The following is a 57,671-nucleotide window of genomic DNA, read 5'->3' on the forward strand; positions in this document are numbered from 1 at the left end:
TGTAAAAATATATTTATGCTCTTGTGGTAGGGCTTCAAATATGGCTTTTGCTAAGTTTCTAATCTCCCAAAGCGCGGTTTTTGGACTTCTTAACGAAAGGAAATTTTGCAAACTTCGCGCGTTAATACTCCAAGAAAGCTCAGTCTTATAGGATTCTGGCATACAAAATTTTACCAAATCATTGCTTATTCCATCAGCGGTCAAGATTCTCAAATTTTCTAAGGCTTTTATGCTTGCCTCATTTACGCGCTCGTTTTTGCATAGCACTATAAACTTACGCGCACGCTCTATATTGTGGGAATCTAGCGGTAAAAAACTCGCCTCATCTTTAAGTTCTTTAATCGTGTAGCGCGATGATTTCACGCTGTATGAAGCGATACGATGACGCGCGAGCTCTTGGAGGCAGGCCCGAGAAATGCCTTTGATGTAAAAGTTGTAATACAAATGCTCTAAAGTCGAGCTGTGCTTATTTTTGTTTCCCACTCTATCAATGAGAGCGAGGTCTTTTTCCCCGCAATTATCACTTTTATCAAAGCTCTGCCAGCAGGTTCTTATGGCATTCACACAGACTTCAAGTGGCGTGTAGTGGAGCAGTGTAACTTCTATATCATTTGTGTTATTCATTGTGTGTCCTTTATGATTTATTCTACCGTTACGGATTTTGCGAGGTTTCTTGGCATATCAACATCATTGCCAATTTTTATAGCAATCTCTAGGGCTAAAAGTTGTAACACTATCATCATAGAGTAAAATTCCTCCATATAATGCGAAGTCTCTGGGAGATAAATCATATCATCAGCCCCCTCGACATTCTCACTGCAAATCGCACAAATCGTGCTATCACGCGCCCCTAATTCTTCGACATTGCTTTTAATTTTATCAAAAAGCAAGTGTTTGGGCATCAATGCCACACAAAAAAGCAAAGAATCTGCAAGCGCAATTGGTCCGTGCTTCATCTCTCCGCTTGGATAGCCCTCTGCGTGCAAGTAACTAATCTCTTTAAGTTTGAGTGCGCCCTCTAATGCAAGGGGGTAAAAAATATCTCGCCCGATGAAGAAAAAGCCGTGCCCGTGTAAATATCGCTTGGATAATCGCTTGATTCTATCGTGCAGAGTGGAATCTACTTTGGTAAGTTTGCTTGCATTTAGCATAATTTTGGCGTATTGTTTGATTTGGGTTTGCGTAACTTCACCATTAAGATTCCCAATTTGCACGCTTAAAATCCACAGCACCATAACTTGTGTGGCAAAGGCTTTGGTGCTTGCAACTCCCTTTTCTATCCCTGCTCGCGTGAGAATCACCCTATCACTTTCACGCACAATCGAGCTGTTATCGACATTACAAATCGCTAGTGTTTTTAAGCCATTTTTTTTAGCAAGTTTGAGAGCTTCGAGTGTGTCAGCCGTTTCACCACTTTGAGAAATGCAAATAAAAAGCTCATTTTTTCGTAGCACAGGATTAGCGTAGCGAAATTCACTAGCAAAAACCACATTTGTGCGCACTTTTGCTACCCGTTCAAGTAAATATTTCGCGCTAAGTCCTGCGTGATAACTCGTCCCACACGCACAAATAATAATCTCATCAACACCATTAAAGAAGCCCTTATCTACTTCCTCAAAGCCGATAAATTCATCACTTACTCTACCCATCATCGTCTCAAGTAGGACTTTGTGTTGTTCATAAATTTCTTTTTCCATAAAGAATCTAAATCCGTCTTTTTGAGCATAGGATTTTGTCGTGCTTAAGGGTTGTGTGCTTGGTAGATTCTCAAAAGATTGCAAATCCATTCGCCCAAAGTCGCCATCCTCAAGGTAATGCACTTTGTTTGCAAGTCCAATGAGCGGTGCATCAGAGCTCGCAAAATACACGCCATTATCGCCTTTAGCAATGATAAGTGGCGAGCCCTTTTTAGCATAATAAATAGCGTTTTTATCAGCTTTTGTGATAAGCAAAATCGCATACGCTCCATTTAGTGATTGAATCGTTTTACTAAAGGCTTCTATGGGTGTGAGATTTTTGAGATTCTCCTCAAAAAGACGGACAACGACTTCGGTGTCCGTTTGGCTGATGAATTGATGTCCTTTAGATTCTAATTCTTTTTTAATGGTGGCATAATTTTCGATAATGCCATTATGCACGATTGAGCTAAACTCGGCAAAATGTGGGTGAGCATTGACTTCAGTTGGCTTGCCGTGTGTCGCCCAGCGCGTGTGCCCAATAGCAAGCCCAAACCCACTTGAGCTAAAATCTTTGCACTTTTGCTCTAAGTTTATGAGTTTGCCAACGGCTTTGAAGTTTTTGAGTTCATCATTTGCTAGCACAGCGATTCCCGCGCTATCATAGCCTCGATATTCCAATTCTTTTAGCCCACTTAAGAGAAACTCCCTTTTTTCATTATTGCCAATGTAGCCAACGATTCCACACATACGCTTACTCCGTTTTGCAAATTTTGCGTGATTTTATTTTGGCAATTATAGCAGGCTTTAAAGAATTGAGTAAGTTTGGCAAGTGAAATTGTAAAAAAGTATCACATTGTTATTGCATACGCAAACTCACATATCAAATCCCCTCTAATCTTGCCATTATGGGAAATCATTAAGGATAGAAAAAGCGAGATTTTTATCAAAAAATCTCTTTTGCTACGCAAAAAATATGTAATTTTTAGGATTTTCGCACAATACAAAAAAAAAAAAACGATTTTTGTGCTATAATTCAATCTTAATAAAAAATAAAACTAAGGAGACACAACAATGTTTAAAACCGTTGCTTCAAAGATTCTCACGCTGGCTATTGGCATATTTGTCATTATGATTGGGATTGTGAGTGTGGTAAATTATCAGCGAACTTCCCAAGAGATAACTGATGTGTATGGAGGCTTACAGCAGCTTGCGCTCAACTCCTCTTATACAACTATAAACATCACAATGGGCGTGGAATCCAAACAACATCTAAGCGAGCTTGCCAGCTTGCTTGCGAGTATAGATAGAAACGACCTTATCGCACAACGAAAGATTCTTGCAAGTCTTGCTAAATTTGTGCAATATGACGCGGCGTTTATCGTGTATGAAAATGGCGATGGCAGAATGATTTCAGGTATGCCCACAAGCGATATAAATCGCCTATCAAGCTCCCCTGATGATGGCACATTTGATTTCCGCACGCGGGGGTGGTATCAAGCAGCTAAAAACACACAGGAATTTTTCGTAACTGCGCCCTATGAGTCAAAAGTCGCAGGAATGGAAGCGACCATTTCTGCCACTGCGGCTATGCCATTTTTCCGTAATGGTAAATTTGAGGGTGTGATTGCGGTGGATATTGCGGTAGATGGATTCCAAGATAGGTTTAAAAACTTCCGCCGTGAGGAGTTGCCAAGTTTGCAAGTTTTGCTTATAGATTCTAATGGTGAGGTGTTTTCCCACGAGGATTTAGAGAAACTTGGCAAGGATAAGTTAAGGCCACTTGGCGATGCTATCGTATCTAAAGTTAAGCAAAGCCCTGATGGCAAGTTTTATACAAACTTTATGGGAGAGAATAAAATCATATTTTATAGGCAAATGCCTTTTGGTTGGGTAATCGCTGCAGAAGCAAACGAATCTGACCTCACAAAGGCAATCAATGAAAATTTCATTGCTTCTAGCATTTTATCACTCCTTTTGTTAGGATTTGGCGGGGCGGGGTTGTTTTTTGCCATTAAATATTTCTTTAAGCCACTTGGCGCGATACAGCATAGTTTGCATAAATTCTTTGCATTTTTAAACTATGAGATAAACCAAGCACCAAAGCCACTCAAACTCACAAGCAAAGATGAATTTGGCATAATGGGCGGGGAGATTGATAAAAATATCATACGCACACAAGAAATCATTAAGCAAGATTCCGCGCTTGTGAGTGAAGTAACCCAAGTGGTAAATGAAGCAAAACAAGGGCGATTTGGCAAGACTATCGCGCTAAGCAGTCCAAATCCACAAACAAACTCCCTTAAAGAGAGGCTAAATGAAATGAGTCAAACACTTTGTAATCTCGTGGGAGAAAGACTTTCAATCGCCACACAAGCATTTGCCTCCTATCGCAAAAATGACTTTAGCATACGCATAGACAATCCTCAAGGAATCCAAAATGATATAAATGAGCTTGGAGATTCTATCACAGATATGCTCAAGCACTCTGCGAGCTTTGCTAAAGAGTTAGAAACACAAAGCAATGAGTTAGAATCTTCTATGCAAACTCTTACCGAGCATTCACAAAAACAAGCCACCGCACTTGAGGAATCTGCCGCTGCTGTGGGACAGATAAGCTCCTCTATGCAAGTAGTGGGTGAGAAAACTGATGAATGCACACAACAAGCCCAAGATATAAGAAACATCGTAAGCGTGATACGAGAAATATCCGACCAGACGAATTTGCTTGCACTTAATGCAGCCATTGAGGCAGCACGAGCGGGCGAGCACGGGCGAGGATTTGCCGTAGTGGCTGATGAAGTGCGTAAGCTCGCGGAGCGCACAGGGCATTCACTCGGTGAAATCGAAGCAAACATCAATGTCCTCGTGCAATCTGTCAATGAAATGAGTGAATCTATCCAAGAGCAAACTAGCGGGTTAAGCCAAATCAATGATGCAATCGCACAACTAGAGAGTGCCACACAAGAAAATGTCGAGGTAGTCCATAGCACAAACGAAATCGCTAAACGCGTAAATGATATAGCTGATGAAATCCTAGAAGATGTCAATAGCAAAAAGATTAGAGAATCTTAAGATTCTCTAAAATATGTTTGCACATCATCAAGCAAGATTTTAGTTTAATTTTTGATAAAATTTGTCTTTCAAAATTTTAACAATGAAAAATAACAAATGCGAGTGCTAAGATAAAGGCGAATCTATGGATTTTTTATTAGCTTTAATTTTTTTGCTATTTTTCGTTGTCGCTGGGGCTTGGACGCTTTACACGCAAGGGCGAAGCGCAAAAATCTTACTTGGCATTTTTTGGGTCTTTTGGCTTTGCCTTTTTGGCTGTGCGCTGTTTGAGACATTTTTAGTCATTCCGCTTAAAGGGCTAGATTTAAGGGACTTTTTTGCCCTTACATTTGCGATAATGCTTTGTGTCGTGGGTTTGGCAAGTCTTATTTTGTATAAAAAATTCCCAAATTTTTGGCTTTTTTATCCATACTCGTGCTTTTTTATCGGCATTGCGGTGCTTAATATTTTGTCATTTTTTAATGAAGCACCACGCGACAAAGGCACTTATGTCGATGATGATGAAATCTATCTTTGGCGCACATTGGCGGGGTGTTTTGTGGCATTAAGTTTGGCAGGACTTTACACACTTTTTAAACGCAAAAAACTTATATGCACACTTATTTTTGTAGTGATTTGTGTGCTATGGGTGTGGAGTTTTGTGCATTTTAGCACTTAAATTTGATAAATAGTCAAAATTTATTCGCAAATCGCGCTTTGATAAATCATATAGGCTTTTTAATAAAATTTTCACTATACTTTTGCTTTCTAAACACCAAAAACAAAAGGAGAGAAAATGCGAAGTGATGTGATAAAAAAAGGCTACTTAAAAGCCCCAAATCGCTCTTTGTTACGCGCGTGTGGGCTAAGCGAAGAGGACTTTGATAAGCCCTTTATCGGCGTGGCAAATAGCTACATTGACATTATCCCCGGGCATTTTTATTTGAATGAATATGCGCGGATTATCAAAGATGAAATCCGCAAAAACGGCTGTGTGCCCTTTGAATTTAACACAATCGGTGTCGATGATGGCATAGCTATGGGGCATAGCGGTATGCTGTATAGTCTGCCAAGCCGCGAAATCATCGCAAATTCTGTGGAATCTGTGATGAACGCCCACGCCCTTGACGCGCTTATCTGTATCCCAAACTGCGATAAAATCACGCCGGGTATGCTTATGGGTGCGCTTCGCGTGAATGTGCCAACTATCTTTGTGAGTGGCGGTCCTATGCGAGCTGGATTTAGCGCAAAAGGCGAAAAACTCACGCTAAATAGCGTCTTTGAAGCCGTCGGCGCGTATGAAGTCAAAAAAATCACCGAATCTGAGCTCAAAGACATAGAGTGCAAAGCCTGTCCTAGCGGTGGTTCTTGCTCGGGGCTTTTTACGGCAAATTCGATGAACTCACTCTGCGAAGCATTAGGCATAGCGTTAAGTGGCAATGGCACGGCGTTAGCGCTTAGTGAAGAGAGAGAAAATTTATTGCGACAAGCGGCAAGGCGAATCTGTGAAATTGCGTTAGAATCGGCGTCAGATTCTGACAAAGCGGAGAAATTTAAAATCCGCAATATCATCAACCGCGCCTCCATTCGCAATACAATGGTGGTGGATATGGCTATGGGTGGAAGCTCAAATACGATTTTGCATATGCTTGCTATTTCACGCGAGGCGGACGCGCCACTTGATATAAAAGAACTCAACGACATAAGCAAAAAAATCGCCCATATCGCCAAAGTCGCCCCGAGCCTGCCCGAAGTGGCGATGGAAGACATTGGGAGCGCAGGAGGCATAAGCGCGGTCATCAAAGAGATTTCACGGCGTGATAATGGATTGCTAGATTTAAACGCGCTCACAATCACGGGCGAGAGCTTAGGCGAGCGCGTAAAAGACGCGCAAATCAAAGATGAAAAAGTGATTCACAAGGTAGAGAACGCCTACTCACAAGTGGGCGGACTAGCGATTTTATTTGGCAATCTCGCAGAGCAGGGCTGCGTGATAAAAACTGCGGGAATCACGGGAGCGCGAAAATTTAGCGGAAAAGCCGTGTGTTTTGATAGCCAAGAAGACGCGATAAAAGGCATCATCAAAGGCAGAGTGCAAAAAGGCGATGTGTGTGTGATTCGTTATGAGGGACCAAAGGGGGGACCGGGAATGCAAGAAATGCTATCCCCCACAAGTCTCATTATGGGAATGGGCTTGGGTGCTGATGTCGCACTCATCACAGACGGGCGGTTTAGCGGGGCGACACGGGGACTAAGCATAGGGCATATAAGCCCTGAAGCCGCAGAGGGAGGGCTTATCGGGCTACTAGAGGACGGCGATATAATCGACATTGATGTGGATAGCTATGAAATCAATGCGAGATTAAGCGAGGCGCAAATCGCTACGCGCAGGGCAAAATTTACGCCCTTGCAAAAGCCTCTGTATTCTCGCTGGCTTTCTCAATATCAAAAGCTCGTAAGCAACGCAAGTAACGGCGCAGTGCTTGACTTGGGGTGGTTTAAAAAGTAAAAAAGTAAAAATAAATCTTTGCATAGATTCAAGCAAAAATCTATGCAAAAACCTTTAAAGATTTTTCATTCGCCTATCTAGTGCTTCATTAAGCTCTTTTTTATATTTATAGATTTCATCAATGTGATTTATATTGATTCGCTTTTCACTCTCTAGGCTTACTACAAGGTATTTTTTGCCACCATCAAGGTAAAATCTACAAATCCATTTCGTTACTTTATTATCAAAAAGCACACCAAAATAACTTCGTGTATCTTTGTAGCTTATCTGTTCAAGTGCGATGTCGCCACGCTCGGCGAAAATACCCTTAACTATGTAGAATGCTTGTAGCTCTTCTTCTGTAGTAACTATGCCACTTTCCTCGTTTTCAACTACTTCGCTTGAATCTTGACTTTGCGCTTGGGCTATTTCGTTTTTAATTTCTGTGATTTTGTCATTTGCTAAATCATTGATTAAGTTTCGCAAGGTTTTCTTAATGGGTTCTTTAAACTCATCTTTTACACTTTGCGTAACTCTGCGCGATTCGCCAATGATTTGCCTTGCAAAAAACTCTACAAAATCATCGCTAGGATTTTCTATCTCTTTTTTGAAAATCTCTTGAATCTGCTGACGATAGAGATTTGTCTTTGCCACTTTTTTAATCTCATCGACATTGAGCGAATCTTTGGCGAATCGTTGCAATTCGGCTATGTCCCTATCCTTTGGCTTTTCAAAGTTGATTGTTAAAAACGGTGTTTTGTCCATCACATTGTCTTTTTCAATGTCAGAGAAAAAGCGATACTCTATACCATTTGTCAAAATCCCAAAACGACAGCCATATTTCCCCGCGCAAACTTGAAAATATCGCACAAGCTGGTTGTTGTGATTGTCTAAATTTTCTTTGTGGTGCTTGACTTCGATAAGCACGAGTGGTGCGCCGTTACTTAAAATCGCATAATCGACTTTTTCGCCTTTCTTTGTGCCAATGTCTGCGGTGTATTCGGGCTTTATGACATTCGTATCAAAGACATTATAACCCAAAGCGTGTAAAAATGGCAAAACAAAAGACTGCTTGACTTCCTCTTCGGTGTGAATCTTGTCTTTGTCGCTTTGTTTTATCTTTTCGATGAGTGGTTTGAGTGCGGTTTTGATTTCTTGCTCCATTTGCATTCCTTTAAAATGTAATAAGGAATGATACTGCCCCCCCCCCTTAAAAACTGCTTAAGCGAATAAAAGTTTTAGCGATTTCTCATATCTAATTTTTGAGCTAGATTCCCACATTGGGAATCTTTTGGTGCATTAAATATCAAACTCAATAAATGTAAGCATAAAGAAGCTCAGTGCTCCAAGAAGTGCTGATACAGGCACAGTAATGAGCCAAGAAGCTACGATTTTGTTAATCGCACTGCGTTTGACAAGCTCATTTTTATACGCTTTTTTCAGTCCCTTTTTGTCTTTTTTAGAGAAATTAAGTGTAACTTTAATCTCTTGTTGCTTTATAGATTCTAAAATTTCTCCCTTGCGTTTGATGTTTGCTTTGTTAAAGGCGTCCAAAAATCGCTCCACTTCTTGAGAATCTTTCCCCCTATGAGCTTGGATAATAGTTTGTTGCATTTGATAATATTGCTTTTTGAGATATTCGCGCAAGAATCCCACGCCAAAGATTCCCCCAATGGTTACATGGGTAGAGCTTACGGGCAATCCTAACTGCGAAGCGATAATGACGGTTATGGCTGCACTCATCGCCACGCAAAAGGCACGAATTTTATCTAATTCAGTGATTTCGCTTCCCACTGTGCGGATAAGTCTAGGTCCATATAATGCTAGACCAATGGAGATTCCAAGCCCTCCTATAAGGAGAATCCAAAATGGCACACTCGCCTTACTTCGTATGACTTCTTCTGTGGCTTCACTCGCTTGCGTAGCGATGTCATTGAGGGCTTCATTGATAGCAGCGAGTGGTCCTACGGCATTTGAGACATCGTTTGCGCCGTGTGCGAAGCTTAGCATCGCTGCGGCAAAAATAAGCGGTATGGTGAAAAGCTCACCAATGCTTTCTTTAGAGTTTGAGAGACTTTGAGCCTTTTTCACAATAAATGGACGCGTGGCAAAAAATATAATCAACGCTAGCCCAAACGCTATAAGAGCCGCTAATCCAAAACTTATAGGAAAAAATTTCTTTAACCCCTTAATCACAAGATATACGATAAATGACCACGACATAATAAATACAAGGATAGGCACAGCGACTTTAGCAGCCTGATTCTTATCGTCCTTGTAAGTTATGGTGCGCTTAATGACAAATAAAAATATCATCGCAATCGCACCTCCCATAACGGGCGAGATAATCCAGCTTGAGACAATTCGCGCAAGCTCACCCCAATTCACCACGCCAAAGCCACCAGCGAGAATCCCAGCTCCTAAAATCCCACCCACAAGTGAATGCGTGGTAGATACAGGCGCACCAATAAAAGTGGCTAAGTGCAACCAAACCGCCGAGCTTAACAATGCCCCAAGCATTAGCATAATAAATATCTTAGAATCTGCAATAGCATCAGGCGAGATAATCCCTGATTTAATTGTGTCTGCCACTTCGCTTCCTGCGACAATCGCGCCAAGTGATTCAAAAACGGCGGCGATAAAAATCGCTCCAAAAAGTGAGATAGCATTTGAGCCCACTGCTGGTCCTACATTGTTTGCGACATCGTTTGCACCGATATTCATCGCCATATATGCTCCCACAAGCGTAGCAAACACGAGTAGCAATATGCTGTGTTTCGCGCCAAAGAATATAGCGATAAGCGAAGCAATAAAGAAGAATATAAGCACTATCGCGATTTTGATAATATCATTGATATTCTCACGATTTGCCTTGCCGATGTTTTTGAGAATTTTTGTATCCATAACCCCCTCCAAAGTTTCGTTTTATGCTTTATGATACCCAAAAACACTCGTGGTTTGTCAATAATTTTCTAATAATTTGTGTATAAATATCACAAAATGGGACATTTGACTTGTATTTTGTTAAATAACCTTGATATATGAAGCAGAATTAGACAAAAATTACAGGTTACTTTTCGTAAAAAGTTAGTGTTTTTGAGAACTTTAAATTCTAAAAATATGTTTTTTGTAGTAGAATCGCTATTAAGGATTTTATGTAGGTGTCTATTTGCTTAAAATCTTTAAAATGAGTAGATTTGGGGTGATGGTGGAGGTCTCAATGTTGCATTGCTAAGGTGCTAAGGTGGCATTGTCAAATACAACAAGTAATAACAATGAAGGAAAAAGGAGGAAGTAATGAAAGCACAAATTGTGAGCGATAGTTTGCTTGCGAAGGCAGAACAAAGGCTTAAAGAATTAGAATCTCTCCCAGCTCATAACGCAGAGAGGAATCTCGTTGCAGAATTAGAAGCAAAAGGGTTTAGCCGAAGAGATTTTATGAAATGGGCTGGCGCTATGACAGCAAGTTTAGGTTTGCCAGCTACATTTACGCCACTTGTGGCTAAAAGCGCAGAGGTAGCAAATAGGACACCTGTGGTATGGCTCCATATGGCAGAATGCACAGGGTGCTCGGAGAGTTTATTGCGCACAGAATCTCCTAGCATAGATTCTCTTATCTTTGATTACATTAGCCTTGACTACCACGAGACGGTAATGGCAGCAGCGGGGTATCAAGCAAGCAAGTCATTACACGATGCAATCCATAAAGGTGGCTATATCCTTATGGTAGAGGGTGGAATCCCAGCTGGCAAGAGCGAATTTTATCTCACTATTGGCGCACAAGGCACGACAGGCGCACAAGAAGCGAGACAAGCGGTTAAAAATGCTCTAGCAGTTTTTGCTGTCGGCACTTGCTCAAGCTTTGGTGGCGTGCAAGCGGCATATCCAAATCCTACTAACGCACAACCACTCTCAAACATCACAAATGAAAAGCCTATCATCAATGTGCCCGGTTGCCCGCCAAGCGAGAAAAACATTGTGGGCAATGTGCTACACTTTATTTTGTTTGATGATTTACCAACACTTGATGCGTATAATCGCCCCACTTGGGCGTATGGATTGAGAATCCACGATTTATGCGAGCGCAGAGGGCGATTTGATGCTGGACAATTTGTAGAATCTTTTGGTGATGAGGGTGCAAAAAATGGTTATTGCCTCTACAAAGTTGGTTGTAAGGGACCATACACATTTAACAACTGCTCAAAATTGCGCTTTAACTCACACACAAGCTGGCCTATCCAAGCTGGACACGGCTGTATCGGTTGCTCAGAGCCAAACTTCTGGGACACAATGAAACCTTTTGAAGAGCCAATAGGCAATCGTTTGTTTGATACCACTTTTTCAGGTATGGGTGCGGATAAGACAGCGGATATAATCGGTGGCGTGATTTTAGGTGCAACTGCGGTGGGTATCGCCGCGCACGCGGTGCTTAGCTCAGCAACTAAGAAAAAAGAAGACGAATAAGGAGGCATAGATGACAAAACGAATTATAGTGGATCCAATTACACGGATTGAGGGGCATTTACGGATTGAAGTTGTTGTAGATGAGAATAATGTCATTCAAGATGCGTTTTCTAGCTCTACGCTTTGGAGAGGTTTAGAAAATATCGTAAAAGGCAGAGACCCACGCGATGCTGGATTCTTAGTGCAAAGAATCTGTGGTGTTTGCACTTACTCGCATTACAAGGCAGGCATTGTCGCGGTAGAAAAAGCACTTGGAATCACTCCTCCGCTTAATGCGATTTTGGTGCGCACGCTAATGAATATTTCACTTTTCTTACACGACCACTTGGTGCATTTTTATACATTGCATGGGCTTGATTGGTGCGATATAGTAAGCGCGCTTAGCGCAGATGAGAAAAAGGCAAGCGAACTTGCTTTTAAATATACCAACAATCCTATATTTACAGGACAAGATGAGCTTAAAGCCATTAAAGAGCGCGTAACGAAATTTGCCAAAGATACTTCAGGGCTTGGACCATTTGCTAATGCGTATTGGGGACACAAGACTTATCGCTTTAGCCCAGAGCAAAACCTTATTGTTGTTTCACATTATTTGCACTTGCTTGAAGTTCAACGCGTAGTGGCACAAATGATGGCGATTTTTGGTGCGAAGCAACCACACCCACAAAGCCTAACCGTTGGTGGCGTAACTTCGGTAATGGATATTTTAGACCCAAGTAGATTGGGTGAGTGGCTTAGTAAGTTTAAAGATGTAGGCGACTTTGTCAATCGCGCGTATTGGGCAGATATTGTAATGGCAGCTGAAGCATACAAAGAAGAAGATTCTGTGCTCAAAGGTTGCGGACTTAAAAATTTCTTAAGCTATAAAGAAATGCAAGTCGGCGCAGATGAATGGTTGCTAAGTAGTGGTATCGTTAAAGACGGGGATTTAAGCAAGGTGTATGAAGTGGATACAGATAAAATCGCTGAAGATGCCACACATAGCTGGTATGCTGATAATGGACCATTCCACCCTTATGAGGGTAAGACAAATCCAAATTATACAGGGTTTGTTGAAGGTCCATCTATCGGACCTGATGGCAAGCAAGTTAATAATCCAATCGTTGATGAAAAGGGCAAATATTCGTGGATTAAGTCTCCGCGTTATGATGATGAGCCTATGGAAGTAGGACCGCTTGCAAGCGTGGTAGTGGGATTTGCAAGTAAGAATCCTTACATTACACCTGTGGTTGAGACATTGCTCTCTAAGACAGGGCTAACTCCTGCACATCTTTTTAGCACGCTTGGGCGCACTGCTGGCAGGGCGATTGAGTGCAAGGTGATTGCTGATAATGGTATTAAAGCATTTGATAGTCTCGTGGCTAATTTGAAAAAAGATACAGCTACTTGCGCGCCTTATGTGATTGATAAAAGTAAAAGTTACAAAGGGCACTATATCGGCAATGTGCCTCGAGGAATGCTAAGCCATTGGACTAGCATCGAAAATGGCGTGATTAAGAATTATCAAGCAGTTGTGCCTAGCACTTGGAATGCGGGACCGATAGATAGAAATGGTAAAAAAGGGCCTTATGAGATGAGTCTCATTGGCACAAAGATGAAAGACATCACTCAACCTTTAGAGATTATCCGCCATATTCACTCTTTTGACCCTTGCATTGCGTGTGCGGTGCATGTGATGGATACGAAGGGAAATGAACTTAGTCAATACAAAGTTGAGCCATCTGTCTCGCCATTGCGCTAGATTCTAAGTTATAAGGAGGGTAAAATGCCACATACAATTCCTATGGAAAAAAAAGAATTTCATATCCATAAAGAGTTCTCTGTTCTAACGAGAATCTTTCACTGGATTAGGGCGTTTTGCATTTTTTTGCTTATCGCTACGGGCTTTTACATTGCGTATCCGTTTTTGCACGCTGTGGGTGAATACAAAAGCGTAACACTTGTGAGCGAGAGTGCTAGTTATAATGTAAATGCTTTTACGGGGTATTTGCAAGCATATATTCGTAGTTTTCATATCGTGTTGGGTTTTGCGTTGATTGCTGTTTCATTTTTCCGCGTGTATTTGTTTTTCTTTGATAAGGAATCTAAGCCAGAACGCGTATCGTTTCATCAAGTGCTTAACCCAAAAGTATGGATTGAGCAAATTAAGGTGTATATGTTAATTGGCAAGCACCCACACATTTATGGGACATACAATCCATTGCAGTTTGCGACTTACTTTGGACTTGGGGTTTTGGTGCTTGTCATTTCACTTACAGGTGTTGTTTTATATTACAATGTCTATGATGATGGGCTTGGAGCAGTTTTAAAGGTATTTTTTAAGTGGTTTGAAGTGCTTTGTGGTGGATTGGCAAATGTGAGAAACATTCACCATATCGTTACTTGGGCGTTTATTATCTTTATACCTGTGCATATTTATCTTGCCGTGTGGAACTCTGTGAAATATCCAAATGGCGGAGTTGATGCGATTGTAAGTGGAATGCGCTATACTGATGAGGTCAAAGTTTAACATTGAAAATTTTGGTTCTTGGCATCGGCAATATCCTCTTTGGCGATGAGGGTATTGGCGTGCATTTGGCGCATTTTATGAAGCGAAGCTACGAATTTACTCCCATAGATACATCCAGTGATATTACGCTAGATTTCACTGATGGCGGGACAATGGCTCAAATGCTAATCCCGCTTATTACTTCGTATGACAAAGTGCTTATTTTTGATTGTGTAGATGTGAATAATGGCAATATCGGCGATGTCTATGCTTTTAGTTTTGATACGATTCCAAATATTATTACTTGGGCTGGTAGCGCACACGAAGTGGAAATGCTCCAAACGCTTAGAATGATTGAGCTAAGCGGTGATTTGCCTCCTGTGTTTATCATTGGGATTATCCCTGAAGTCATCGGGGAGGACACAGCATTTACTTTAAGTCAGCAAGTCAAAAATGGCGCGAAAATTATGGAATCTAAAGCCATAGAGTTTTTAGAGCAAAACGGCTTAAAGGCACAAAAAGTTGCAGATTTAGATTTGCAAGAAGTGGCAAACACTTCATTTCGCGGATTTTAATGCAATACATAAAGAGGCATAATGAAGTATTATGATTTTATTTTTTCATATACTCCTTGTGGAGCGCATTCTTTCTTGCCTTTTTTTGTGAAGATTCTAAAAGACCAAGCAAAAGCGTTCGCACCAAAAGATTCTAAGCAGACAAAGTATAGGTATGGCGTGTATGAGGAAGCCTCTAATGCTGATAAAAACTCACTTCATTTTGTCATACAAAGCGACCAGCAAGATGCAGTGTTGCGCTTTGCCGATGCTTTGAGTGCGCATCTCCCATTATCATTAAACTTTGCCTTTAGCGAGATTAAAGTCTTGCTTGAGTTAGAATCACTAAAGCCCCTGCGAATTAAGGCATTGAGCAAAAAAACGCATTACTGCACGCCAAATGAGATTAGAGCATTTTTAAGCGAGCAACACTTTGGTGATGTGAGTGTCTTTGCCTACGCTAAGAAACTTCAACACACAAAAAACTTAGGTGCGTTTGTCAAAGAAATTTTTAAACAACTCCAAGATGATAAAGCAAGCCAACCAATTTTACTCCAAAGCGCAAGAGGGCTAAAAGAGCTTAGTTTAGAGCCATTTGATGAGCCAAGTGAATGTATCGTGTGTGATATAAGCTCCTTGCAAACGCTTTTTAGAATCCAAAAGGTCGAATGTGAGCTTATGGCGAGCTTTGAGAAGCCATCAATGAGACTTCCGCCAAAGGCAGTTTTTGCCAAGCAATTTGTGCTCAATGAGTTTGGATTGGTGCTTTGCACTTTGCCTTATGATTGTGTGTTGCAGCTTCTTAGTGCGTTAATGGTGCAAAAGGAAATAACACATTTTTTTATCCGCGAGCATAAACACACAAAGGCAAGCAAGCAAGCTATCCCAAACTTTCATCACTCAAAACAACACCAAAAAATTATTACCGCAAGTGAAAATGGACTTTTTATCGATACGGCGATTGCTAGAGATAGAAGTCTTTTGGAGCTTTTTTCGCACAATGTTCCAACAGATTGCAAGACGCTTATTTTTTATCTTAGCTCAAAGCACAAAAGCGCGATTTTACTAAGAGAGCCACATATTGCTTTGGGGGAGAAAGGCTCGCTTAAAGAGATTATGATTCCACGCTTTGAGTGCAATATTGCAAAAATTTTGCATGATATTGCGAGCAATTATGAAAGCGGGGAAATGCTCGTGCAAAACTTTAAACAAAAAGTATCTTTGCAGTGTATAAAACACTTAGATTCCAAGCAAAGTGTGATGAGTGAAAACTTTATCCATATTTTTGGCATTGCAGCACTTTTGCTTGAGATGAGTGATGAAGTGCCAAAGGAAAACAATCTTTTGCAAGTTCTCTCGCGCACAAGCAAGAATCTCATTGCCAATGCCAATGAATTTGTCCATCAAAAGGGACCGCGCATTGATTATCATCTTTTGCGAGAGGGCAATGCACTGCGCCTTGATTATCCTAGAATCTTTCGCTCTTCTATGAGCTTTAAATGCGCTGGAATGGAGAATGCCATTTTAGCTTATGGGTTTATTGATAGTTTTTGTGAGTTTTTAGCCACTATGGTGCGTGATATGCAGGTAAATTATGCTTTTGGGGAGGATTTTGGTGTGTTGCTTTGTGGTGATATGTTTGCACATAAGATATTTTTTACTCGTTTATTAAACTTTTTGCCTAAAAATATCTCACTTTTTTTGCCAAAAGATGGCTTTTTGGATAGAGTATAATTTCTTACTTCTGTTTAGGAAGCACTCTTTGGGTTAAGTTAAGATTAAATCCACTAATCCCGCTAAAGTTATGTAACGCACTTTGGGAATCTTCATTATGCAATAAACGAAATTGCTCAATCCCCATTTCACGCAAAATTTGCGCACCAATGCCAAGTGTTTTTAAATCTTGGTGGGGTTGCGTGCTAAGACAAATCAAATATCCACCCTCATCTTTTAGCATTTGTAAGCTTTGCATAAAGCTCTGGTGTGCGTTAAGAGGATTCTCAAAATACTCACAATCTTGCTTAATTTTATGAAAATAAATGAGCGGATTATTAAGATTGTGGGAAAAGGCATACACGATGTGGCGGTTTTTTTGGTGGTCTAAAAAGACAAGTTTTTGACAAGGGTTATCAAGCAAATGAGATTCTTGTTTTGATTCTAAGCAAATAAGTTTTTCATATTGCAAGCGATATTGAATCACATCAGAGACATAGAGAATCTTTAGATTGTGTTTCTTGGCAAATGCTATAAGGTCGTTGTTGCGTGCCATTTGTCCATCGGCTTTCATAATTTCGCAAATGACACTAATAGGTTTCAACCCCGCTAAAGTGCAAATATCCACACTTGCCTCTGTGTGTCCTGTGCGCACGAGCACGCCACCATTTTTGGCGATGAGAGGAAATATATGTCCGGGTCGCACGAAGTCTTTTGGAGTTGTGTGCTCTTGGCACATAAGTTGAATGGTTAAATTTCTCTCTTGGGCGGAGATTCCCGTTTTTGCGCTTGCCGCATCAATAGAAATGGTAAAGGCGGTTTCGTGGTTAGAGCTATTGGATTCTACCATTGGCTCTAAATCTAGCTTTTTGGCGATGTCATTGGTAAGTGAGACGCAAATAAGCCCTCTTGCTTCTGTCGCCATAAAGTTGATTTTCTCAGCAGTGCTAAAAATCCCTGCCATAACCAAATCGCCCTCATTTTCTCTATCTTCATCGTCCATTATGATAATTATCTCGCCTTGCCTTATGGCTTGTATAGCTTCATTCACGCGTTGTATATACATTAGGTTAAGCCTTTGTTGAAAGTTTTGGCAATTATAGCCTAAAATATTCAAATAATTTTTGATTGAAATTTTACAAACAAAATGTTACAATTCGCGTATTTTTATCACAGCAAAATATTTTAACATTCCTAGAATCTAAGGATTATTACATAATGAAAAACACACTTTTGCTTAGTAGCATTGTCCTTGTTATTTGGGTTTTTAATGGATGCTCGCACAAAGGCACAATGGAGGAATTTAACAAAAAGTATTATGGCGGACATTTGCAGAGTGCTTATGACTTCGCTCATAAAAGAGCGGTAAAAAACGATGATTCTGTGTTATGGGGGTTTCAAGCGGGCGTTACGGGAATCCAGCTTGGCAATAAAGAGAGCTTTAATGTGCTAGAATCTACCGAACAAGTCTTTAGCCAATATGAAGCGCAGGGCTTGCTCTCTGGGATATTTAGTAATGTAGGCGCAGTGGTGGTAAATGAAAATGTCAAAACTTATCGCGGAAACATCTATGAGGGCGTGCTAATGAATTATTATAAAGCACTGCTAGCGATGCAAAGTGGCAACAATGCACTTGCTCGCGTAGAGTTTAACCGCGCCAATGATAGACAACGGCGTGCAAAAGATTATTATCGAAAGGACATTCAGCGAGCCCTGCAAAAACAACAAGAAGAAGATTCTGATACTATGGCTAAAGTGAATCAATCTGCCACACAGGGTGCTCTTCAATCACAGCTTGGCAATCAATACGCAAAATTACGAGATTTTAAGGCGTATAATAATTTCATCAATCCTGCGGTAAGTTATGTTTCTGGGTTATTTTTCTTTTTGGAATCAGATTATGCGAAATCGCTTGATTTATACAAGCAAGCCTATGGAATGACACAAGCAGAAGTTATTGATGAGGATATTAGCGCGCTAAGGGCTAGACAAAAGGGCGATAAGACTACTTATACTTGGCTTATCATCGAAGATGGCAAAAGCCCACAAAAAGAAGATGTTTCGCTCGATTTCCCAGCGTATTTGGTAAGTAGCAATGTCTTGCATGTAGGAGTTTCTGTGCCAGCATTGCTAGATGGAGAGGATTTTCATATAGGGCTTGGCGTGAGGGGAGAATCTCTAAACAAAAAAGCCTCGCTTATCGCCAATGTAGAGGGCATTATTACTAATGAATTTCACGAGCAATTACCATTTGTGCTTACGCGTGCGATGAGTTCGGCTATACTTAAGGCTATTACGCAGTCTGTCCTCCAAGAGCAAGCTGGAGCGTATGGGTTGCTTGCTGGAGTGATATATTCAGCGGTGAGCACTTCAGCAGATGTGAGAATCTCAAGTGTGCTCCCAAACAAAGTGTATGCGCTTCGTATCCCTAATGAAGTGGGAAATTATGAGTTATTTGCTTTTCACACATTGTTGCGTTTTGCTATCAATGAAGAATGTAATACACCAAATAATTTGGTTTTGTGTCAAAAAAGTGATAATATTCTATACATTCGGTTACGACAAAAGGATTTGAGTTATCAGATTCTGCGTGGTGCTAATTCAATCAAAACAAAGGAACACAAATGAAAACATTAACAACTAAAGAGCTAATAAGTGGTGTAAAGATTTTTTGTGCAAGTATGATGGTGCTTGCTTTTAGCGCGTGTGGTGAGCCTACATATATAGATACGGCTGATTCTAAGTCTTATACAAGTATGGGGCTTGATTACCACGATATTGAAAGTGTAGCGCAAAAAAGCGTAGCCTCGCTTTTGGAGAGTGATTATGTCCAAAAGATTAAAAGCCCAAAAGTGCTTGTGATTTCAGACATTATAAATGATACAATGCAGACTATTGATGTGGAGCAATTAAGTCGTAAAGTAGCGCGTGATATGCGAAATAGCGGGAAGTTCAAACTTTCATTAGCCCTCGCTGGCTCAGGCGCACAACAAGATAAAATGGTAAATAGAGTGCGAAAAACCACAAGAGACAATGACGAATACGACCAATACTCAGTCATTGAAAAAGGGCAACTCAAAGGCGCGCAACTTTCACTTTCTGGCAAAATTTATCAAAAAAATGTCCGCGTAAAGGGAAGCAAGCAACGCACGGATTACTTTTTCTTACTTACATTGCTTGATTTAGCCACAGGAGAGGTGATTTGGGACGAAGAAGTCAATATCATTAAACTTGGGTCAAATAAATCAGTGAGCTGGTAGGCAATATGCGAAATAACATTGTTTGTTCATTATTTGTGGGTTTGTTGTTTGTGGCGTGTGCTGGGGGTTCTGGTGTGCCAAGCTGGTTTTATAACTCCGCTAGTGATGAAAAAAATCTCTACGGTGTGGGGAGCAATAAGGATTTGCAAAGAGCCAAAGATATGGCATTAAGCGATATGCTTTCCACCCTTATGGTTGGGATTCAATCAAAAACAAATGTATCAAGTAGCTTTAGCGATGGTAGAGAATCTAATAGCATTAAAGAAAATATTAGCAAAGAAACTGCCCGCACTACACTGCGAAATATCAACTATAAAGTGCAAACCCACGACAATACATATTTTGTGCGTGCGCATATTGCCAAAAGCGATTTTATCAATCAGCTTAAAGAAGAGAACAAAAAGTCCATTCAAAAACTCCAAGCACTTAATATCCAATGCGATGATATTTCGCTCACTCAGCACAACGCACTAAAAATGGAGCTCGCAAGACAAGCACAAACACAGGGCTATCTTAGTGCGCTTGGTAGTAGCGGGTTGTCATTTTTGGAATACAGCGATATATTTGAGCGTAATTCACCAAAGCCAAAGATTGCCCTTCTCATCAACGAAGAGAGCAAACAAGGTGGCAGAGAGCTTAAAAATGCCTTGCAAAAGGAGTTGGTGAAATTTTACCGCTTAGATTCTAAGGCAAGCCAAAAGGCTTTTGTTTCATTCACTCTTTCTTATAACGAAATGAGCGCGGAGATTAAGATTGTAGATTGTAATGACAATGCTACTTTTGTGGAGGAATTTAGAGAATCTTCTAAGAATGCTGATACCACGCGTTTGGCAAATAGAATCGGTGTGCTTTTGTATAAAAAACTTAACGCTCAAGAATAATCACAACATTGCAGGGCAATCCCTGCAGGCAATATAAGGTGGGGAAATGTTTGCAGATTCTTTGTATTCTCAAAAGACAATGAATACAGCACAATTTATACTTGCTTCTTTTGGCTTTGCTTGCATTATCGTGTTAGCAAATTTCAGCGTGCAGTATAATATTTTTAACACGCCTCTTACTTTCGGTGCGCTCACTTATCCATTGAGCTTTTTGCTAATGAATATTTTAAGCGAAAAATATCCGCGTTCAAATGTGCTTAAAACACTTTGGTTAGGGCTTGCTCTTGCCTTTGTGCCAAGTATTTTACTTGCAGAATTTCGCATTGCGTGTGCGAGCGTGTGTGGATTTTGTTGTGCCCAAGTGCTTGATGTTTTTGTGTTTTATTATCTTAAGCGCAAATTTCCAAAAATATGGTATTTGCGTAATAATGGCGCGAGTTTATTTTCCCAATTTATTGATACGCTGATATTTTTCCATATCGCATATTTGTTTATTAAACCAGAGGGAGAGATTGTTGCTATGGTCTTTAGTGATTATGCTATTAAAGTTATGTCCAATCTTTGCAACACGCCGTTGTTTTATGCGTTTGCCATTCGTGGTAAAAGAGTGTTGCATTTAGATTCTAAAGGCGCAAAAGAGAGTGTGTGATGAATAATTTTTTTTCGCGTTTGTTTGGTTGCTTTGCACATACACGATTTCCTACCCCTATCCAAAATTTTATCAATAGCGTATATGTCGCCATTTTTAGTATTGATTTGAGCGAGTTTGAAAGCACATCTTATCCAACGCTTAACGCACTTTTTACAAGGAAACTTAAACACAATAGAATCTTTGATGGAAGTGCCAATGTGCTTATTTCCCCATCAGATTCTCTTATTACGGAATTAGGTGTAAGCAAGGAGAAAAAGGCGTTACAAATTAAAGGAATGCAATATAGTGTCGAGGAGCTTTTGGGCGAGACATTATCAAAAGAAATGTTTTATATCAACCTCTATCTTTCTCCAAAAGATTATCATCGCTATCACGCTCCTTGTGATTTGGAGATTATGGAGTTGCGTTATTTTGGAGGGGATTTGATGCCCGTGAATATGTCATCTTTGCATAAAAATGCCCATCTCTTTATCCGCAATGAACGCGTGGTGCTAAAAGCAAAAATGCCAAACCAAAAGATTCTTTACTTTGTCGCGGTGGGTGCGCTTAATGTGGGCTCTATCATCTTTCATTGTGAGCCAAAAATCCAAACAAACGCAAGACGATATAATGAAACCTATGCGTATGCAAGCCCAAAAAAAGTGCGCAAGGGTGAGGAGCTAGGAATGTTTCAAATGGGCTCAACCATAGTGCTTTTTATCGAGGATTTTACACCAAGCATTAAGAGCGCGGAGGAAGTCAAATTCGCCCAAAGCATCGGATTTTTAGCTTAGATTCCCAATGCTTTAAAGCTATTGTAGGCACGAGCAATTTTTCTAGCGCATTCTTGCAATGTGTCTTTATCCAAATGCACAAAAGAAATGCTTAAAAGCTCGCGACATTCATTTTCGCTATAGCCCATTTCGCCAAGCACAAATGATGGTTTAAAGTTCCCAAGCAGACATTCTTGTCCGTTGATAACACTTACATTTTCAATGAGTAAATTTTGTGCTAGCACGCGTGCCTTTGCTCCAAAAAGTCTCAAAGCTAGCGCATTTGACGGACAAGATGCAAGAGGGGCAAAAAGATTCACGCTTTGCTTGAGTTCATTTTGCAGGGTTTCATAAAATGGCACATTTGGGAAAGTGGCAAGATAATCACGCAAGGCATTATTTTTAGCAATGTCTTGCAAGCAGAGATTGAGTGCTTCAAAAAAGCCATTTGGCACAAGAGAATCTAAAGATTGGCTAAGCTCTGGGAGCGAATGTGCGATAATGCCATATCGTCTAGGCAATCCAATGTTTTCTGCGTTAAGCACCAAAGCTATGCGTTTGTGGTGGAGTTTTTGGAGTGCTTGAAGTGAATGCAAATTAGCATTTTGTAACAAACGAGAAATCTCTACGAACAACACCGCATTAAGAGAATCTAATCTCTGTGTAATGCCACCAAAATCGTTATAACTCAAAATATCTTCATTGATATAGGGCAGAAATATATAGCAAGGTTTTTGTGTGTTTTTGCGCGTGAAATGCGCCAAATCATTAGCGTTAATTTTATGAATATCTGCGATGAGGTCAAAACTTTTGTAGGCTTGTTGAGAGAAACTTGGCATTAAAAAGATGTCATTGTTGTGTAATTTTAAAAAAAGCGTAACAAAATCTTCTGTCGTGCAACCAAAAAACTGCACGAATTCCACTCCAAAAAATGCTTGCAAAATCTCAAGTTGGGCTTTAGTATGCTTAGAATCTGCAAGGCTAAAGGGATTTGTGTTAGGAAGTTTAGTAGCACTCAATATGTCATAGGCTTGTCTATGCAGTGGGTAGTTAGCAAAGTAATCTAAGTGTGTCATTATCGCCTCCTAATTTTTAGCATTAAAGCGTGAAATGCGTTTATCACCCTCTCGCACAATATCATTAAAATTATCCAAGTATTCTAAATAATTGATTAAATATTTGCGACTTAGTGGGAGCTTTTCTTTTAATAGCGTAATGTCAATATAACCATTGGTGTTAAGAATTTGGCGCATTGTATTTATCACTTCATTAAGTGCGTTCGATTCAATAAAAAGATTGTGCGCTATTCTTACGACCTTTTGTGATTTACTTAATGCTTTGAGTGCGCTATCGCCTGTGGCTCTATCAATGTCTAGGCTGTCATATATATTGTATGGCGCAGGGGGAGTGAATTTTTGGTGTTGTAAAATGTGTAAAATTTCTTTTTGCAAAAAATCTTTGATGTTGTGTATTTCATTGTTTTTTACTAAGTAGAGAGATTCTTGTTTTTTGATAAATTTTTCAGCTACAAGCTCATCAAGTGCTTTTTGTAAAAATTCTATACTCGCCCATTTATGCTTGATTTGCAGGCTTTTTGCTGAAAGGAGGGCGTTTTTATTTTTGCTAAAAACATTTAAGATTTCATTTTTTAGATATTCAAGCTGGCTAATGGGGTAGGCGACTAAATCTCTTTTGTCAAAAAATATACTCTCTTTGGTGCTTTGTAACTCCTCCATAATGCCAATAGCTTGTGTATGGCTTAGTCCAAATCGCTGTGTAGAGCTCACTACGCCAAAACCTTTTTTATGGATTTTTGCGAGGATTTCAAAGGCTTGGATAAAGTTGTGAGAATCGAGCGCGTGAAGGAGCGAGATTTTTTGTTTTCTTTTGATAGGGTCGCTAATGGGATTAAGCACGATTCCTCCAGCGATGCTTTCATTGCCATCGCGAATGATGATATGTTGTTGGAAAAGGCTAAAAATTGGTGTTTTTGAGCTTAGTTGGGCAAAGGTTTCACTCTGTTTAGATTCTAAAATATTTAGTTTCACGCTAATGCGTTTTGTGCCAATGTAGAGCTGATAAGTGGTATTTGAAGCGAGATTGTTTGCATTAAATGGGCGTAACTTGACATCAATATAACAAGAACCGCGAATAAAGCCTTTTTGTGAGATTAAAAAGCCGCGTTTTAGCTCATCGGCTTGAATGTTAGCAAGATTAAGTGCTACACGATGTGATGGAGAAGCGATTTCTTGAGGTGTGTCGTGGATTTGCAATGAGCGCACGATAAGCTCTTTTTGCAATTCGCATACAAAGACGCTATCGCCATTTTTGATACTTCCACTTGCAAGCGTGCCCGTGCATACACACCCAGCTCCGCTAATGCTAAACACTCTATCAATGTAATATACAACCATACCAAAGTCGTGTCTTTGTGGCTTTTGATAAGAACGCAAAAATTCTATAATATCGTTTGTGTAAGGGTTGGGATTGTGTGTATTTGGCGTAGGCTGTGGATATGGTTTGTTATTGCTATCAAATATACTAAACTCAAAAATGCCCTCCAAGCGGATATGTAAATCTTTAAAGGCTTGTGTAATTTCTTTTTTGCGCCTTTGCACCAACTCGCTAGAAGCCTTATCTACCTTGCTAAGCACACAAATGCAATGCTTGATTCCAAGCATATCTGCGATTTGTAGATGTTCAAAGCTCTGTGGCATAAGTCCATCATCGCTCGCCACCACAAGAAGCAATATATCAAAACCAAATGCCCCAGCAATCATATTTTTTACTAGCTTTTCGTGTCCGGGCACATCGATAAAGGCGACATTACGCGATGAAAGATTAAGATGTGAAAAACTTAAATCAAGGGTAATACCTCGTTTTTTTTCCTCTTCCAAACTATCACCATCAAAGCCATTAAGTGCGCGGATAAGAGAAGTCTTGCCGTGGTCGATATGCCCCGCTAACCCCACGATAATGTCATTATTAGAGGTATTTGGCATTTGGGTATTCATTTAACAATCTTTGTGTGCTTTGGCGTGGCGGATTTATCTAATTGCTTTTGAATGCTTTTTAGCGATTGCACGATTTGATTCTCATCGCCTTGAAGCAATGTGCGCATATCGATAGCTACAAGCTGTTTAAAAACCCTTGTGATAATAAAAAATTCTTTTCGTAATATTGATTCTAAATGTGCCGCGCTCATAGCTTTAGTCTTAATCCCAATGCCATAGCTTTTAAAAGTATTATCAGGCAAACTCCCACCACCAGCCACAGAATCTAGCTCAAGTAGCTCAAAGCTAAAACTGCTTAAATCAGCTTGGTTGAGCATTGTTATAAAGGTATTTGCACGATTTTGCAAGGAATCTAGCGAGCAATGAAGCATCGCAAGAGTAGGAATTTTATCTAACTCTCGTTTGATATAAAGCTCTAAGGTCGCTTGCAAGGTGCTTATGCAGAGTTTATCTACACGCAAGGCACGCAAAAGATGATTGCTCTTAAGATTCTCAATCAAATCTTTTCTGCCAGCGATGATTCCCACTTGCGCACTTCCAAAGAGCTTATCTCCGCTAAAGCTCACAAGCGAAGGCTTGAGTGCGAAAATCTCTTTTAAACTTGGCTCTTTGGTGTGCAAATTTTTTACAAATTTAGAATCTGTGTCATCAAACTCCACCCCCGCAAATCCACTGCCAACATCATAATAATCAATCAACCCATTTTCTTGTGCCAGCGTGGTTATTTCTTGCATTGAGACTTGCGCACAAAAGCCAACTTGCGCGAAATTACTTTGGTGTGCTTTCATAATAATTGCACTTTGCTCATTTATGGCGTTTTGGTAGTCTTGCAAATGTGTTTTGTTGGTCGCGCCCACTTCACGCAAAATGCACCCTGCACATTTCATCACCTCTGGGATTCTAAACGCCCCGCCAATTTCTACAAGCTCCCCGCGCGAAATAATAACTTCTTTGCCTTGAGCAAAAGTTTGCAAAACAAGCAATACCGCTGCTGCATTGTTATTCACAAGTAAAAATTCATATTCCTCGCCAAAAAGAGCCTTTAATAGCGCGTTTGCGTGCATATAGCGACTCGCACGCTCGCCTTTTGCAAGGTCGTATTCTAGCGTGCTATAACGCGCAAGCAGTGGTATTACACGCTCTATGATGGCAGTATCAAACACACTGCGTCCTAAATTTGTCTGTAAAACTACGCCTGTGGCATTCACTACGGGCACAAGACTTGGAGCAAGGATAGAATCATATTCGCGCTTAATGGCATTTGGCAAAGATTGGAGGACTTCCTCTAAGCAATCTATGTTATTGGACTTTATGCCTACTCTTAATGCATCTAAATGTTTATGGATAATGGGCTTTAGAGTGTCTTTATTGCACGCGTGAAAAATCTCTAAATGAAGTAAGCAATCCACCTTTGGTAAAAGTCTCATTTGGTTTTGTTGTGTGTGCATCACCTATGCCTTGATTTAAAATAATTTATGGTATTATAGCACTTAGGATTCCTTTTTTGGAATCTTTAAGAGGTGTATTGAATGGCTTAGAGATTGGGAGGCAAGTGTGCTGGTGTGCGCCTTAGGCTTCAAACCTAATGAAAGGCTAGGTGTCTAGCTTTTGGGGAGTTCGATTCTCTCGCCTTCTCGCCAAATGAATGCTAAATTTATGGATAAAGGACGATGAATGGAATCACAACTAATGTCTTTGGCAATTCAAACTTATAAACTCACACTTATTCTTTCACTCCCTATGCTTTTAGCTGGGCTTATTGTGGGGCTTTTGGTAAGTATATTTCAGGCGACCACACAAATTAACGAAATGACATTGAGCTTCGTGCCTAAGATTCTCGCAGTTGTGGCGGTTATCATCTTTACAATGCCGTGGATGATTGGTATGGTTACAGATTATGCGACTATGTTACTTAATATGATTAAAGACATTAAGTTTTAATGCGCGAAGTTTGTATTGATTTTTCTACCTATTCAAGCCTTCGCATTGGCGCACCCTTGCAAGTGAGTGTGATAGAGAAGCACACTTTAAGGCAAGACCTTGTTTCACTTGGCTTCATTAGTGATAATACTCACACACAAGCCTCAAATCTCATAGGAAAGGCAAATAACTTGCTTATTTCGCCAAACGCAAAAAACTTAGCATTTTTAAGCAAAGAATTTGCGTCTATTGATTTGTATGAAGATTATTTAGAGATTGGTGCATTCACAAGCGCATCAAAGATATATAACTTTTGCAAACAGCAAAATCTCGGTGGATTAGAGTTTTTATGTGGGTTACCGGGCTCTCTTGGTGGGATTATTAAGATGAATGCGGGATTAAAAGGAACTGATGGAAAAATATATGAAATTGCTAATGTGTTGGAATCTGTGAATATCAATGGAGAATGGGTGGATTGTGAAGACATTGCGTTTGGCTATCGATATAGCGGGATTTGTGGGTGTATCATCTCGGCAAAGGTGAAAAAAAATAAAGGCTTTAATATGGACTTGGTAGGTGGATTTGAGAGTATTCGCGCTAAACACCCCAAAAAGCCAAGTTGTGGAAGTTGCTTTAAGAATCCACAAGGGGATTTTGCAGGCAGACTTTTGGAATCTGTTGGATTAAGGGGATTTTGTATCGGTGGGGTAGGATTGAGCGAGAATCACGCAAATTTCTTAGTCAATCTTGGCGGAGGCACATTCTCTCAAGCAATAGAGCTAATCAATTTGGCAAAAAAGCGTGTATTTGAGGAGTTTGGTATCGCCTTAGAATGCGAAGTGCAGATTGTAGAATAAATGAAATTCTGTTTTTATGGTAGGCTTTGGGCTAAGTCTTTTGCCAATGTGATGCAACCCTCGATACTTTGGATTTGGCTTACAAACCCCATCACATCGCTATCAAACGCACTAAAAGTCGTCATACCAATCGCCACTGCCACATAATTTCCATCCCAACCAAAATTTTGCTTAAAACTTTGATATGCGCTTGGCGCAGTGAAAATTAGCACAGAATTGCTCGCTGGCTTTAGAGAAGAATCGAGATTTTTTGGTTGGTTGCTATATGCTATACACTCTTTTAAGTCAATTTTTGCTTCAATGAGTTTTTCATTAAGATGAGACACAATGCGCTCTGCGCGTAAATAAAGAGGGTGTTTGTCTTGGAGTTTTTCAACTAACTCTTGGGCGAAATTTGCTCCGTGTGCATCACTGCCGATAAATGCAACATTTGCATTGCATTCTTCTAGTCGTTTCGCACTACTACCGCCGATGACATAGCTTGGCATACTAACCCATTTGCTTAATTCTTGGCAATGTTGCGCGCTTTTAGCAAGCGCACTGATAGCATAACGCGAGGTAAAAATAAGGCAATCTCTATCTTGCAAAATATCTTTTGGAATCTCATTTATTGTAATTTCACTCACAACAATGCTTTTTAGCTCACTATGAGGTTTTGTTCCCACTAATACAATTTCTCTCAATTTTTCCTCCTTAATTAAAGAGCCGTTTTGACACTAAATCTTTGTGTATGCAAAAATTGTTCTTATGTTATGTTTGATATTTTCCAAAATACCAGCGTGCCTATGCCAAAGATTATAAGCCCAATCCCTAGCACGAAACTTAACAAAAATGCTAATATTTCAGGTTTGATGATAAATATAATGCCTAAAATTACACAAAATACACCAAAAGCAAGCATATATAAAAATGTATTTGGGCTTATTGCCTTAATCCTCACTGCCAACACCGCCCATACTCCACCTTTAAAAATCACCCAAAATGCGACAATATAAGGGATAAAGTGCTCTCCAATGTATTCATTTCCAAACATTAAAACAATGGCTAATGCAATCGAAACGATACCATCAAAGAGCACGAAATTAGAGCGATTGTAGCTTACAAAAAAATAATATATGCTTCCAATACCAAATGAAAGTATGACTATGGCTGCAAGGTAGCTTATAGCAAGCATTGTCTTAAGTGGGAAACAAATGCACGCTACACCAATGGCAATAATGCCAACACTGCATATAAGCCAAAAAAGTCTCAATATTTTTATATCTCTCAAAAATAATTCCTTAAGTAATAGAGTTTATTGATTTTATGTTGTATTTAGGGAGTGGCCGGGAGAGAGGGATTCGAACCCCCGGAGGTGTTACCCTCAACGGTTTTCAAGACCGCCGCTTTCGACCACTCAGCCATCTCCCGAATGTGTGCGTAAATATGGAGGCGACACCCGGATTTGAACCGGGGAATCAAGGCTTTGCAGGCCCTTGCCTTACCACTTGGCTATGTCGCCATAATGTTTAACACAACAGATTCTATTGCCCATCCCAGTGGTGCCCGAGACCGGACTTGAACCGGTACAGACGCAATGTCCGAGGGATTTTAAGTCCCTTGTGTCTACCAATTTCACCACCCGGGCGGCTTGTTTAAGAAAATTAGCAAAACTTAATAGAATCTATAAATGCGAAAGAAATACCGCATTATGGAGCGGGAAACGGGGATCGAACCCGCGGCCCCGACCTTGGCAAGGTCGTGCTCTACCACTGAGCTATTCCCGCGTGAATATAAAAGGCAAAATTGTAGCAATGTTTTAGTTAAAAATCAATATTTGTTTTGCAAAACGCCTAAAAATATCGATACACACGAGAATCTTATAGGGATTTAACGCATTGTGTTTTGGATAATTTGAATGTTTATGCTATTATAAAAGTGTTTATTTTATTTTGAGTGCGCCGATTTAGCCCTATCAATTCAAGGAAATTCGATGTTAAATAGTTTTGAACAATACCCATTTGAAAAGCTCTCCACTCTTTTAAATTCTATTACTCCCTCACAAGAAAAGAGCCCTATCACCCTTACCATAGGCGAGCCACAATTTGATACGCCTAAAAATATCCTTGATGAGCTTACTTGCAATGTCGCATTACTCAATAAATATCCCAAATCTGGGGGGGAGGATTTTTTAAAAGATTCTCAACTTTTTTTTATCGCTAATCGCTATAACCTCACACTCGATAAAACACAAATAATCCCTACTTTTGGCACAAGAGAAGTGCTTTTTAATTTTCCGCAGTTTTATCTTTATGGTGTGTCAAATCCAACAATCGCTTATCCAAATCCATTTTACCAAATTTATGAGGGCGCAGCCATTGCCTCAAGGGCAAGGACCGTGTTAATGGAATTAAATAGTGTTAATGGGTTTAAGCCAACACTTACTAAAGAGCAGTTAAAAGAGGTGGATTTGGTGATTTTAAATTCACCAAACAATCCAACAGGAGCTATTTTAAGCCTACAAGAATTGCAAGATTGGGTGCAAAAAGCCATAGAGTATAACTTTGTGATTATCAGTGATGAGTGTTATAGTGAGATTTATGTAGATTGCAAACCCGCAAGTATTTTAGAGGCAAGTTATCAATGTGGTAACAAAAATTTTAAAAATATTTTAGCCATTAACTCAATCTCAAAGCGTTCCAGCGCACCCGGACTTAGAAGTGGATTTATTGCTGGGGATAGTGAAATTTTGCAAGGTTATGGGCTGTATCGCACTTATGTGGGTTGTGCTATTCCATTGCCATTGCAAAAGGCAAGCGCGTTAGCTTGGAGAGATTTTAACAATCCTGCGCATAGTCGGACAATTTATGCAAAGAATTTAGGGATTGCCAAAGCGATGTTTCCCCATATCGATGTGAGCCCTTATACCTTTTATGTGTGGCTTCGTGTGAGCGAGGATTCTCAAATTTTGGGTGATGATGTGTCGTTTGCGCAATTTGTCTATCAAACACAAAACCTCAAAGTATTGCCGGGAAGTTTTTTAGGTAGGCAAGGTGCTGGAGCTGGATTTGTGCGTTTGGCTTTGGTGTATGAAAGTGCAGTTATCAAAGAGGCGTTAGAGCGCGTGAAAATTGCCTTAGAGGAGTTTAATACAATGGAGAATCATAAATGAAGATTCACTTTATCGGTATTGGTGGGATTGGGATTTCTGGATTGGCTCGCTTTTGTCTTGCGCAAGGCATAGAAGTAAGTGGCTCAGATATTGCAGAAGGAAGCGCAATAAAGGGATTAAAGGCACTTGGAGTATCCATTACAATCCCCCATAACAAGGAGTGCATAACCAATCAAGACGTTGTCATTCATTCAGCCATTATCAAGTCTGATAATATCGAAATCTTGCGTGCTAAGGAGCTTGGCATTAAAGTGCTCTCTCGCGCTCAAGCCTTAGAGTTTATCTTAAAAGACAAAAAGGTCTTTAGCGTGTGTGGAGCGCACGGTAAAAGCACTACAAGTGCTATGCTTGCGAGTATTTTTGCGCAAAGTGGGGCGATTATTGGCGCAGATTCTAAAGAGTTTGGCTCAAATGTGCGCGCAGTGGCAAGTGAGAATCTCATCTTTGAAGCTGATGAATCTGATAGAAGTTTTTTAAACTCAAATCCTTATTATGCAATCATTCCAAATGCTGAACCCGAACATATGGAAACTTATCACTATAATTTAGATGAATTTTATGGTGCATATAATGATTTTTTGCAAATGGCAAAGGTGTGTGTCATTAACGCTGAAGATTCGTTTCTCTCTAAGTGTTGTCTCCCTTGCGTGAAACTTTATCCAAGCAAGGATATTAGCCACATTGAATATTTTTTACAAAACAACCAACCATACACACGCTTTAATCTTAAAGACTTAGGCACTTTTGAAGTGTATGGATTTGGGAATCATATCGCGCTTAATGCTTCATTGGCAATTTTGTGTGCGCTACAAGAGGGTAAAAGTGTGCAAGAAATTGCTATGAATCTTAAAAACTTTAAGGGCATTAAAAAACGATTTGATATTATTGCGCGTGAGGATAATATCATTATTGATGATTATGCCCATCACCCCACAGAAATCCTTGCGACTTTGCAAAGTGTGCAAATTTATGCCAAATTGTTATCAAGCACTCCCAAAGAAATTATCGCTATTTGGCAACCACACAAATATTCGCGACTTTTAAGCAATTTAGAGAGTTTTAAGGAATGTTTTACGCATTGTGATAGACTTGTTATTTTGCCTGTTTGGCGTGCTGGAGAGAGTGAAATACAAATCGATATGTCAAAAGAATTTGCTCGGTATAATCCCACTTTTGCTTCGCACATTAAGCGCGTGAATGATAACATTGTGCTTTATAACGATTCTAAGCAACTCCAAACGCTAAGCAATGCCATTATCGTAGGTCTTGGTGCTGGGGACATTACTTATCAGTTGCGTGGAGAAAAGTAATTGTATTTGTGCTATTGGATAAAACTTGCTAAAATGCGCGGTTTATTTCTATAATCTATTTTTGTGAGGCACGAAATGTATCCTTTATTTGTTGTATTTATTCTTTTGCTTATCGCTTTAGTAGTGGTTTTGACCAAAGATTCTAAAAAAATTAGCACAAGAAATAAAATTTCTTTAGGCATAAGTTTTGTCGCACTTATCGTCATTACCGCTATTTACACTATGTTGCAAGATGAAGATTCTAAGAAGTTTTATGAAATTTTAGATGCTTTTGAGCGTGGAGAGAGCATTTCTTGTGAAGTTTTGGGCGAAGAGATGCGCATCACAAAAGAGGGATTTAGCATAAATGATGGTGGTATAAAGTATTTTGAAGGCAAAAAAGGCACTCCAAATGAGGGCGTGCGGTTTGCCTTTAGTGAGAAAATTTGCAAAAAAAATTAAGATTTTAATGAAGCAATGCACGACACAAATGCCAATCCAACCACAATAAACAAAGATTTCACACAAGATAAAGAGAATCTTTTAAGCACAAAGGATTCTCCACTTGATTACCTAAAACCAAATGAGAATCTTCCAAAGGATAAAGCGCAAGAATCCCTATACGCACTGATAGATAAACTTGATTTGAGAGAGTTTGTTGGATTTTTTGAGAGTTCTTTTGCACGGGAAAAGAGCTTTGCATTTAGCGGTGATAGAGAGACTTACGCACTTTTTTTGCAAGAATTAGAATCTTTGCATTTAACCCCACCACCACCATTAAAACCACTTGAGTTAAGCCTAGCACATATTCAAAAGTTTGGCATATTGCGCTTAGAAGAGATTTTTGAGTTTGTGAGATTGGTGAATTATTTTGCTTACCTTAAAAAGGCGATAAATTCCCAAAGCACAAAACTTTTTGCGTGGTTAGATTCCATAAGCATTCCTCAAGGCGTGAGTGAGATTTGTGCTATTTTTACCGATAAGGGCGAGATAAAAGAGGGAATCTACCCGCATATTGATAGTCTTAAAGATTCCATAAAGCGCGTTGGCAAAAATATTTCAAACGAATTTTCTACCATTATGACAAGTCCCGCACTCAAAGGGTATTTGGTAGATAATTCATTGCATTTTGTCAATCAAAGTGAATGTTTGCTGGTGAAATCTGGGTTTAATCGTGCGTTAGAGGGCATTATCGTTTCGCGCAGTGGGAGCGGATTTTTCTACATTCTCCCTAAGGCTATTGCGGAATTAAAGACCAAGCAAAGCGCGCTTAGCGATAAACTACAAGGCGAGATATATGAAGTGTGCAAAGAAATTAGCGCGAGATTGCAAAAATATTATTTTTTCCTACGCTTTATTAACAAAGAATTTGATGTCTTTGACCACCTTTATACACGCATAAGTGTCGCCAAAGAGCGTAATTTAGAATTTGTGTATAAGCTCAGCAAACAATGCGTTTTAAGCGAATTTTGCCACCCCATTTTACAAAATCCCGTGCCACTAAGTTTATCATTAGAGCGGAAATTTACCATTATCACGGGCGTGAATGAGGGTGGTAAAACAATGCTTTTAAAGTCTGTTCTTAGTGCAAGTTTGCTAAGCAAATATCTTTTGCCACTTAAAATTAACCCACATCAATCCAAGATTCCCGTATTTAAGCAATATTTTAGCATTATCTCTGACCCACAAAATTCCAAAAACAACATTTCCACTTTCGCGGGGCGAATGCTCGAGTTTTCTCAAATATTAGATAAGGATAATTTTTTACTTGGCATTGATGAGATAGAGTTAGGCACAGATTCCGATGAGGCGGCGAGTTTGTATAAGGTGCTTTTGCAATCTCTTGCGAAGAAAAATTGCAAAGTAGTCTTAACCACACATCACAAACGCTTAGCAGCTCTTATGGCACACAGAGATGATGTGATGCTTATCGCCGCGCTGTATGATGAGATGCGCTCACGCCCAAATTACGAATTTTTACAAGGGTGCATAGGCAAAAGCTACGCGTATGAAACCGCCATAAGACACGGAATCCCACACGCCATAATCGCCCAAGCAAGAGAATTTGATGGCGAGCAAAAGCAAGGATTAAGCCAGCTTATCACACGCTCAAGCGAGTTGGAGTTAGAGTTGAAGCAAAAAATCGCTCAAACACAATTAGAGTTGAATGAACTACAAAAGACTAGAGATGCACTCCAAGAGCAATTTAATAAAGACAAACAAAGTCTAGAAGCAAGTAAAAACGCTCTACAAAATACTTATAAGCTCGCACTAGATGAGCTTAAAGCAGTAATGAAAGAAAACGACAATAAAAATATCCACCGCGCCATTAACAAAGCAAATACAATCCTGCGTAATGAATCTCTACAATCCACACAGCATACACAACAACTTTCTATATCCACAATACACTCGCATACTTTCAAAAAGGGCGATTATGTCAAATACCAAAAAAACACCGCCAAAGTCATAGAAACAAAGAGTTCCACCTCTCTTGTGGAGTTTGACAATGGATTAAAGGCGTGGATTAACAACAAAGAGCTTGCTTTAGGCAAAAATGTAAAAAGCAATGGAGTAAAAATCAAAACGACTGCACCAAAAAATGCTCGTGTTCACCTTGATTTGCACGGCAAACGCGTGGAAGAAGCGATAGAAGAACTTGATAATTTTCTCTCAAACGCCCTAATGGCTGGATTTAGTGAAGTGCTCGTATCTCACGGCATCGGCACAGGGCGACTAAGTGTAGCGGTAAGCGAATTTTTATCATCTCACCCCAAAGTGCTTGAATTTGGCGATGCTCCACCACAAATGGGTGGTTTTGGAGCAAAAGTTGTGAAATTATAACTTTGATAGTGCGATAATTTTACAATTTCTCATTTTTAAGACAATATTTAAGAAAAATTTTATATATATTTTTTTACAATTAAGAGACTTTAATATTTTGTTATCAAGGAGATTTTATGCAGTGGATACAAAACTACGACCCTCTCAACAACCTCTGGCTTAGCGCGCTATTTGCATTTGTGCCAATCGCGTGCTTTTTGCTCTGCTTACTCGCCTTCAAGATGAAAGGTTATATCGCAGGATTTATCACTGTTATCGTGGCGACTTTGGTGGCATTTTTTACTTATGATATGCCTTTTTCACTCATTGGAGCGAGTTTCTTGCAAGGCTTTGCAAACGGAATGTGGCCCATAGCGTGGATTATCATCGCAGCGATTTTCCTTTACAAACTTTCCATTAAAAGCGGTAGTTTTGAGATTATCAAAGAAAGTGTGATGAGCATCACGCCAGACCACAGAATCCAAGTGATTTTGATTGGTTTTTGCTTTGGCTCATTTTTGGAGGGGGCAATCGGCTTTGGCGGACCTGTGGCGATTACAGCGGCATTGCTTGTGGGCTTAGGACTTCGCCCACTCTATGCAGCTGGACTTTGTTTGATTGCTAATACTGCTCCTGTGGCGTTTGGTGCGGTTGGGATTCCCATTACTGCGATGGCAAAGCTAGTAGGTGTGGAGCAGTATGAAATTGCAGCTATGATAGGGCGAATGCTTGTGCCATTGAGTTTAAGCGTGCCGTTTTTTATTGTCTTTTTAATGGACGGAGTAAAAGGTATAAAAGAGACTTTTCCAGCGATTTTGGTGGCAGCACTAAGCTTCACTGCTACGCAGTTTTATAGCTCTAATTACTTAGGTGCAGAATTGCCAGATATTGCTTCAGCGGTTGTTTCGCTTGCTTGCACCACAATCTTTTTGAAATTTTGGAAAGTTACACATATTTTCCGCCTTGATGATTTAAAAGATTTTTCTCAACATAAGCAGATGAGTTTTGGCATAGTGTTTAAGGCGTGGTTGCCTTTTATTTTGCTTATCATTTGTATTGTTGTGTGGTCTCAACCTTGGTTTAAAGCACTTTTTGCCAAAGGTGCGGTGTTAGATTATAGTCAAATTCAACTTGTCTTTGCAAATTTAGAAAATAGCATTGTTGATAGTGCTGGAAATGATGTGAGCATAAAGCACAGCATTAGCTTTATTGGATTGCAGGCTGGCACAGCGATTTTGGTGGCTGCATTACTGAGCATATTTTTCTTACGCATACAATCAAATGTTGTGGAGGAGGCACTCGGAGACACATTAAAAGAAATGGCGATTCCTTGTATTACTATTGGACTTGTTGTCGCTTTTGCCTTTATTGCGAAAAATTCAGGTATGAGTGGCACACTTGGCACAGCATTTGCGGCTACGGGCGATGCGTTTGCATTCTTTAGTCCTGTGATTGGGTGGATTGGTGTATTTATCACAGGTTCAGACACAAGTGCAAACTTACTCTTTGGCCCATTGCAACAAGTAACCGCACATACACTTGGTGTAAAAGAAGCACTATTCCTAGCGGCAAACGCTGTGGGTGGGGTTGTCGGTAAAATGATAAGCCCACAAAGTATTGCTATCGCGTGTGCGGCAGTGGGGCTAGTCGGCAAAGAGGCGGATTTGTTTAGATTTACATTTAAATATTCGCTAGGATTTATTCTCCTTATTGGCATTTGGACTTTGATTATTTCGCTTTTCTTAGGTGGTATTATCCCTGATGTCGTGCCTGTTGAAACGCCATAGAGTTTGCCTAATACAAGAATCTCACTTGTATTTTGGCTTATGCCTTATAGCCAGCCACAACAAATGGCTATAAGGATTGAGAGACACAAATAAAAGGAAGAAAAATGAGTAATCGTGTGTATTTTTTTGCGACTTGTATCGGCACGGCGGCATATAGCGATACTTGTGTCAATGCCATAAAACTACTCCAAAACGCAGGTGCGCAAGTGGTGTTTAAAAAAGACCAGACTTGTTGTGGACAGCCTAGCTTTAATTCGGGCTATTATGATGAGACGCGCAAAATCGCTTTGCACAATATGGAGCTTTTCGCTGAAGAGATTCCCATCATCGTGCCTAGTGGCTCTTGCGCGGGAATGATGAGGGTGGATTATTTGGAGTTATTTGAGGGGAGCGAGCATTATGAGCGGGCAAAAGGCTTTTGCGCGAGAATCTATGAGCTAAGCGAATACTTGCTAGCAAGGGGCGTAACTTACGAGGATAAGGGCGAGCGCACAAATATCACTTGGCATAGCAACTGCCACGCGCTCCGCACCGCAAAGTGCATAGAATCTGCAAAAAAAATCCTAAAAGGGCTAAAAAATGTCAATCTCATCGAGCTAGAGCGCGAGGAGGAGTGTTGTGGGTTTGGCGGGACTTTTAGCGTAAAAGAGCCAGAGGTTAGCAACGCAATGGTTACGCGCAAAGTCCAAGACATACAATCGCGGGGCGTGGAGTATATGATTTCAGGTGATGCGGGCTGTTTGCTTAATATCGCAGGGGCTATGGCAAAGCAGGGCGTGAGTGTGAAGCCTATGCATCTGTATGATTTTTTGGCACAGCGAATCGGCATAGCCTAAGCGTAAAATATCACGCAAAACGCGCGAAATAAAGTCGAGATTCTAGAATTTAAACGCTTAATCAAGCAAACAACAAACGCCACAAACACAACAAAGGGAGGCACAATGAGTAGCACAAACCACAATCTAAGCACACCACAGCTAAAAGCAAAATACCACAGCGCAGTGGCAAAAGGGCTAAGCAACAAGCAACTGCAAGAAAATTTGCTCCGCGCGATGGATACGCTAAGGGGCAATCGCAAAAAACTCGTTACTACGAGGTTTATTGATTGGGAAGGCTTGCGACAAAAGGGCAAGGAACTCAAGCAAAAAAATCTAAAAAACTTAGAAAAAAATCTCTTAACATTTGAGGCAAACGCCACCAAAAATGGTATGAAAGTGCATTGGGCGCGGGACGCACAGGAAGCAAATGAGATTATTTATGGCATTATGAAGCAAAAAGGCGCGGTAAAAATCCTCAAAGGCAAATCTATGGCGAGTGAGGAAATCGGGCTTAATCACTTCTTAGAATCCAAAGGCATAGAGGCGTTTGAAACGGATTTGGGTGAAGTGATTATCCAGCTCATCGGCGAATCGCCCGTGCATATTGTCGTCCCAGCCATTCATAAAAACCGCTATGAAGTGGGGCAGATTTTCCACGAGAAATTAGGCGCACCGCTAGAAAATGAGATTCCAAAGCTAAACGCCATTGCGCGAAACTTTATGCGCAAAGAGTTTCAAACCTTTAGTATGGGAATGAGCGGGGTAAATTTCGCTATCGCAAATGAGGGCGCGATATGGCTTATCGAAAATGAGGGCAACGGGCGTATGAGCACCACCGCGCCAGATGTGCATATCGCAATTTGTGGAATCGAAAAGGTGGTGGAGAGCTTTGAAGATGCGGCGATTTTGGATTCTATGCTTGCTCCTAGTGCGGTGGGGAGCGTCATCACTTGCTACAATAATATCATCACTTCCCCGCGCAAAGATGGCGAAAAAGACGGACCAAAAGAAGTGCATATCATTTTGCTTGATAATAATCGCTCAAATATGCTAAAAGATAGCCACTACTACCGCTCGATGAGCTGTATCCGCTGTGGGAGCTGTCTAAACCACTGCCCCGTGTATGATAAAATCGGCGGACACGCCTATCTAAGCACTTATCCCGGACCCATTGGCGAGGTGATTAGCCCGCAGATTTTTGGACTAAATTCTTGCTCGCCGATGCTTGATTTATGCTCGCTGTGTGGGCGATGTAGCGAAGTGTGTCCTGTGGAGATTCCCTTAGCTGAACTCATACGAGATTTGCGAAGTGAGCGCGTGGGACAGGGGCGCAAGGTAGTCAAGGCAAATGGGGAGTATGGTGCATTTGGAAAGGGTAATTCTAATGCGCGTGTAGGCGGTGCAAAAAGCGCGCTACACACGCAAAATCCAACCGAACAAAGCGCGATGAGAGGCTTTGCAAATCTCGCCACAAGCCCAGCAAAATGGCGATTTGTGATGGGCTTAACAGGGCTAGCCCCGCTTGGCAAGCCTTTTGCTAGCTTTGTGCCATTGCTGAATAAATGGGTAAAATATCGGGCGTTTCCAAAGGTAAGCAGCGGGCTTCATAACAAGGTGCAAAAAATGCAAGGAGTGATATATGAGTAATGCAAGTTTGAATGGGCAAGGCGGGCAAAATGGCACAAATGGCGGGGCGCAAAATCTAAACGCACAAGCCTTGAATGCAAAGGAGGAGATTTTAGCTCGGGTTAGCGAGGCGATTGCGAGCAATACGCATATCCCCCATATCGCGCAAGGTGAGCCAAAATTCCCCCAGCCATTGCACTTAAGTGGAAGCACAAAAGAGGCACTGCTTAGTGATTTTAAGGAAAATCATACGAATAATAAATCGCTTATTGTCGAATCTAGCAAGGCTGATTTGCCCACCGCAATCGCAACAATCATCGCAGAAAATGACGGCGAAATAAGCGCAAATGACGCGAGTATCAAAGAGATTTTGTGTAATTGTGATTTAGACTGCGAGACAAATGCGCTAGGTGGTGCGCTAAAGAGCGCAGGATTAGAATCTTACGCGCTTTTGCCCTACGCGCAAAGTGTGGATAGTATGCGTGATAGGCTTTTTGGCATTAGCGTGAGTGTGGTGCAGGCTCGCTGTGGCATAGCAGATTTGGGTGTCATCGCGCTTAGCTCAAATGAACTCGCCCCGCGCCTAAGCTCGCTGATTACCAATATTTGCATTTACTTGCTCCCAAAAGAATCTATCGTGCCAAATATGCTTAGTGGTGTGGAGTTTGTCAAAGGATACGAGCGCAAACGAAGTGGCACAGAGATTTTGCCTAGCAATATTATCTTTGTGGCGGGACCATCGCGCACCGCAGACATAGAGCTACAAACCGTCTTTGGCGTGCACGGACCACGAAAGACTTATACGATTTTGTATTAGGGGTTAGAATTTATACCCCACCTGCACCCAAAATTGCCGTCCTACTTCATATACTGCATAAGTGTAGCTAGAGCCTGCTATATCATAGTCCGTGTTGCCACTTGAGTTGCTTATTGTGGTTTCATTGCGCGCATTTAGGACATTATAAATATCCACATTCATATACAGCGTCTGTCCCCGCACTATATCTAGCTCAAACCCAGCCCGCATATCCCAGCTAAACGCTCCATTAAAGTGCTTTTTGATATACACACCCTCTATGTTTGGATAGAGTGCTTGCCATTGCTTAAAGATAGCATTATTTGTGCTTGTAGTGAGCGTTACCATTCGGCTATATGCGGAGCGATAGCGAAAGAAGTTATTAAGTAACCATTTGGTGCGCCCTATATTAAAGCTATGCGTGGTGTTGAAGCGTAAAGTCCAAGGGCGCACAAAGTTATCCACAGGTCTATCACGGTATCTAATCAGTGCATTATCATAGATGATTTGAGAATCTGCAATGTATTCATCATCGCTACTATTAGCAAAGACATTATAAGTGCGCTTGCTTTGAGTATAATCAAACGCAAATACATAATGGTGCTTTACCCCAAAAGTATCAAACACATTATTGTTTTGCACCATTAGTGAAATGATATGGCTTTGGCTTTTGCCCTCATTGCTCCATACATTGTAGCTCGTGGAGTAGCCCTCTTGTGTGGGGAGGTTTAGAACACTTCTACTTACGCGCATTATCTCATCTTTTCCATCGCGAAAAATGTATTTCACACTTGCGCTAAATATTCCTAGATTCTGATTTATGCCACCCATTAGCTCATCGCTGTATGGAATCTTTAGTTGGCTAAACTTCACGCTTGAAGTCCAAGCGGGATTTATCGCGGTATTTAGCTCTATCTCTTGCCAATCACAGCTCGCGCAATCGCGTTTATACGAATGTCTTTTAGCAGAAAAATCTAAGAATCTATACGAAAAGAGATTGCGCCCATAGTAGCGATTTGCGCCTAAAGTGATTTGGGTTTGCCATTCTTTTTGCGCAGGTGTGATATAGTTTATTGAGAATCTCGGTGCAAAAGAGTGTTTGCTCATATAGCTATCGCCATCAAATCGCAAGCCAAATCTTGTGCTAAGCTCACCTCCCAAGCCCAAATCTAATTTTATGTCATCTTCGATAAACGCCCCATAAGCGACATTATCTAGCATAATTTTGTTTGCGCCATAATATTGCGTGATGACATTAAAGTATTGTGCCACTGCGCTATCATAGCCATTTGCCCAAGAGTTTGCGCCTGTGTGTTGATTTCTTACTTGTTCGTTTTTGGAAGCCTCTGCATATCCTTGATAAGTTTGGTTGTTTGAGCGAATGGCGGTATTTGGGTTAAAATGAGGTTTGCCATTTATGCAGGCTATAAGTCCTAGATTATCAGGCGTGGTGGGACAGGGAGTGCTTGAGGGGACGGGGATATTATTATCGTTTGCAAATTGCACATAGGGAGATAATCGCTCTCTTGTGGCACTTTGATAAGTGAGTTCTGCGCCTATGCGAAAGGTATGTTCAGTGCGCCAAACAGGGATAGGATTAAACAAAAAATCACTTTTTAGCGTTGGATTATGTGAAATTTGCGCCATATTTCCATAATTTGCCGCTGTGTAGATAGCAGCAGTATTGGTATTGCTTCTTAGCCAATTTACTTCATCGCTTACAAACCAACTCGCATAATAAGTATATCGAGAATCTGCGCTTCGATTGTTGTCTAAATATGAATAGCCAAGCGTAGTAGTGGATAATCCAATCGGCGTTTGATACAATGCTTTTACCCCAGCTTGCCACCCGCCACTTTGTGCGACATAATCGGCATTATACGCCCCACCACTCCAAAAATAGCTATTATATTGAGGCATATATCCTAGATTTGCTTCAATGGTTAGATTTTCATTTGGGTTGTAATACGCTTTTAGATAATAATTGTATGATTGGCGTTTTTGGTCTTTTTGCTTGCCAGCATTTATTCCACTTGCGCTTGCCAGCGGATTTGACATAAAAATAGGGATAAAGCTCTGCGTGGTGGTAAAGCTAGAGATAAGTCCTAGATTTTTGGTTGCGTAGCCTTCTAGTGAAGCACGCACGAGGTGTTTGGTAAAATATGGGTGATAATACTCGCTTGTAGAATTTAAAAAGTTCGATTCTGTTTGTGGGTCGATATGATAGCGTGTGAGGGAAAATCCTTTTGCATTGCCTTGCGTGAATTGATAAGAAATATTTGCGTGCCAACCATTGATACCACCATTATCTTTGCGTGGCTTGCGCACATTTGCCTCCACTACGCCACCTGTAAATCCTCCATAACTTGCAGAAATATTTGAATCTTGCACGGTGATTGATTCTAAAAGTGAGGTGTCAATACTAAAGGCTTGGGAGCGTGGATTTTTTGTGCCTGTGCCATTTACACCATTATCACTAGAGAGATTTGAAGTTAAGTCATTATTCATATTAAAGCCATCGATTTGGAAGTTGTTTTGATAAAACAACCCTCCGCTTATGGATATGTTGGCAGGGTCAATCTCCCCCGGTGTAGTCGAGCGATTTTGCGCGTTATCAAACTGCACATTAGGGAGGATTCTAAGAATCGAGCCAATGTCTCCATTCCCACTTGGATTAGAATCTAATATTTCTCGCCCAATTTGATTACCACTTTGATAGGCTTCAAATTCTCTCTCCGCCGTAGCAGTTACTTTACCAAGTTGGACTTTTTGTAAATCTTTTTTATTTTCTCCTTGATTGTTATCTTGTGTATCGGGGGGGGGGGGGGGTAATTGCACTCTTTGATGATTGCTCTAATTCATCAGCAAGTGCAATGTGAGCAAATGCCACACAAATTACACTTATAAAATTGAGAATTTTCATACTCCACTCCGCTTAAAAATAAATACTAAAGTCTGCATCGCTTAGACCAAAATTATCCCCACCATCAAGGATAACTACCGCCACCTTTTTAGTAGAATCTAAGTCTTTAATATGCAGTGGCACACCGATAGATTTCGATGCGTGATAAGCACCCATAATCGCTACGGGATTTGGATTTTCGAGCATTTTTTGAGCGAGATTCCTATCGATATGTTGCTGGATATTGACAAAAATGCTATCCCATTTTTTAGCGTGAAAGCCACCAATAATTTGCTTTAGCGTATTTTGCACGGCTGGATTGGTAGAGTTTTTGCCTTTGAGTGTTGGCATTTTCTCGGCGATAAGTGATTTTTCTTCATAAGTGAGATTCCCACCGATAAGAGAATCTCCCGCATAAAACAACGCTTCGAGCAATCTTTCGTATCCACTGCCAGCATATTCCCAATCATCAATCCAAAATAACGCTTGAGCCAACTCATTTTTTGCAATGGAATCTTTTTTTGCAATCGCACCATTTATTTGCTTTTGCTTAGAGCTTGGGAGCATTTCATAGACTATGGAGAGCTTTTTATGTGCTTTTAACGCGTGGATAATGTCAAATTCAGCGAGTTTGTGGGAATCTAAGTTATGATACTCGCCAATGATGATAATGTCATAATTAAGCAGATTCTCTATGAAGTTCTCAAATGCCAAACTTTTGCCTTGCTTATTATCAATGATTTGTTTATATTTCACACTTGTTGTGCTTACATTCGCGCTCATAACGCCACTCATAAGCACACAAAGTGCTAACCCCTTTAAATACTTTAAAACTTTCATTGTTTCTCCTTTATATTAAGATTACACGCACTTAAAAGGTGCGGACTGTATTTAGGCTAAGTTTTGCATTAAAACTTATACCCCACCTGTAGCCAGAGTTGCCTACCCACTTCGTAAGTAGGCACGGCGGTGGCACTAGGATTTGAGCGAAAGCTCGAGTAATCCACCACCGCGATATTGCGTCTATCTAAGACATTGTTTATATCCACATTGACAATCACATTGTGTATTTTGTATGCGGGTATATCAAGGCTTAGCCGTAAATCCCAAGTAAGGCTATAAGGCACTTTAAACACACGGAAAGTATCCACTTTCACGCCATTGTAGCTATCTTTGTAATCATCACTTACCGCAACCATAGCATCATAGCTAGAGCGCATTCGCAAGAAATTTGTGAGAATCCACTTCACGCGGGCAATATTAAATTGGTGTGTGGTAGTAAGACGCACGCTATAAGGGCGATAGAAATTTTCTGCTGGTCTATCGATATAGCGCATAAATTGTCCATTGTAAGAAATAATGGAATTAGTAAGTTGAGAATTGCTAAAACTTGTTGAGTAGCTATTAAAATTGCGCCTTGAATGCGTCCAATCAAATGCTAGTAACGCGTAATGCTGGCTATTGACAATTTGCATTGGATTTTGGTTGCTAAGGGTGAGTGAGATAATATCTGCATCAGATTTCCCATCATTACCATAAGTATTAAGCACGCAATTACCACGGTCATTGTATTGCTTGCATTTTATCATTACTTGGTCCCGCCCGAAGCGATGAATGTATTTAATATTGAGTTGGACATCTTTAAAATTTTGCACCACTCCAGCGACTAGCTCATCATCATAAGGCACTTTTAATCCTAAATAATCACTCTCTATTCCGCCATTATCGACTTTATATGGAGATTGTTCATAGGGGGTAGATTCTGGGACTACCACATTTGGATCCCAATTCAAGTAATCAAACTTCCAATATTGTTTATCAAGGGCTTGTTGTCCGTGTAGCAAACGAAAGGCAAAAATATTGCGCCCATAGTAGCGATTTGCTCCTAAAGTGATTTGGGTTTGCCACTCTTTGCTCACAGGCGTTATGTAATTAAGCGAGAATCTTGGCGCGATAGGAGCTCGCCTCATATAAAGCTCATAATCTAATCTCGCTCCAGCCCTTGCATTAAGCTCTCCCGCACCGCCTAAATCTAAATGTACATCATCTTCTACAAATACACTGCTAGTAAAGTTATGGAGAGCAATTTTTCCAGCGTGCAGATAATTGAGTGCGGCAAAATAATATCCATTAGTAAGTGGGGTAACAAAGTCAATCCCTGTCGCTGTGCTATCATAAGGCGCAACGGTAGTGCACCACGCAGAATCTGTGCAAGTCTTTGTGGTATTTGGAATGTAGTATCCATACATTGCAATGCGTGTGTCTTGGTGTCGTTTAAAATACACATAGCCATAGCCCATCTCTAAGCCAGCACTCATTTTATGCTCTGTGGCTAAAAGTTTGAGCGGATGAAAATCTATGATAAATTTATTGTCAAAACTAAGCTGTTTGTTATCAATGTTGCCATAGCCTCCCTCTTCGGCATCGCTTCCATTATAAGTCCAATATTTTTCACTTGAATACAACCAAAATCGATAATCGCTGCTAGAGTTTGTGCGTGAATTTTCCATATAGCTTACATTGCTCTGCGCACTTAGCGTGCCAAGCACACTCTCTAGTGTGGCTTTGAATCCAAGATTATGCCCGCCTTGCTGGTAGAAAAAATCTGAATTTTTGGCATTAATCACAAAATATTTATTAAATTCTGGAGCATACGCATAGCTTGCTTCGAGTTGCACTCCATCAATGTCATAATTGCCTTTAATAAAAAGATTATAACTCTCGCGCGATTGTGTTTTATTTACATCATCGACCATATTGCCACCCTCTAGCTGATACCCACGCAAGTAAATATAACTTTGTATAGCGTTTATACTTGCTATAACGCTTGCCTTCTCATTGAGCTTAGATTCTGCGCTAGCACGGACAATATGCTTAATAAAGTTTGGTTGATTGCTTGAGTAAGTAGAATTGATAAATGCGTCTCTATCGCCATAAATATGATATTTTGTCAATGAAATCGCATTTTCCCTTGCATTCCCCTGTGTGATTTGATAACTCACACTTCCGCCAAACTCTTTGTTTGCTTTTCTTGTATTTGCCTGTATAATCCCGCCATTAAACTTACCATACTGCGCGGAAATATTAGAATCTTGCACCACGATAGAATCAAGCAAACTCGTATCAATGGCTAAGCCTTGCGAGCGACCGGGCGCACCATTTTGGCTAAGCTCTGGTGTGTTGTTGCTCCCACCACCGCCCACTACACCATCTGGGTTTATGTCATTATTCATAGTAAAACCATCAAGTTGGAAGTTGTTTTGATAGAAAAGCCCTCCGCTAATGCTGACATTCGCAGGGCTGATTTCGCCCGGTGTAGTGCTTTTTAGTTGTGCATTATCAAACTGCACATTTGGGAGGATTTTTAGAATGCTTGTTATATCGCCATTGCCATTTGGGTTAGATTCCAGCATACTGCGCCCAATTTGCGCTCCACTTTGGTAGGTTTCAAACTCACTTATCGCCGTAGCAGTTACTTTGCCTAATTGGACTTTTTGCAAATCTTTTTTCTCTACTTGGCTTTTATCTTGTGTTTCGGAGGTAATTGCGCTCTTCGATGATTGCTCTAACTCATCGCTAAGCGCAAGACCACATATCGCAAATGCAACACACAAGATTCTAGCGTTCATTATTAATTCCTACAAAGTGTAAAATCAAAGGCAAGAATCTAACACATAAAATCTTAAATATAGCTTAAATAATGAGAAATAATTTTATTATTTTAGAATACACAACGCCTTATTTGGTTGAATAAGGCGTTATTGTTGTAAGTGTTGTTTAAATTGCTTTATCCTCTCTACAATCGTGGGGCTTGCGCGTAATAGTGTATGCACCTTTGGGTTACACGCATAGATTTGGTTGTTTTTATAGGCTTTAAGATTTTTTAATGTAGGATTTTGTGCGATAAGCATTTCTTTATCCGTGATTTGCAAATCAAAAATAAGCATATCAGGATTTGCTTTGAGCAAAAATTCATTTGAGATGATAGGTCTTGGAATCTTTGTGGCGATAGTTTTGTTTTCCAAACCTACAATGCGCATAATATCTGCAACCATTGAATTGTCATTAAAGCCCATTAGCGGATTGCCAGAATATAAAAATATCGCGCTTTTGCCAATAGGATTGCTTTTTAACGCCTCTATTTGCTCGCGCGTTTTTTGGGCGAGTTGTTTGCCCTTAGATTCCACGCCGAGCATTTTTGCAAGGTTTTGTATATTATCGAACATTTCATCAAGTCGATTTGCTTCAAAATAGGCAGTTTTAATGCCTAGATTTTCTAATTTTTCGCGCAAACCTAGTGAGTAAAGGCTTAAGATAACCAAAGTTGGTTTGGTGGCGATGATTTTCTCAATCGATGGATTAGAAAATGTCCCCACACTTGGGAGTTTTTTGGTTTGGTCTTCTGGGTAGATATGTGAATGTTGCAAACTCGCGATTGCTTTAATGGTGCGTTGCTCGCCAAGCATATAAATAATCTCTATTATCGCAGGGTCAAGCACTACGAGACGATTTTCTTTTGTCTTAGAATCTAAGCGATAATCAAGCCCAAAACTTTGCTGATTCTCATTGTTTGGTGCGCTTGGCTGGGCTAGTGATATGTGAAAGGACATAAGCACAATAAGCGCAGGTAAAAAAAGTCTTTGATACATTTGATACTCCTTGTTTGTAAGATTGTTGCCTCACATCGGCAGGACAAAGGGTTTGTTTTTTTCATACATTATCTTGCAAGAAAATCCATACACCTCTTTTAGAATCTCTTGGGTAAATAACTCTTTTGGAGTGCCTTTGGCATAAACTTTGCCATCTTTTAGCAAAATAAGCCTTTGACAAAAAAGCGAGGCGAGATTAAAATCGTGTAAAACCGCTATAATCGCAATATTGTGCGAGAGGAGATTCTCACAAATTCTCAGTAATTCTATGGCATAATTCATATCAAGTGCGCTTGTGGGCTCATCAAGTATGAGAATCTTGGGATTTTTAAGCAGGGCGCGTGCGAGAAGTGTGCGTTGGAATTCTCCGCCACTAAGGCTTAAAATATTTCTCTCCAAAAACTGCGCAATGTCTAATTCACGCGCTATTTGTTCTACCTGTGCCTTATCCTCATCGCTATAATCGCTAAATGCGGATTTAAGTGCGCTATATCGCCCCATAAGCAAAAAATCTTTTACCAGCAATGGAGCATTGATTGCAGAGCGTTGCGGAACGAAACCTATAAGGTTTGAGAGGGATTTAATATCATAGCTTTGTAGTGGCTTGTCAAATACTTTGATTTGCCCACTGCTAGGATTTATAAATCCTAGCATATTTTTGATAAGCGTGCTTTTCCCAGAGCCATTAGGACCTAAAATCCCTACAAATTCCCCGACATTGACACTCAAACTAATATCTTGTAAAATATGCTTTTTACCATAAAAGAAATGCAGATTTTGCACGCAAATATATTGGTGAGATTCTGTATAATGTGAAGTTTTATCCAAAGGTTGAGTAGCCGACATAACAATAAGCCTTTAATTCAAAAATCAAATGCAATAATACATAACAATGATAAACATTCTATTTATAATTTTACATAAAATTGCATTACATTTCAGTAATTTTTAAGAAAATTTAGTGAATAATTTTATCTCTTATTTTTATAGGGTATTTTATTTTAAAAAGTCGTAACAATGAATCTCAAACAATCAAAAGCGCGCAAAGTTGTGTTTATTGCGCTTGTAATGTTCGTGTTGTATATCATAGCAATCGGTGTAGCAATGGCACTTGGCGTTGATGGCGTCTTGTGGGATATTTCTCGCACTTATGATGCGTTGTTTGCTTCAAGCGATGAGGTGGATTCTCTTATTTTGCTTGAGACTCGTCTCCCTAGAATCGCTATGGCAATTTTAGTGGGTGCGCTTCTTGCCTCCTCTGGTGCGGTTACGCAAAGTATCTTTGCCAATCCAATCGCAGACCCATATATCATCGGTATCGCTTCGGCTGCGACTTTTGGTGCGGTGTTAGCACATTTTATCGGGTTAGATGATATTTTTTATGGGGTGGTTGGCTTTGTGTGTTGTTGTGGATTCTCGTTAGTGATTTTCGCTCTGCAACGCCACGCAAACATTACCACACTTCTTATCATTGGCATTGCCATTAGCTCACTTCTTGGGGCAATTAGTTCGCTATTTATGTATATTATTGGAGAATCAAGCTTTAAAATCGTTACTTGGCTTATGGGCTATTTGGGTTTGAGCGCGTGGTATAAGGTTCAGATTCTGTGTTTTGTGCTCATTTTTTGCCTGAGTTATTTTTATGCCAAACGCAATGGGCTTAACATAATCCTAAGTGGCGATGAGGAGGCGCGAAATCTTGGCATTGATGCGCCAAAGCTAAAGCGAAATTTGCTGATTGTCTCTAGTGTGGCGGTTAGCTTTAGCGTGGCTTTTTGTGGGCTCATTGGCTTTGTGGGGCTTATTATTCCGCATATTATCCGCCTCGCCCTGCGGGATTATAATAATGTGCTTGTCCTCCCGCTATGCACGGCGTTGGGAGGGTTATTTTTACTCTTTTGTGATACTATCGCACGCAGTGTGCAGGCGTTTGAGATTCCTATTGGAATCATCACCGCAATTCTTGGTGCTCCAATCTTTCTTTATTTGGCTTTACAAACAAGACAAGTTGGGTAATGTGGTTTGTAAAATAAAAAGCCTAAGAGAGAACATTAAAAATTTTAGCTATAATGTGCGCTTTAAGCGAAAGATTTTAACAAACACATTTGTGGTTTAGGAGAAATGATGAATTTTAAAAAATACCAACGGGGCTACTTTATGCCACCTAAAGAGAGTTTGCAATGGAGTAAAAAAGAGTCTATCACAAGCGCGCCTATTTGGTGTAGCGTGGATTTGCGCGATGGGAATCAAGCCCTCATCACACCAATGAGCTTAGAAGAAAAAATCGAATTTTTCAAGTTGCTCGTGAGTGTGGGTTTTAAACAAATTGAAGTAGGATTCCCAGCGGCAAGCGATACGGAGTATCGATTCGTGCGCACGCTTATCGAAAATGAGCTTATTCCCCAAGATGTGAGTATTCAAGTGCTTACCCAAGCGCGAGAGCATATCATCAAAAAAACTTTTGAGAGCCTAAAGGGCGCAAATAGCGCGATTGTGCATTTTTATAATTCTACTTCTTATGCCCAGCGCGAGCAAGTATTTAAAAAGAGCAAAGATGAAGTCAAAAAGATTGCTATTGATGGTGCGCATATTGTGCGTGATTGTGCTAATGGCACACAGGGGAATTTTAGCTTTGAGTATTCGCCTGAGAGTTTCACGGGCACAGAGGTTGATTACGCATTAGAAGTGTGTAATGCTGTAAGTGCGGTGTTAAAACCCACAACGCAAAATAAACTTATCATCAACTTGCCCGCCACGGTGGAGATGAGCTTGCCACATATCTATGCTTCACAAGTGGAGTTTATGTCGCGCAATTTGGATAATAGAGAGCAGATTCTCATTTCACTCCACCCACATAATGACAGGGGTTGTGCGGTGGCTGATGCGGAGCTTGGGCTTTTGGCTGGAGCAGATAGGATTGAGGGCACGCTATTTGGCAATGGCGAACGCACGGGCAATGTGGATATTATTACTTTGGCAATGAATATGTATTCGCACGGGGTGGATAGCGGGCTTGACTTTGCAAATATACCTAAGATTTGTGATGTGTATGAGCGTGTAACAAAAATGCGTGTATATGAGCGTGCGCCCTATGCTGGCAAGCTTGTTTTTGCGGCATTTTCTGGCTCTCATCAAGATGCGATTGCTAAGGGTATGGCATATCACAAAGAGCACAATTTAGATACTTGGAGTGTGCCATATCTTCCCATTGACCCTAAAGATGTGGGGAGAGAATATGAGAGCGATGTGATTCGTATAAATTCTCAAAGCGGTAAAGGTGGCATTGCGTATGTCTTGCATACGCGCTTTGGTATCGAGTTGCCACTTGCTTTTAGAGAGGAATTTTCATATCACATTAAGGGAATCTCAGATGTCGCACATAAAGAATTGCAAGCCGATGAGATTTGTGAAGTGTTTAAGCACGATTTTGTGAATCTTAAAGGCGCATTGGAAATGCTTAATTATGAATTTAAGCGCGTGGATAATGCGCTAAGCGTAAGTGTCAATGTGCGGTATCAAAATACTTCATATAGCACACAAGCAAGTGGTAATGGGCGATTAGATTGTGTGGCAAATGCGTTGCGTGAGGCATTGGGATTAGAGTTTGAAATTTTAGATTATAGCGAGCATTCACTTAAAGAGGGCTCATCATCGCAAGCTATTTCGTATGTGCAGATTAAGACAAGTCGTGGCAAGTTCTTTGGTGCGGGCATTGATACAGATATTATCGCAGCCTCTATCAATGGCTTAATTAGCGCGATAAATCGCTCACTAGAAGGCATACAAAGCACACAAGCTAACCTTAAGGACAAACAAAGCAAAGCACACAACAATCTCCAACAAGTGCAAGTGCCAACCTACGCACACAATGCACGAGTATAGAATCTACACAACATTAAGGAGGCGATTATGGATATGACAATGTCGCAAAAAATCTTAGCCAATAGAGCGGGTAAAGAGTTTGTCGAGGCGGGCGAACTTATAATGGCAGAGCTTGATATGGTGTTAGGCAATGATATTACCACGCCTGTGGCAATCAATGCGTTTAAAGAAGCGAAGTTTGAAAAGGTCTTTAATAAAGAAAAAATTTCACTCGTAATGGACCATTTCGCACCAAACAAAGACATTAAGGCTGCTACGCAATCCGCACAATGTAGGTGCTTTGCCAATGACTTTGACATCACGCATTATTACGATGTGGGGAATATGGGCGTTGAGCACGCACTTTTGCCAGAGCAAGGCATTGTAACCATTGGTGATTTGGTTATTGGTGCAGATTCTCACACTTGCACTTATGGCGCGCTTGGGGCGTTTTCCACAGGTGTGGGGAGCACGGATATGGCGGTTGGTATGGCGAAAGGGAAGGCGTGGTTTAAAGTGCCAAGCGCGATACGATTTAACCTCAAAGGTAAGCTTAATCCTTATGTGAGTGGGAAAGATGTCATTTTGCATATCATTGGTAAAATTGGCGTAGATGGCGCGCTGTATAAAAGTATGGAGTTTGGTGGTGAGGGGCTAAAAAATCTCACTATTGATGATAGATTTTGCATTGCAAATATGGCGATTGAAGCGGGTGCGAAAAATGGGATTTTTGAAGTTGATGAGCAAACTCTCGCGTATGTCAAAAATCGCTCTAAAAGGGAGAGTAGAATCTATAAAGCTGATGAAAATGCTAAATACGAGCAAGTCTTTGATATTGATTTAAGTCAAATCGACCACACGGTGGCATTTCCACATTTACCAGAAAATGCAAGGACAAAGGAGCAATGGGGTGAAATAAAAATCGACCAAGTAGTCATTGGCTCTTGCACTAATGGGCGATTGAGTGATATGGAAGTGGCAGCGCAGATTTTCAAAGGCAAAAAAATCGCTAAAAATACGCGTTGCATTGTGATACCAGCGACACAAAATATTTATTTAGAGTGCATAAAGCGCGGGCATTTAGAGACATTTATCCAAGCTGGTTGCGTGGTCTCTACGCCCACTTGTGGTCCTTGTCTTGGCGGACATATGGGAATCTTAGCAGCAAATGAAAAATGCGTTTCCACTACAAATAGGAATTTTGTAGGGCGAATGGGGCATATCAGCTCTGAGGTGTATCTCGCCTCTCCAGAAGTAGCAGCAGCAAGCGCAATAAGTGGATATTTAAGCGCACCAGAGCAGGTGCTCTAGGATAAATATTACAAAGAGAGGATTTGTAAATGAAAGCACAAGGTTTCGCACATAAATACGGGGATAATGTCGATACAGATGTTATTATCCCAGCGCGGTATTTAAATACTTCTTCGCACAGCGAGCTTGCGGCGCATTGTATGGAAGATATTGATAAAGACTTTATAAAGGTAGTCAAGCAAGGCGATGTGATGATTGGTGGGTGGAATTTTGGCTGTGGGTCTAGCCGAGAGCACGCGCCTATCGCCATTAAGGCAAGCGGAATTTCGTGCATTATCGCTAAGTCTTTTGCGCGGATTTTTTATCGTAATGCCATTAACATAGGACTTGCAATTATAGAATCTAAGGAGGCGGTGGAGGCAATCAATAGGGGCGATAAGGTGGAGATTGATTTTGAAAATGGCGTAATTGTGAATGTAGATTCTAAGCAGAGCTTTAAAACCGCCCCATTCCCGCCCTTTATCCAAGAAATCATAAATGCAAGTGGGTATCTTAATTGGATTAGCAAAAAGGACTAAAATGCAGGCAAATATCGCAGTGATTAAAGGTGATGGCATAGGGGTTGAAATCATTGATGGTGCATTGCGTGTGCTAAAAAAGGTGGAGCAAAAATTCAACCACAATTTTGGGTGCAAAGAAGTGCTAATGGGTGGTGCAGCAATCGATGCGCTAGGCGTGCCTTTGCCAAATGAAACCCTAGAAGTATGCAAACAAAGCAAGGCTGTGCTTTTTGGTGCGATAGGTGGGGAAAAATGGGATACACAGCCACCGCATAATCGCCCAGAATCTGGGCTACTGCGCTTGCGAAAAGAGCTTGGGCTTTTTGCGAATTTGCGTCCTGCTACGCTTTTCCCGCAACTTGCAAATTCAAGTCCATTAAAGAGCGAGATTCTCGCTAAGGGCATTGATTTTATAATGGTGCGTGAGCTTATCGGGGGTATTTATTTTGGCGAGCATACGCGTTTTGAAAAAAAAGGCGAGCAAGTCGCACAAGACACGCTTTTATACAGCGAGGTGCAAATCACACAAATTGCCAAAGTCGCCTTTGAACTGGCAGATTCTCGAAATAAAAGACTTGTGTGTGTGGATAAGGCAAATGTTTTGGAATCTAGTCGGTTATGGCGCGAAGTGGTGCAGAGTGTGGCGAAAGATTATTCTGCGGTGAAATTTGAATTTATGCTCGTGGATAATGCGGCTATGCAGCTTTGCAAAAACCCTGCACAATTTGATGTTATTGTTACAGAAAATATGTTTGGCGACATTTTAAGCGATGAGGCAAGCGTTTTGACAGGTTCTTTAGGTGTGTTGCCCTCTGCGTCATTAAGAGATGATAAGTTTGGACTTTATGAGCCAATTCACGGCTCAGCACCTGATATAGCAGGCAAGGATTTGGCAAATCCTATCGGCACGATTCTTAGCCTTGCTATGCTTTTGGAGTTAAGTTTAGGACTTGCAAATGAAGCCAAAGCGGTGCGGAATGCGATAAATGTAGTGTTAGATAAGGGGTATCGCACGGCTGATATAATGAGTGATGAATGCAAGCAGGTGGGTTGTGCGCAAATGAGCGAACTCATTTGCGAGAGTGTATAGCTATTCTTCTGTTTTATACATATTTTCTTTCATATATTCGGGGATTTTTCCCTCAAAGTTATTTCTATTAAAATGCACGCCCTGTGTTTTTGCTTCATCAATTAGTCCAAGTGAGCGGCGCATATTAAATACATTCCCACCTTGATGAGGTTCAAAGAGACAATTTGCAATAGCAAGTGCATACGCCCCCTTTTTCACACTATCTCTAGCAGAGTGAGGAAGTGTCATATATGAGATATTTTCTATCAAAGTTTCATCAAATTTCCAATGATTAAACAAAAAGCCTAAAAATGACAGGGAATCTACCCCGCAAAACTCTTCTTCTATCATTGGGATATTTTTAAAATTATGCTGTTTGAGTGCTTCTAAAAAGTCCTTATCCTTGCCTATCGAGCGTAAAGAGTTAGAAAACAAAATCACACCAAGTCGAAGCAACATAGCAGATGGCACAAGTGTTTGAGAGAGTTTCCTGTCCTCCTCACCAAGCCACTCTGATATGAAATTTGCCTCTTTGGCGCAATTTGCTAAAAACTCATCAGTATCAAGCCCATAAGGCGAAACATCAGCCTTAAAGGTGCTTTTGAGTGAGTTTGCAAGCACGATATTTTTAATATTATTGATTCCAAGTAAAGAGACTACTTGTTGGATAGTAGAAATTTCGTATGAGAATCCATAATACGGCGAGTTTGCCAAGCGCAACAATTCTGCTGTAACAAGTGGGTCTTCTTGAATGATTTTCACTACTCCATCTACGCTTACATCTGCCCCTGCATTATCAATGTATTCGCGCAACTTTAAGACTGTGGCTGGAAGTGGAGGCAAAGTATCAATGGTTTTTAGCAACACTTCATTTTGCATCGCGTGCTCCTCTTTTCTTTGTAAAATGAGTGATTATAGCAAAAATTTTCTTGTGTAAAGTAATTTGTGATAGAAAATGTAAAATTTCTTCCCGATTTATTTCGTTTCTCTCTTGTTTTTTGTGCAAAATAAAAAAACTTATGGTGATACTAAGTGCAAATAAAAATCCAAGCATAAAAAAATGAGGCATAATACTGGCAAATTCCGCGCCCATTTGATTAAGGCTAATAAATCCTCGAATGCCGTGAAAGGCCGGGATTATATAGGCTAGCTCACGCAAAAAGCTCGGCAATAGCTCGCTGGGCCAGATAAAGCCCATAATAAACACAAGTGGCATTGATGAGATAAATACCACTTGCGTAGGCAAACTCTCGTCATTGAGACAACTCCCAAGTAAGGTCCCACACCCCGCACACGCAAAGATAAATGCAAGCCCAAAACACCAAAAATCACTTGCACTTGCGTGAATGCTCACTCCAAAAAGTGGAAAAAGCACGCCAAAATATAACAAAAACCACATAATATAAATGCTACAAAACGCCAAGATTCTCGCACATAGAATCTTTTTAAGCGGAAAAAGTGCGAAATAATAGGGCATTTTTGTGGTAAATGGGTTGCGATTCTCAATCCCGCCATTTTGCGCGATTTGCTCTCTTAATGCACGGATTTCTTTGGCATTTTGCGTAAAGATTCTATTTTGATATGTGCTTACAATCGCACTTCCACCGATAAGTGTTTGGTGGAGGATAAATACGAGCACAGCAGCTAGCGCGTAGTTAATGTAACCCAAACTTGGATTATACAGCGGAATTGCTTCATACGAGATAATCGCTGGGCTTAGGGCATTGATATTTTTTTCTCTATAAAGTCGCGTAGAGAGGGAATCTATGGCGTTATGTATGCCCTCTACAATCGCTCCATAAATAAGAAAATACGAGGCATTTCCCATATATGAGACAATACTTCCCACGCCCATTTGTGCGTTAGATTCAAAGCCTTGCGGGATAAAGAGCACGCCATTTGCCTCAAAGTTTTCGATAAGTTTTTCCGCACTTTGCAGGGAATCTACTTCGCTTACAAGTTCAATTTGTGGCGTGGCAGAAACCAGAAATATCAATTCCTTTGACAAAAAAGAGTCGTCCTCATCGACAATAAGCAATGTTTGTTTGGTAACAATGTCATTAAGATATGGCATTGGATAGAGGATTCCATACACCATTGAGCCGATAAAGACAACCAAAAGCACCACTTTGTTGGTAAAAATAGCTTTGTATTCATAAATGAGTGCCTTAAATAAGCTCATTGCGCATTCCTTATCGCAAAGTTTAATTCTTTGGCAATTTGTTCGTTCTTTGCTTTTTTGCGTCTCTTTTCATAAATAATCACACCTAAGCACAAAAAGAGCAAAAATACACTAAGTTTAGCGAGAATCCCAAAAGCCAAATCAAATTCACCGCCGTAGTTTGCCTGTTGGACATAAAGTTTCATATATGAAGAAATTGGCAAAAATTCGCTCCATAAAAATGCGGGGAGATTCATTGCATTTTGTGGATAAGTAATGCCTGCAAAGGCAAGCGAAGGTGCGGTATAAACAGCAAGCACACCAATAGTCCTTTTAATATCTTGGAGAATAGATTGTAAAAACAAAGCCACGCCGTTAATGCTAAGGATTAGGAGTGCAATACCAAGAATGATAAGTCCAAGTGAGCCACGATGCTGATACCCTAAATTTTTCAAAAATATAATCATACAAAGCCCCCAAAACATAAACACAAGCGAGTTAAACGCATAACGGATAAGAAGGCTTTTAAGCGAACTTGGAGGATTTCTTAGAATCTGCACGCACCCAAGCGCGCTTAAGATTTGGAGCATACAGGGCAAAAGCAAGGTAAGCAAGAATTGTGCGTAATTACTATTTGAATTATACAGCGGGATAATTTGTGAAAAAATCGGCATAGCCTTGCTTAGAGCGAGTTTCATATCGGTGTCTTTTACGAGATTTTTAGCGGTGTGTTGTGTTACATTAAGTGTGCCTACTATTTGGGCAAACGCAGAATTAAGCGATTTGCCTATAAGCACAAATTGCGCATTGTAATACAAACCAAGCTTTGCGCCCACGCCAAGATTTACATCGCGTTCATAGTCTTGTGGAATCACGACAAGCGCGTAAATTTTTGCCCTTGCTAAGTCCTGCTTCGCCTCCAAAATAGAGTGGTATTGTTTGGTGATTTTCATACTCGGCGAGGCGTTAATTTTAAAGATTACTTCAGCACTTGCATTGCTTGTGTCTAAATCCACCAAACCAATGGGCAAATCGCGTGGCAAAGAAGAGACAAAAATCGCATAAATAAACCATCCAATTAAAAGTGGCAACACAAAATAGAGCAAAAACAGCACTTTTCTGCGCGTGAGAAATTTCCAAAGCTGGATAATTTTA

General features: G+C 40.5%; 47 protein-coding genes and 5 tRNA genes (2 of these 52 cut by a window edge). 29 read left to right on the forward strand and 23 right to left on the reverse strand.

Annotated features, from left to right (window positions below; translation table 11 throughout):
* Positions 1–624: the 5' portion of an FAD-dependent thymidylate synthase gene (gene thyX, locus ACWIUJ_RS00590; protein ID WP_454168274.1), read on the reverse strand. The gene continues 30 nt to the left of window position 1, outside the view; the window shows 624 of its 654 coding nt (coding positions 1–624); the start codon lies at positions 622–624; its stop codon lies off the left edge, out of view.
* A gap of 17 nt (positions 625–641) precedes the next feature.
* Positions 642–2,426: a glutamine--fructose-6-phosphate transaminase (isomerizing) gene (gene glmS, locus ACWIUJ_RS00595; protein ID WP_454152345.1), complete on the reverse strand. Its 1,785-nt coding sequence runs from the start codon at positions 2,424–2,426 to the stop codon at positions 642–644.
* A gap of 324 nt (positions 2,427–2,750) precedes the next feature.
* Here glmS and ACWIUJ_RS00600 point away from each other — a divergent pair, with 324 nt between their 5' ends.
* From ACWIUJ_RS00600 to ilvD, 3 genes are all read left to right on the forward strand, one after another.
* Positions 2,751–4,751 (forward strand): methyl-accepting chemotaxis protein, encoded by a 2,001-nt coding sequence (locus tag ACWIUJ_RS00600; protein WP_454168276.1) that lies wholly within the window; start codon positions 2,751–2,753, stop codon positions 4,749–4,751.
* A 124-nt stretch (positions 4,752–4,875) separates the two neighbouring features.
* On the forward strand, positions 4,876–5,409 hold the full coding sequence (locus tag ACWIUJ_RS00605; RefSeq protein WP_454168278.1) for a hypothetical protein: 534 nt from the start codon (positions 4,876–4,878) through the stop codon (positions 5,407–5,409).
* A gap of 117 nt (positions 5,410–5,526) precedes the next feature.
* Positions 5,527–7,239 (forward strand): dihydroxy-acid dehydratase, encoded by a 1,713-nt coding sequence (gene ilvD, locus ACWIUJ_RS00610; protein ID WP_454168280.1) that lies wholly within the window; start codon positions 5,527–5,529, stop codon positions 7,237–7,239.
* 54 nt (positions 7,240–7,293) lie between these two features.
* On the opposite strand, the gene ACWIUJ_RS00615 is transcribed toward ilvD, so the two are convergent.
* Together ACWIUJ_RS00615 and ACWIUJ_RS00620 are read right to left on the reverse strand one after the other, a co-directional pair.
* Entirely contained in the window at positions 7,294–8,382 is a 1,089-nt protein-coding gene (locus ACWIUJ_RS00615; RefSeq protein ID WP_454168282.1) for a type I restriction endonuclease, read from the reverse strand.
* A 135-nt stretch (positions 8,383–8,517) separates the two neighbouring features.
* Complete coding sequence (locus ACWIUJ_RS00620) at positions 8,518–10,122, reverse strand: inorganic phosphate transporter (protein ID WP_454168284.1); 1,605 nt, start codon at positions 10,120–10,122, stop codon at positions 8,518–8,520.
* Positions 10,123–10,515: 393 nt separating this feature from the next.
* Between ACWIUJ_RS00620 and ACWIUJ_RS00625 the strand changes: the two genes are divergently transcribed.
* The 5 genes from ACWIUJ_RS00625 to ACWIUJ_RS00645 are packed head-to-tail and all read left to right on the forward strand — an operon-like array spanning position 10,516 to position 16,458.
* The gene (locus tag ACWIUJ_RS00625) at positions 10,516–11,682 is read left to right on the forward strand and encodes a hydrogenase small subunit (RefSeq protein WP_454152353.1); all 1,167 of its coding nucleotides are present in this window, start codon (positions 10,516–10,518) and stop codon (positions 11,680–11,682) included.
* 10 nt (positions 11,683–11,692) lie between these two features.
* Positions 11,693–13,423, forward strand: coding sequence for a nickel-dependent hydrogenase large subunit (locus ACWIUJ_RS00630; RefSeq protein ID WP_454152354.1), 1,731 nt, complete (start codon positions 11,693–11,695; stop codon positions 13,421–13,423).
* A gap of 24 nt (positions 13,424–13,447) precedes the next feature.
* Positions 13,448–14,191: a Ni/Fe-hydrogenase, b-type cytochrome subunit gene (gene cybH / locus ACWIUJ_RS00635; protein WP_454168286.1), complete on the forward strand. Its 744-nt coding sequence runs from the start codon at positions 13,448–13,450 to the stop codon at positions 14,189–14,191.
* Between the two features lie 2 nt (positions 14,192–14,193).
* Positions 14,194–14,745 (forward strand): HyaD/HybD family hydrogenase maturation endopeptidase, encoded by a 552-nt coding sequence (locus ACWIUJ_RS00640; RefSeq protein WP_454152356.1) that lies wholly within the window; start codon positions 14,194–14,196, stop codon positions 14,743–14,745.
* Positions 14,746–14,766: 21 nt separating this feature from the next.
* Entirely contained in the window at positions 14,767–16,458 is a 1,692-nt protein-coding gene (locus tag ACWIUJ_RS00645; protein ID WP_454152357.1) for a hypothetical protein, read from the forward strand.
* A 4-nt stretch (positions 16,459–16,462) separates the two neighbouring features.
* Here ACWIUJ_RS00645 and ACWIUJ_RS00650 read toward each other — a convergent pair whose 3' ends face one another.
* Positions 16,463–17,503, reverse strand: a complete 1,041-nt coding sequence (locus ACWIUJ_RS00650) for a bifunctional 3,4-dihydroxy-2-butanone 4-phosphate synthase/GTP cyclohydrolase II (RefSeq protein ID WP_454168288.1) — start codon at positions 17,501–17,503, stop codon at positions 16,463–16,465.
* Positions 17,504–17,655: 152 nt separating this feature from the next.
* On the opposite strand from ACWIUJ_RS00650, the gene ACWIUJ_RS00655 reads away from it, so the two are divergent.
* From ACWIUJ_RS00655 to ACWIUJ_RS00675, 5 genes are read left to right on the forward strand one after another with little or no spacing between them, the layout of a single operon-like run.
* On the forward strand, positions 17,656–19,065 hold the full coding sequence (locus ACWIUJ_RS00655) for a hypothetical protein (RefSeq protein ID WP_454168289.1): 1,410 nt from the start codon (positions 17,656–17,658) through the stop codon (positions 19,063–19,065).
* Positions 19,062–19,697 (forward strand): penicillin-binding protein activator LpoB, encoded by a 636-nt coding sequence (gene lpoB / locus ACWIUJ_RS00660; protein WP_454168291.1) that lies wholly within the window; start codon positions 19,062–19,064, stop codon positions 19,695–19,697. Before ACWIUJ_RS00655 ends, lpoB begins: the two co-directional genes overlap by 4 nt.
* A gap of 5 nt (positions 19,698–19,702) precedes the next feature.
* Positions 19,703–20,578: an LPP20 family lipoprotein gene (locus ACWIUJ_RS00665; protein WP_454168293.1), complete on the forward strand. Its 876-nt coding sequence runs from the start codon at positions 19,703–19,705 to the stop codon at positions 20,576–20,578.
* Positions 20,579–20,624: 46 nt separating this feature from the next.
* Positions 20,625–21,227 carry a queuosine precursor transporter gene (locus ACWIUJ_RS00670; RefSeq protein WP_454152362.1) on the forward strand — a complete coding sequence of 201 codons (603 nt, stop codon included), beginning with the start codon at positions 20,625–20,627 and terminating at the stop codon, positions 21,225–21,227.
* Positions 21,227–22,003 (forward strand): phosphatidylserine decarboxylase, encoded by a 777-nt coding sequence (locus ACWIUJ_RS00675; RefSeq protein ID WP_454168295.1) that lies wholly within the window; start codon positions 21,227–21,229, stop codon positions 22,001–22,003. Before ACWIUJ_RS00670 ends, ACWIUJ_RS00675 begins: the two co-directional genes overlap by 1 nt.
* On the opposite strand, the gene ACWIUJ_RS00680 is transcribed toward ACWIUJ_RS00675, so the two are convergent.
* From ACWIUJ_RS00680 to selA, 3 genes are read right to left on the reverse strand one after another with little or no spacing between them, the layout of a single operon-like run.
* On the reverse strand, positions 22,000–23,058 hold the full coding sequence (locus tag ACWIUJ_RS00680) for a hypothetical protein (protein ID WP_454168297.1): 1,059 nt from the start codon (positions 23,056–23,058) through the stop codon (positions 22,000–22,002). The genes ACWIUJ_RS00675 and ACWIUJ_RS00680 overlap by 4 nt on opposite strands.
* A gap of 9 nt (positions 23,059–23,067) precedes the next feature.
* Complete coding sequence (gene selB / locus ACWIUJ_RS00685; protein WP_454168299.1) at positions 23,068–24,996, reverse strand: selenocysteine-specific translation elongation factor; 1,929 nt, start codon at positions 24,994–24,996, stop codon at positions 23,068–23,070.
* Positions 24,993–26,444 (reverse strand): L-seryl-tRNA(Sec) selenium transferase, encoded by a 1,452-nt coding sequence (gene selA, locus ACWIUJ_RS00690; RefSeq protein ID WP_454168301.1) that lies wholly within the window; start codon positions 26,442–26,444, stop codon positions 24,993–24,995. Before selA ends, selB begins: the two co-directional genes overlap by 4 nt.
* 95 nt (positions 26,445–26,539) lie before the next feature.
* Here selA and ACWIUJ_RS00695 point away from each other — a divergent pair.
* From ACWIUJ_RS00695 to ACWIUJ_RS00705, 3 genes are all read left to right on the forward strand, one after another.
* Positions 26,540–26,636 (forward strand) — tRNA-Sec (locus ACWIUJ_RS00695).
* A gap of 34 nt (positions 26,637–26,670) precedes the next feature.
* Positions 26,671–26,937 carry a flagellar biosynthesis protein FliQ gene (gene fliQ / locus ACWIUJ_RS00700; protein ID WP_454152367.1) on the forward strand — a complete coding sequence of 89 codons (267 nt, stop codon included), beginning with the start codon at positions 26,671–26,673 and terminating at the stop codon, positions 26,935–26,937.
* Positions 26,937–27,773: a UDP-N-acetylmuramate dehydrogenase gene (locus tag ACWIUJ_RS00705; protein ID WP_454168303.1), complete on the forward strand. Its 837-nt coding sequence runs from the start codon at positions 26,937–26,939 to the stop codon at positions 27,771–27,773. The genes fliQ and ACWIUJ_RS00705 overlap by 1 nt, the downstream gene beginning before the upstream one ends.
* Before the next feature lie 14 nt (positions 27,774–27,787).
* Here ACWIUJ_RS00705 and ACWIUJ_RS00710 read toward each other — a convergent pair whose 3' ends face one another.
* From ACWIUJ_RS00710 to ACWIUJ_RS00735, 6 genes are all read right to left on the reverse strand, one after another.
* Positions 27,788–28,456, reverse strand: coding sequence for a uroporphyrinogen-III synthase (locus tag ACWIUJ_RS00710; protein ID WP_454168305.1), 669 nt, complete (start codon positions 28,454–28,456; stop codon positions 27,788–27,790).
* A 62-nt stretch (positions 28,457–28,518) separates the two neighbouring features.
* Positions 28,519–29,043 (reverse strand): DUF308 domain-containing protein, encoded by a 525-nt coding sequence (locus tag ACWIUJ_RS00715; protein WP_454168307.1) that lies wholly within the window; start codon positions 29,041–29,043, stop codon positions 28,519–28,521.
* A 52-nt stretch (positions 29,044–29,095) separates the two neighbouring features.
* Positions 29,096–29,183 (reverse strand) — tRNA-Ser (locus ACWIUJ_RS00720).
* A gap of 16 nt (positions 29,184–29,199) precedes the next feature.
* Positions 29,200–29,274 (reverse strand) — tRNA-Cys (locus ACWIUJ_RS00725).
* A gap of 38 nt (positions 29,275–29,312) precedes the next feature.
* Positions 29,313–29,400: transfer RNA gene (locus ACWIUJ_RS00730), tRNA-Leu, on the reverse strand.
* A 64-nt stretch (positions 29,401–29,464) separates the two neighbouring features.
* A tRNA-Gly gene (locus tag ACWIUJ_RS00735) sits at positions 29,465–29,539 on the reverse strand.
* A 206-nt stretch (positions 29,540–29,745) separates the two neighbouring features.
* Between ACWIUJ_RS00735 and ACWIUJ_RS00740 the strand changes: the two genes are divergently transcribed.
* The 8 genes from ACWIUJ_RS00740 (at position 29,746) to ACWIUJ_RS00775 (ending at position 40,084) form a co-directional block, all read left to right on the forward strand.
* Complete coding sequence (locus tag ACWIUJ_RS00740) at positions 29,746–30,924, forward strand: succinyldiaminopimelate transaminase (RefSeq protein ID WP_454168309.1); 1,179 nt, start codon at positions 29,746–29,748, stop codon at positions 30,922–30,924.
* Complete coding sequence (gene murC / locus ACWIUJ_RS00745; RefSeq protein WP_454168311.1) at positions 30,921–32,234, forward strand: UDP-N-acetylmuramate--L-alanine ligase; 1,314 nt, start codon at positions 30,921–30,923, stop codon at positions 32,232–32,234. The genes ACWIUJ_RS00740 and murC overlap by 4 nt, the downstream gene beginning before the upstream one ends.
* A 75-nt stretch (positions 32,235–32,309) precedes the next feature.
* Positions 32,310–32,675: a hypothetical protein gene (locus tag ACWIUJ_RS00750; protein WP_454152373.1), complete on the forward strand. Its 366-nt coding sequence runs from the start codon at positions 32,310–32,312 to the stop codon at positions 32,673–32,675.
* Between the two features lie 15 nt (positions 32,676–32,690).
* Positions 32,691–35,057, forward strand: coding sequence for an endonuclease MutS2 (locus tag ACWIUJ_RS00755; RefSeq protein ID WP_454168313.1), 2,367 nt, complete (start codon positions 32,691–32,693; stop codon positions 35,055–35,057).
* A gap of 116 nt (positions 35,058–35,173) precedes the next feature.
* Positions 35,174–36,823 carry an L-lactate permease gene (locus tag ACWIUJ_RS00760; RefSeq protein ID WP_454152375.1) on the forward strand — a complete coding sequence of 550 codons (1,650 nt, stop codon included), beginning with the start codon at positions 35,174–35,176 and terminating at the stop codon, positions 36,821–36,823.
* A gap of 104 nt (positions 36,824–36,927) precedes the next feature.
* Entirely contained in the window at positions 36,928–37,659 is a 732-nt protein-coding gene (locus tag ACWIUJ_RS00765) for a (Fe-S)-binding protein (RefSeq protein WP_454168315.1), read from the forward strand.
* Positions 37,660–37,764: 105 nt separating this feature from the next.
* Entirely contained in the window at positions 37,765–39,288 is a 1,524-nt protein-coding gene (locus ACWIUJ_RS00770; protein WP_454168317.1) for a LutB/LldF family L-lactate oxidation iron-sulfur protein, read from the forward strand.
* Positions 39,281–40,084, forward strand: a complete 804-nt coding sequence (locus ACWIUJ_RS00775) for a LutC/YkgG family protein (protein WP_454168318.1) — start codon at positions 39,281–39,283, stop codon at positions 40,082–40,084. The genes ACWIUJ_RS00770 and ACWIUJ_RS00775 overlap by 8 nt, the downstream gene beginning before the upstream one ends.
* Before the next feature lie 3 nt (positions 40,085–40,087).
* On the opposite strand, the gene ACWIUJ_RS00780 is transcribed toward ACWIUJ_RS00775, so the two are convergent.
* The 6 genes from ACWIUJ_RS00780 to ACWIUJ_RS00805 form a co-directional block, all read right to left on the reverse strand.
* On the reverse strand, positions 40,088–42,901 hold the full coding sequence (locus ACWIUJ_RS00780; protein WP_454168319.1) for a TonB-dependent receptor: 2,814 nt from the start codon (positions 42,899–42,901) through the stop codon (positions 40,088–40,090).
* Positions 42,864–42,986, reverse strand: coding sequence for a hypothetical protein (locus tag ACWIUJ_RS00785; RefSeq protein WP_454168321.1), 123 nt, complete (start codon positions 42,984–42,986; stop codon positions 42,864–42,866). The genes ACWIUJ_RS00780 and ACWIUJ_RS00785 overlap by 38 nt, the downstream gene beginning before the upstream one ends.
* Before the next feature lie 12 nt (positions 42,987–42,998).
* A complete protein-coding gene (locus ACWIUJ_RS00790) occupies positions 42,999–43,805 on the reverse strand; it encodes a ChaN family lipoprotein (RefSeq protein WP_454152381.1) in 807 nt (268 codons plus the stop codon).
* Positions 43,806–43,873: 68 nt separating this feature from the next.
* The gene (locus ACWIUJ_RS00795; RefSeq protein ID WP_454168322.1) at positions 43,874–46,594 is read right to left on the reverse strand and encodes a TonB-dependent receptor; all 2,721 of its coding nucleotides are present in this window, start codon (positions 46,592–46,594) and stop codon (positions 43,874–43,876) included.
* Positions 46,595–46,723: 129 nt separating this feature from the next.
* On the reverse strand, positions 46,724–47,614 hold the full coding sequence (locus ACWIUJ_RS00800; protein ID WP_454152383.1) for an ABC transporter substrate-binding protein: 891 nt from the start codon (positions 47,612–47,614) through the stop codon (positions 46,724–46,726).
* Between the two features lie 30 nt (positions 47,615–47,644).
* Entirely contained in the window at positions 47,645–48,460 is an 816-nt protein-coding gene (locus tag ACWIUJ_RS00805; RefSeq protein ID WP_454168324.1) for an ABC transporter ATP-binding protein, read from the reverse strand.
* A gap of 171 nt (positions 48,461–48,631) precedes the next feature.
* Between ACWIUJ_RS00805 and ACWIUJ_RS00810 the strand changes: the two genes are divergently transcribed.
* The 5 genes from ACWIUJ_RS00810 (at position 48,632) to leuB (ending at position 54,376) form a co-directional block, all read left to right on the forward strand.
* Positions 48,632–49,630 carry a FecCD family ABC transporter permease gene (locus ACWIUJ_RS00810; protein WP_454168326.1) on the forward strand — a complete coding sequence of 333 codons (999 nt, stop codon included), beginning with the start codon at positions 48,632–48,634 and terminating at the stop codon, positions 49,628–49,630.
* A gap of 108 nt (positions 49,631–49,738) precedes the next feature.
* Positions 49,739–51,496: a 2-isopropylmalate synthase gene (locus tag ACWIUJ_RS00815; protein ID WP_454152386.1), complete on the forward strand. Its 1,758-nt coding sequence runs from the start codon at positions 49,739–49,741 to the stop codon at positions 51,494–51,496.
* 27 nt (positions 51,497–51,523) lie between these two features.
* Positions 51,524–52,786 (forward strand): 3-isopropylmalate dehydratase large subunit, encoded by a 1,263-nt coding sequence (gene leuC / locus ACWIUJ_RS00820; RefSeq protein ID WP_454152387.1) that lies wholly within the window; start codon positions 51,524–51,526, stop codon positions 52,784–52,786.
* Between the two features lie 29 nt (positions 52,787–52,815).
* Positions 52,816–53,304, forward strand: coding sequence for a 3-isopropylmalate dehydratase small subunit (gene leuD / locus ACWIUJ_RS00825; RefSeq protein ID WP_454168328.1), 489 nt, complete (start codon positions 52,816–52,818; stop codon positions 53,302–53,304).
* A gap of 1 nt (position 53,305) precedes the next feature.
* Positions 53,306–54,376 carry a 3-isopropylmalate dehydrogenase gene (gene leuB, locus ACWIUJ_RS00830; protein WP_454168330.1) on the forward strand — a complete coding sequence of 357 codons (1,071 nt, stop codon included), beginning with the start codon at positions 53,306–53,308 and terminating at the stop codon, positions 54,374–54,376.
* On the opposite strand, the gene ACWIUJ_RS00835 is transcribed toward leuB, so the two are convergent.
* The 3 genes in view from ACWIUJ_RS00835 to ACWIUJ_RS00845 are tightly spaced (each overlapping or abutting the next) and all read right to left on the reverse strand, a layout consistent with a single transcriptional unit that may run on beyond the window.
* Entirely contained in the window at positions 54,377–55,234 is an 858-nt protein-coding gene (locus ACWIUJ_RS00835) for an HDOD domain-containing protein (RefSeq protein WP_454168332.1), read from the reverse strand.
* Positions 55,224–56,537, reverse strand: coding sequence for an ABC transporter permease (locus ACWIUJ_RS00840; protein WP_454168333.1), 1,314 nt, complete (start codon positions 56,535–56,537; stop codon positions 55,224–55,226). Before ACWIUJ_RS00840 ends, ACWIUJ_RS00835 begins: the two co-directional genes overlap by 11 nt.
* On the reverse strand, positions 56,534–57,671 hold the 3' portion of the coding sequence (locus ACWIUJ_RS00845; RefSeq protein WP_454168335.1) for an ABC transporter permease. It continues 74 nt past the right edge of the window; 1,138 of the gene's 1,212 nt are visible here — the last part of the coding sequence; its start codon lies off the right edge, out of view; the stop codon is at positions 56,534–56,536. Before ACWIUJ_RS00845 ends, ACWIUJ_RS00840 begins: the two co-directional genes overlap by 4 nt.

Source organism: Helicobacter sp. 23-1046, from assembly GCF_053654635.1.

What these genes read in the sequence shown, in the direction of transcription:
- fliQ (WP_454152367.1), top strand. Translation starts at nt 26,671, where the DNA reads ATGGAATCACAACTAATGTCTTTGGCAATTCAAACTTATAAACTCACA.
- ACWIUJ_RS00795 (WP_454168322.1), bottom strand. Translation starts at nt 46,594, where the DNA reads ATGAACGCTAGAATCTTGTGTGTTGCATTTGCGATATGTGGTCTTGCG.
- ACWIUJ_RS00765 (WP_454168315.1), top strand. Translation starts at nt 36,928, where the DNA reads ATGAGTAATCGTGTGTATTTTTTTGCGACTTGTATCGGCACGGCGGCA.
- ACWIUJ_RS00605 (WP_454168278.1), top strand. Translation starts at nt 4,876, where the DNA reads ATGGATTTTTTATTAGCTTTAATTTTTTTGCTATTTTTCGTTGTCGCT.
- ACWIUJ_RS00600 (WP_454168276.1), top strand. Translation starts at nt 2,751, where the DNA reads ATGTTTAAAACCGTTGCTTCAAAGATTCTCACGCTGGCTATTGGCATA.
- ACWIUJ_RS00790 (WP_454152381.1), bottom strand. Translation starts at nt 43,805, where the DNA reads ATGAAAGTTTTAAAGTATTTAAAGGGGTTAGCACTTTGTGTGCTTATG.
- ACWIUJ_RS00835 (WP_454168332.1), bottom strand. Translation starts at nt 55,234, where the DNA reads ATGCAAAATGAAGTGTTGCTAAAAACCATTGATACTTTGCCTCCACTT.
- ACWIUJ_RS00760 (WP_454152375.1), top strand. Translation starts at nt 35,174, where the DNA reads ATGCAGTGGATACAAAACTACGACCCTCTCAACAACCTCTGGCTTAGC.
- ACWIUJ_RS00620 (WP_454168284.1), bottom strand. Translation starts at nt 10,122, where the DNA reads ATGGATACAAAAATTCTCAAAAACATCGGCAAGGCAAATCGTGAGAAT.
- ACWIUJ_RS00630 (WP_454152354.1), top strand. Translation starts at nt 11,693, where the DNA reads ATGACAAAACGAATTATAGTGGATCCAATTACACGGATTGAGGGGCAT.
- ACWIUJ_RS00810 (WP_454168326.1), top strand. Translation starts at nt 48,632, where the DNA reads ATGAATCTCAAACAATCAAAAGCGCGCAAAGTTGTGTTTATTGCGCTT.
- selB (WP_454168299.1), bottom strand. Translation starts at nt 24,996, where the DNA reads ATGAATACCCAAATGCCAAATACCTCTAATAATGACATTATCGTGGGG.
- cybH (WP_454168286.1), top strand. Translation starts at nt 13,448, where the DNA reads ATGCCACATACAATTCCTATGGAAAAAAAAGAATTTCATATCCATAAA.
- ACWIUJ_RS00625 (WP_454152353.1), top strand. Translation starts at nt 10,516, where the DNA reads ATGAAAGCACAAATTGTGAGCGATAGTTTGCTTGCGAAGGCAGAACAA.
- ACWIUJ_RS00665 (WP_454168293.1), top strand. Translation starts at nt 19,703, where the DNA reads ATGCGAAATAACATTGTTTGTTCATTATTTGTGGGTTTGTTGTTTGTG.
- ACWIUJ_RS00655 (WP_454168289.1), top strand. Translation starts at nt 17,656, where the DNA reads ATGAAAAACACACTTTTGCTTAGTAGCATTGTCCTTGTTATTTGGGTT.
- ACWIUJ_RS00740 (WP_454168309.1), top strand. Translation starts at nt 29,746, where the DNA reads ATGTTAAATAGTTTTGAACAATACCCATTTGAAAAGCTCTCCACTCTT.
- ACWIUJ_RS00675 (WP_454168295.1), top strand. Translation starts at nt 21,227, where the DNA reads ATGAATAATTTTTTTTCGCGTTTGTTTGGTTGCTTTGCACATACACGA.
- glmS (WP_454152345.1), bottom strand. Translation starts at nt 2,426, where the DNA reads ATGTGTGGAATCGTTGGCTACATTGGCAATAATGAAAAAAGGGAGTTT.
- ACWIUJ_RS00785 (WP_454168321.1), bottom strand. Translation starts at nt 42,986, where the DNA reads ATGAAAATTCTCAATTTTATAAGTGTAATTTGTGTGGCATTTGCTCAC.
- lpoB (WP_454168291.1), top strand. Translation starts at nt 19,062, where the DNA reads ATGAAAACATTAACAACTAAAGAGCTAATAAGTGGTGTAAAGATTTTT.
- ACWIUJ_RS00705 (WP_454168303.1), top strand. Translation starts at nt 26,937, where the DNA reads ATGCGCGAAGTTTGTATTGATTTTTCTACCTATTCAAGCCTTCGCATT.
- ACWIUJ_RS00670 (WP_454152362.1), top strand. Translation starts at nt 20,625, where the DNA reads ATGTTTGCAGATTCTTTGTATTCTCAAAAGACAATGAATACAGCACAA.
- ACWIUJ_RS00645 (WP_454152357.1), top strand. Translation starts at nt 14,767, where the DNA reads ATGAAGTATTATGATTTTATTTTTTCATATACTCCTTGTGGAGCGCAT.
- ACWIUJ_RS00800 (WP_454152383.1), bottom strand. Translation starts at nt 47,614, where the DNA reads ATGTATCAAAGACTTTTTTTACCTGCGCTTATTGTGCTTATGTCCTTT.
- ilvD (WP_454168280.1), top strand. Translation starts at nt 5,527, where the DNA reads ATGCGAAGTGATGTGATAAAAAAAGGCTACTTAAAAGCCCCAAATCGC.
- ACWIUJ_RS00755 (WP_454168313.1), top strand. Translation starts at nt 32,691, where the DNA reads ATGCACGACACAAATGCCAATCCAACCACAATAAACAAAGATTTCACA.
- ACWIUJ_RS00770 (WP_454168317.1), top strand. Translation starts at nt 37,765, where the DNA reads ATGAGTAGCACAAACCACAATCTAAGCACACCACAGCTAAAAGCAAAA.
- ACWIUJ_RS00750 (WP_454152373.1), top strand. Translation starts at nt 32,310, where the DNA reads ATGTATCCTTTATTTGTTGTATTTATTCTTTTGCTTATCGCTTTAGTA.
- murC (WP_454168311.1), top strand. Translation starts at nt 30,921, where the DNA reads ATGAAGATTCACTTTATCGGTATTGGTGGGATTGGGATTTCTGGATTG.
- ACWIUJ_RS00815 (WP_454152386.1), top strand. Translation starts at nt 49,739, where the DNA reads ATGAATTTTAAAAAATACCAACGGGGCTACTTTATGCCACCTAAAGAG.
- ACWIUJ_RS00680 (WP_454168297.1), bottom strand. Translation starts at nt 23,058, where the DNA reads ATGACACACTTAGATTACTTTGCTAACTACCCACTGCATAGACAAGCC.
- ACWIUJ_RS00650 (WP_454168288.1), bottom strand. Translation starts at nt 17,503, where the DNA reads ATGTATATACAACGCGTGAATGAAGCTATACAAGCCATAAGGCAAGGC.
- ACWIUJ_RS00775 (WP_454168318.1), top strand. Translation starts at nt 39,281, where the DNA reads ATGAGTAATGCAAGTTTGAATGGGCAAGGCGGGCAAAATGGCACAAAT.
- ACWIUJ_RS00615 (WP_454168282.1), bottom strand. Translation starts at nt 8,382, where the DNA reads ATGGAGCAAGAAATCAAAACCGCACTCAAACCACTCATCGAAAAGATA.
- ACWIUJ_RS00805 (WP_454168324.1), bottom strand. Translation starts at nt 48,460, where the DNA reads ATGTCGGCTACTCAACCTTTGGATAAAACTTCACATTATACAGAATCT.
- ACWIUJ_RS00840 (WP_454168333.1), bottom strand. Translation starts at nt 56,537, where the DNA reads ATGAGCTTATTTAAGGCACTCATTTATGAATACAAAGCTATTTTTACC.
- selA (WP_454168301.1), bottom strand. Translation starts at nt 26,444, where the DNA reads ATGCACACACAACAAAACCAAATGAGACTTTTACCAAAGGTGGATTGC.
- leuD (WP_454168328.1), top strand. Translation starts at nt 52,816, where the DNA reads ATGAAAGCACAAGGTTTCGCACATAAATACGGGGATAATGTCGATACA.
- leuC (WP_454152387.1), top strand. Translation starts at nt 51,524, where the DNA reads ATGGATATGACAATGTCGCAAAAAATCTTAGCCAATAGAGCGGGTAAA.
- leuB (WP_454168330.1), top strand. Translation starts at nt 53,306, where the DNA reads ATGCAGGCAAATATCGCAGTGATTAAAGGTGATGGCATAGGGGTTGAA.